Annotated in this window: 46 protein-coding genes and 5 pseudogenes (1 of these 51 cut by a window edge); 26 read left to right on the plus strand and 25 right to left on the minus strand. The window is 47.3% G+C overall.

Annotated elements, in window-relative coordinates; translation table 11 throughout:
• Positions 1-2329 carry the 3' portion of a methionine synthase gene (locus tag CMR00_00810; GenBank protein PIO49247.1) on the plus strand. 1547 nt of this gene lie to the left of the window's left edge, so the window shows 2329 of its 3876 coding nt (coding positions 1548-3876); the start codon falls outside the window, past its left edge; the stop codon is at positions 2327-2329.
• 210 nt (positions 2330-2539) lie between these two features.
• Positions 2540-3175 carry a thioredoxin family protein gene (locus CMR00_00815; protein PIO49248.1) on the plus strand — a complete coding sequence of 212 codons (636 nt, stop codon included), beginning with the start codon at positions 2540-2542 and terminating at the stop codon, positions 3173-3175.
• 115 nt (positions 3176-3290) lie between these two features.
• Here CMR00_00815 and CMR00_00820 read toward each other — a convergent pair whose 3' ends face one another.
• The gene (locus tag CMR00_00820; GenBank protein PIO49249.1) at positions 3291-4724 is read right to left on the minus strand and encodes an Asp-tRNA(Asn)/Glu-tRNA(Gln) amidotransferase GatCAB subunit B; all 1434 of its coding nucleotides are present in this window, start codon (positions 4722-4724) and stop codon (positions 3291-3293) included.
• Between the two features lie 186 nt (positions 4725-4910).
• Here CMR00_00820 and CMR00_00825 point away from each other — a divergent pair, with 186 nt between their 5' ends.
• The 3 genes and pseudogenes from CMR00_00825 (at position 4911) to CMR00_00835 (ending at position 8507) form a co-directional block, all read left to right on the plus strand.
• A complete protein-coding gene (locus CMR00_00825) occupies positions 4911-5114 on the plus strand; it encodes a hypothetical protein (GenBank protein ID PIO49250.1) in 204 nt (67 codons plus the stop codon).
• Complete coding sequence (locus tag CMR00_00830; GenBank protein PIO49251.1) at positions 5081-7063, plus strand: oxidoreductase; 1983 nt, start codon at positions 5081-5083, stop codon at positions 7061-7063. Before CMR00_00825 ends, CMR00_00830 begins: the two co-directional genes overlap by 34 nt.
• An 18-nt stretch (positions 7064-7081) precedes the next feature.
• Positions 7082-8507: pseudogene (locus CMR00_00835) on the plus strand (Fis family transcriptional regulator).
• A 154-nt stretch (positions 8508-8661) separates the two neighbouring features.
• On the opposite strand, the gene CMR00_00840 reads toward CMR00_00835, so the two are convergent.
• The 6 genes from CMR00_00840 to CMR00_00865 form a co-directional block, all read right to left on the minus strand.
• Positions 8662-9933, minus strand: a complete 1272-nt coding sequence (locus CMR00_00840; GenBank protein PIO49252.1) for a hypothetical protein — start codon at positions 9931-9933, stop codon at positions 8662-8664.
• A 126-nt stretch (positions 9934-10059) separates the two neighbouring features.
• Positions 10060-12615: a hypothetical protein gene (locus tag CMR00_00845; GenBank protein PIO49253.1), complete on the minus strand. Its 2556-nt coding sequence runs from the start codon at positions 12613-12615 to the stop codon at positions 10060-10062.
• Positions 12616-12666: 51 nt separating this feature from the next.
• The gene (locus CMR00_00850; protein PIO49254.1) at positions 12667-13734 is read right to left on the minus strand and encodes a hypothetical protein; all 1068 of its coding nucleotides are present in this window, start codon (positions 13732-13734) and stop codon (positions 12667-12669) included.
• 277 nt (positions 13735-14011) lie between these two features.
• On the minus strand, positions 14012-15160 hold the full coding sequence (locus CMR00_00855) for a hypothetical protein (GenBank protein PIO49255.1): 1149 nt from the start codon (positions 15158-15160) through the stop codon (positions 14012-14014).
• 158 nt (positions 15161-15318) lie between these two features.
• Positions 15319-16038 carry a phosphatidate cytidylyltransferase gene (locus CMR00_00860; GenBank protein ID PIO49256.1) on the minus strand — a complete coding sequence of 240 codons (720 nt, stop codon included), beginning with the start codon at positions 16036-16038 and terminating at the stop codon, positions 15319-15321.
• A gap of 61 nt (positions 16039-16099) precedes the next feature.
• Positions 16100-17104, minus strand: coding sequence for a bacteriochlorophyll c synthase (locus tag CMR00_00865; GenBank protein PIO49257.1), 1005 nt, complete (start codon positions 17102-17104; stop codon positions 16100-16102).
• 4 nt (positions 17105-17108) lie between these two features.
• On the opposite strand from CMR00_00865, the gene CMR00_00870 reads away from it, so the two are divergent.
• Entirely contained in the window at positions 17109-17321 is a 213-nt protein-coding gene (locus tag CMR00_00870) for a hypothetical protein (GenBank protein PIO49258.1), read from the plus strand.
• Here the strand turns inward: CMR00_00870 and CMR00_00875 are convergent.
• The 3 genes from CMR00_00875 to CMR00_00885 all read right to left on the minus strand — a co-directional run bounded on the left by CMR00_00875 (position 17314) and on the right by CMR00_00885 (position 22059).
• A complete protein-coding gene (locus CMR00_00875) occupies positions 17314-20118 on the minus strand; it encodes a hypothetical protein (protein PIO49259.1) in 2805 nt (934 codons plus the stop codon). The two genes, CMR00_00870 and CMR00_00875, sit on opposite strands and share 8 nt — an antisense overlap.
• Positions 20084-20698: a hypothetical protein gene (locus tag CMR00_00880; GenBank protein PIO49260.1), complete on the minus strand. Its 615-nt coding sequence runs from the start codon at positions 20696-20698 to the stop codon at positions 20084-20086. Before CMR00_00880 ends, CMR00_00875 begins: the two co-directional genes overlap by 35 nt.
• Positions 20699-20790: 92 nt before the next feature.
• Positions 20791-22059 (minus strand): MFS transporter, encoded by a 1269-nt coding sequence (locus CMR00_00885; GenBank protein PIO49261.1) that lies wholly within the window; start codon positions 22057-22059, stop codon positions 20791-20793.
• 134 nt (positions 22060-22193) lie between these two features.
• On the opposite strand from CMR00_00885, the gene CMR00_00890 reads away from it, so the two are divergent.
• The 9 genes and pseudogenes from CMR00_00890 (at position 22194) to CMR00_00930 (ending at position 27730) form a co-directional block, all read left to right on the plus strand.
• Positions 22194-23018, plus strand: coding sequence for a tRNA pseudouridine(38-40) synthase TruA (locus CMR00_00890; GenBank protein PIO49262.1), 825 nt, complete (start codon positions 22194-22196; stop codon positions 23016-23018).
• A 106-nt stretch (positions 23019-23124) separates the two neighbouring features.
• Positions 23125-23601, plus strand: a complete 477-nt coding sequence (locus CMR00_00895; GenBank protein ID PIO49263.1) for a hypothetical protein — start codon at positions 23125-23127, stop codon at positions 23599-23601.
• 47 nt (positions 23602-23648) lie between these two features.
• On the plus strand, positions 23649-24488 hold the full coding sequence (locus tag CMR00_00900; protein ID PIO49264.1) for a hypothetical protein: 840 nt from the start codon (positions 23649-23651) through the stop codon (positions 24486-24488).
• 77 nt (positions 24489-24565) lie between these two features.
• Positions 24566-24967, plus strand: a complete 402-nt coding sequence (locus CMR00_00905; protein PIO49265.1) for a ferredoxin:thioredoxin reductase — start codon at positions 24566-24568, stop codon at positions 24965-24967.
• Between the two features lie 114 nt (positions 24968-25081).
• Entirely contained in the window at positions 25082-25318 is a 237-nt protein-coding gene (locus tag CMR00_00910) for a hypothetical protein (protein ID PIO49266.1), read from the plus strand.
• A 140-nt stretch (positions 25319-25458) separates the two neighbouring features.
• Positions 25459-26439 (plus strand): annotated as a pseudogene (locus CMR00_00915) (hypothetical protein).
• Positions 26440-26562: 123 nt separating this feature from the next.
• Entirely contained in the window at positions 26563-27222 is a 660-nt protein-coding gene (locus CMR00_00920; protein PIO49267.1) for a riboflavin synthase, read from the plus strand.
• 17 nt (positions 27223-27239) lie between these two features.
• Complete coding sequence (locus CMR00_00925; protein PIO49268.1) at positions 27240-27464, plus strand: hypothetical protein; 225 nt, start codon at positions 27240-27242, stop codon at positions 27462-27464.
• A complete protein-coding gene (locus CMR00_00930) occupies positions 27443-27730 on the plus strand; it encodes a hypothetical protein (protein ID PIO49269.1) in 288 nt (95 codons plus the stop codon). The genes CMR00_00925 and CMR00_00930 overlap by 22 nt, the downstream gene beginning before the upstream one ends.
• A gap of 105 nt (positions 27731-27835) precedes the next feature.
• Here CMR00_00930 and CMR00_00935 read toward each other — a convergent pair whose 3' ends face one another.
• A complete protein-coding gene (locus CMR00_00935) occupies positions 27836-29566 on the minus strand; it encodes a hypothetical protein (protein PIO49270.1) in 1731 nt (576 codons plus the stop codon).
• On the opposite strand from CMR00_00935, the gene CMR00_00940 reads away from it, so the two are divergent.
• The 7 genes from CMR00_00940 to CMR00_00970 all read left to right on the plus strand — a co-directional run bounded on the left by CMR00_00940 (position 29496) and on the right by CMR00_00970 (position 36043).
• Positions 29496-30299, plus strand: a complete 804-nt coding sequence (locus CMR00_00940) for a hypothetical protein (protein PIO49271.1) — start codon at positions 29496-29498, stop codon at positions 30297-30299. The two genes, CMR00_00935 and CMR00_00940, sit on opposite strands and share 71 nt — an antisense overlap.
• A 9-nt stretch (positions 30300-30308) precedes the next feature.
• The gene (locus tag CMR00_00945) at positions 30309-30836 is read left to right on the plus strand and encodes a dCMP deaminase (protein ID PIO49272.1); all 528 of its coding nucleotides are present in this window, start codon (positions 30309-30311) and stop codon (positions 30834-30836) included.
• A 13-nt stretch (positions 30837-30849) separates the two neighbouring features.
• Positions 30850-31749, plus strand: coding sequence for a hypothetical protein (locus CMR00_00950; GenBank protein ID PIO49273.1), 900 nt, complete (start codon positions 30850-30852; stop codon positions 31747-31749).
• A gap of 146 nt (positions 31750-31895) precedes the next feature.
• Positions 31896-33017: a riboflavin biosynthesis protein RibD gene (ribD, locus tag CMR00_00955; GenBank protein ID PIO49274.1), complete on the plus strand. Its 1122-nt coding sequence runs from the start codon at positions 31896-31898 to the stop codon at positions 33015-33017.
• 172 nt (positions 33018-33189) lie between these two features.
• Entirely contained in the window at positions 33190-33609 is a 420-nt protein-coding gene (locus CMR00_00960; GenBank protein ID PIO49275.1) for a hypothetical protein, read from the plus strand.
• A gap of 125 nt (positions 33610-33734) precedes the next feature.
• On the plus strand, positions 33735-35444 hold the full coding sequence (locus CMR00_00965) for a hypothetical protein (GenBank protein PIO49276.1): 1710 nt from the start codon (positions 33735-33737) through the stop codon (positions 35442-35444).
• A 119-nt stretch (positions 35445-35563) separates the two neighbouring features.
• Positions 35564-36043 (plus strand): thioesterase, encoded by a 480-nt coding sequence (locus tag CMR00_00970; GenBank protein PIO49277.1) that lies wholly within the window; start codon positions 35564-35566, stop codon positions 36041-36043.
• Between the two features lie 16 nt (positions 36044-36059).
• Here CMR00_00970 and CMR00_00975 read toward each other — a convergent pair whose 3' ends face one another.
• Together CMR00_00975 and CMR00_00980 are read right to left on the minus strand one after the other, a co-directional pair.
• On the minus strand, positions 36060-37064 hold the full coding sequence (locus CMR00_00975; GenBank protein PIO49278.1) for an NAD/FAD-dependent oxidoreductase: 1005 nt from the start codon (positions 37062-37064) through the stop codon (positions 36060-36062).
• Between the two features lie 134 nt (positions 37065-37198).
• Positions 37199-38401 (minus strand): anhydro-N-acetylmuramic acid kinase, encoded by a 1203-nt coding sequence (locus CMR00_00980; protein ID PIO49279.1) that lies wholly within the window; start codon positions 38399-38401, stop codon positions 37199-37201.
• A 235-nt stretch (positions 38402-38636) separates the two neighbouring features.
• Between CMR00_00980 and CMR00_00985 the strand changes: the two genes are divergently transcribed.
• From CMR00_00985 to CMR00_01000, 4 genes and pseudogenes are all read left to right on the plus strand, one after another.
• Complete coding sequence (locus CMR00_00985) at positions 38637-40253, plus strand: F0F1 ATP synthase subunit alpha (GenBank protein ID PIO49310.1); 1617 nt, start codon at positions 38637-38639, stop codon at positions 40251-40253.
• Between the two features lie 75 nt (positions 40254-40328).
• Positions 40329-41206 (plus strand): annotated as a pseudogene (gene atpG / locus CMR00_00990) (ATP synthase F1 subunit gamma).
• Positions 41207-41480: 274 nt separating this feature from the next.
• Positions 41481-42695, plus strand: a complete 1215-nt coding sequence (locus CMR00_00995) for a methionine adenosyltransferase (GenBank protein PIO49280.1) — start codon at positions 41481-41483, stop codon at positions 42693-42695.
• Positions 42696-42746: 51 nt separating this feature from the next.
• Positions 42747-44063, plus strand: coding sequence for an adenosylhomocysteinase (locus CMR00_01000; protein PIO49281.1), 1317 nt, complete (start codon positions 42747-42749; stop codon positions 44061-44063).
• A gap of 142 nt (positions 44064-44205) precedes the next feature.
• Here the strand turns inward: CMR00_01000 and CMR00_01005 are convergent, their stop codons facing one another.
• The 12 genes and pseudogenes from CMR00_01005 to bchN all read right to left on the minus strand — a co-directional run bounded on the left by CMR00_01005 (position 44206) and on the right by bchN (position 57565).
• Positions 44206-45420, minus strand: a complete 1215-nt coding sequence (locus CMR00_01005; GenBank protein PIO49282.1) for a cytochrome B — start codon at positions 45418-45420, stop codon at positions 44206-44208.
• Between the two features lie 35 nt (positions 45421-45455).
• Positions 45456-46007, minus strand: coding sequence for a cytochrome B6 (locus CMR00_01010; protein PIO49283.1), 552 nt, complete (start codon positions 46005-46007; stop codon positions 45456-45458).
• Positions 46008-46185: 178 nt separating this feature from the next.
• Positions 46186-47268: a carotenoid 1,2-hydratase gene (locus CMR00_01015; protein PIO49284.1), complete on the minus strand. Its 1083-nt coding sequence runs from the start codon at positions 47266-47268 to the stop codon at positions 46186-46188.
• A gap of 116 nt (positions 47269-47384) precedes the next feature.
• A pseudogene (locus CMR00_01020) lies at positions 47385-48370 on the minus strand (hypothetical protein).
• Positions 48367-49386: a hypothetical protein gene (locus CMR00_01025; GenBank protein ID PIO49285.1), complete on the minus strand. Its 1020-nt coding sequence runs from the start codon at positions 49384-49386 to the stop codon at positions 48367-48369. The pseudogene CMR00_01020 and the gene CMR00_01025 overlap by 4 nt, the downstream one beginning before the upstream one ends.
• A gap of 62 nt (positions 49387-49448) precedes the next feature.
• Complete coding sequence (locus CMR00_01030) at positions 49449-50285, minus strand: alpha/beta hydrolase (protein ID PIO49286.1); 837 nt, start codon at positions 50283-50285, stop codon at positions 49449-49451.
• 38 nt (positions 50286-50323) lie between these two features.
• Complete coding sequence (locus CMR00_01035; GenBank protein ID PIO49287.1) at positions 50324-51664, minus strand: hypothetical protein; 1341 nt, start codon at positions 51662-51664, stop codon at positions 50324-50326.
• Entirely contained in the window at positions 51655-52332 is a 678-nt protein-coding gene (bchJ, locus tag CMR00_01040; GenBank protein ID PIO49288.1) for a bacteriochlorophyll 4-vinyl reductase, read from the minus strand. Before bchJ ends, CMR00_01035 begins: the two co-directional genes overlap by 10 nt.
• A 17-nt stretch (positions 52333-52349) precedes the next feature.
• Positions 52350-53657 carry an MFS transporter gene (locus tag CMR00_01045; GenBank protein PIO49289.1) on the minus strand — a complete coding sequence of 436 codons (1308 nt, stop codon included), beginning with the start codon at positions 53655-53657 and terminating at the stop codon, positions 52350-52352.
• 23 nt (positions 53658-53680) lie between these two features.
• Positions 53681-54506: pseudogene (locus tag CMR00_01050) on the minus strand (ferredoxin:protochlorophyllide reductase (ATP-dependent) iron-sulfur ATP-binding protein).
• A gap of 41 nt (positions 54507-54547) precedes the next feature.
• Entirely contained in the window at positions 54548-56200 is a 1653-nt protein-coding gene (locus CMR00_01055; GenBank protein PIO49290.1) for a ferredoxin:protochlorophyllide reductase (ATP-dependent) subunit B, read from the minus strand.
• Between the two features lie 111 nt (positions 56201-56311).
• Positions 56312-57565 carry a ferredoxin:protochlorophyllide reductase (ATP-dependent) subunit N gene (gene bchN / locus CMR00_01060; GenBank protein ID PIO49291.1) on the minus strand — a complete coding sequence of 418 codons (1254 nt, stop codon included), beginning with the start codon at positions 57563-57565 and terminating at the stop codon, positions 56312-56314.
• Between the last annotated feature and the right edge of the window lie 106 nt (positions 57566-57671).

Below are 57671 nucleotides of genomic sequence, written 5' to 3' on the forward strand. Positions count from 1 at the left end.
CAAAGAGCAGGCAAAGAAGATTATGGAATATGGCGCTGCTACGGTTGTCATGGCATTTGATGAACGCGGACAAGCCGATACCTTCGAGCGCAAAATAGAAATCTGCAAGCGCGCTTACGATATTCTCACCAAAGAAGTCGGCTTCCCACCACAGGATATCATCTTTGACCCGAATATTCTCACGGTGGCTACTGGCATTGAAGAACATAACAACTATGCCGTAGACTTCATCAGAGCAACCAAGTGGATTAAAGAAAACTTGCCATATGCCAAAGTCTCGGGCGGTATCTCAAACATTTCATTCTCGTTCAGGGGCAATAATCCTGTGCGCGAAGCGATGCACTCGGCATTTTTGTATCATGCAATTCGAGCCGGGCTCGATATGGGCATTGTCAATGCCGGCATGATTGAGGTCTATGAAGAAATTGATAAAGAACTTTTGGAGCGCGTCGAAGATGTCCTGCTCAATCGACGCCCTGATGCAACCGAGCGTTTGGTGGAATTTGCTGAAGAATTAAAGAAACGCTCTGAGGTGAAAACAACCGAAGTGCAAGAAGAAGAATGGCGCAAGGGCACGGTCGAAGAACGCTTGAAGCATGCTCTGATTAAAGGCATTGATACTTACATCGTAGAAGATACCGAAGAAGCGCGCCTGAAATATCCAACCCCACTTGCCGTCATTGAAGGTCCGCTGATGGATGGCATGAACGTGGTCGGCGATCTTTTCGGAGCAGGCAAAATGTTCTTGCCGCAAGTCGTGAAGTCTGCGCGCGTGATGAAAAAATCCGTCGCCCATCTTGTGCCCTTCATTGAAGCTGAAAAAGCCAAGAACGCGAATGCTAAAGCAGCTGCAAAAGTGTTGATGGCAACAGTCAAAGGCGATGTGCACGACATTGGCAAAAACATTGTGGGCGTGGTGCTTGCATGCAACAACTTTGAAGTCATTGACCTTGGTGTAATGGTGCCTGCTGAAAAAATCTTGGAGACTGCAAAGAAAGAACAAGTCGATATCATTGGGCTCTCGGGACTAATTACGCCCTCGCTTGACGAAATGGTTCATGTTGCCAAAGAAATGGAGAGACTGGGTTTCAAAATCCCGTTACTTATTGGTGGCGCAACAACTTCAAAGATTCACACCGCCGTGAAGATTGCACCGCACTATTCAGGTGCGGTGGTGCATGTGCTCGATGCCTCGCGCAGTGTACCTGTGGTGCAAAGTCTCGTCACACCTGAAGAAAAAGAAAGGTTTGTGTCTCAAGTCAAAGCCGAGTATGATGAGCTGCGCGAGGCGTATCTCAAAAAGCGTGTAACACGCAAATATGTGTCGCTGGCTGAAGCGCGTGAGAATCGAACGCCAATTATTTGGCGTGCTGAAGACATCTACAAACCCAAAAAGCTGGGCATCACCACACTGGAGCAAGTCTCACTGTCTGAACTGTGCGAGTATATTGACTGGACACCCTTCTTTCAGACTTGGCAACTTGCGGGGCGCTACCCTAACATCTTGCACGATGAAGTGGTCGGTGAAGAAGCACAAAAGCTTTTCCGTGATGCTAATCAACTCTTGGAGCGCATTGTTGCAGAGAACTTACTGACAGCAAAAGCCGTGTTTGGGCTTTTCCCCGCAAATGCTATCGGCGATGACATTGAAGTCTATGCCGATGAATCACGTGCAACGGTGCTTACGGTGTTTCACACACTGCGTCAGCAAAATGAAAAAGGTGCAGAACGCGCCAACCGCGCCCTTGCTGACTACATTGCCCCAAAATCCACAGGGCTCATTGACTACATCGGTGGCTTTGCTGTAACAGCAGGTCATGGGTTAGAGACGCTCGTCAAAGCCTTTGAGGATGCAAAAGATGACTATAACAGCATCATGGCGAAAGGCCTTGCTGATAGGCTCGCAGAAGCCTTCGCAGAAATGCTGCACAAGAAAATTCGTACAGACTACTGGGGCTATGCACCCAATGAACACACAACGAACGACGATTTGATTGAAGAAAAATATCAAGGTATTCGTCCTGCGCCTGGTTACCCAGCTTGCCCTGACCACACAGAAAAACGCTTGCTCTTCGATCTCTTAGAGGTTGAAAAACGTGTAGGTATTTTCCTGACAGAAAACTTTGCAATGTATCCTGCCGCGTCGGTGTCAGGACTTTACTTTGCGCATCCAGAAGCGGTCTACTTCGGTGTTGGCAAAATTGGAAAAGACCAGGTAGAAGATTATGCAAAGCGCAAAGGCATGTCAATTGAAGAAGTGGAGCGCTGGCTTGCACAAAACTTGAACTACGAGCCCAGTGTAGCAGACGCTGAAGTTACAGCAGCATAAATTTTAGGCAGTAGAAAAGGCAGTGCTTCAAACTATTGCAAAAGAAGTAGCTCGTTCAGGGCTGCAGTTGCAAGTCTAGCAACCACCCAGCCTAAAGGTGCCACAACGATAGGGGATGAAACTAGGGACTTTCAGCACAGGCAAAAATGTTATATTCATGCGTCTTTTCTATACACCTACTTTTGCTTGTTTAACTTAAAATACATCGTTATGAAAATCTCATCTGTCCCAAAAGTAGTACTTGCACTCTTTGCACTGGCTGCATTTGGCTACGCTTTTTCGTTCAAGATAAGTGCAGTTGAAATTGGTAAACCTGCACCTGACTTCAAGCTCATGGACTATCAAGGCAAAATGCATCAGCTCTCTGACTTTAAGGGAAAGATTGTGGTCTTGGAGTGGTATAATCCTGAATGTCCGTTCGTGGTTGGGCACTATAAGACAGGCAACATGCAGAAATTGCAGCAAACTTATACTGAAAAAGGTGTAAGCTGGCTACTTATCAACTCCTCGGCGCAAGGCAAGCAAGGGCATCTGACCAAAGAAACCGCACCCGGCGTGCTCAAAGAAAATCAAGTGAAGGCAACGAACTTACTCTTTGACCACGATGGTACGGTTGGCAGACTCTACGAAGCCAAAACAACCCCGCACATGTACATCATCGACAAGAACGGCATTTTAGTCTATAATGGCGCAATCGATGATGACAACAGCACCAAAGGTGGTGCAAATGCAAAGGTCAACTATGTTGCCAAAGCGCTCGATGAACTGCTTGCTGGCAAGCCTATCTCAACATCTACTACAAAGCCATATGGCTGTTCTGTTAAGTATGCTGACAAGGCACAATAAATCCGGAGAAATCTTGTAACAAAGCAAAGCCGCAATTTGTGATTGCGGCTTTTGTATTTGTGTATCGTAACAGGAAACTGATTGTGGATGAGGATGACTGACAAGAGCGCCATGCTCAGACCTGCTCTAACTTGCGTTTCAGGATATCATTGATAATCTGCGGATTGGCTTTGCCTTTCATGCGCTTCATCGTCTCGCCAACAAAGTAGCCGAAGAGTTTAGTTTTGCCAGAGCGATAGTCAGCAAGTTGCGAAGGACTTGCAGCTAAGACGGCAAGCACTTCTTGTTCAATGACAGACGTATCGGAGACTTGCGCTAAGCCATCGCGTTCAACAATTGCCATGGGCGAGAGCGGTGTCTCAAGCATTTGTGTGAAGACTTTTTCTTTTGCTGTATTGTTGTTGATAATGCCTTTCTGCACGAGCTGAATGAGTTCGCCGAGACGTTCGGGTTGGATAGGAAATTCGCGCATTTCAATGGCTTTTTCTTTGAGTGTGCGCAAGACTTCGCCCATAACCCAATTCGAGGCGATTTTGGCATCACCGCAGACACGGACTACGGCTTCGTAGTAGTCGGCAATATCACGATCAGCAGTGAGCACACCTGCATCATAAGCAGGGATTTTATATTGGGCTTCGAGGCGAGCACGACGCTGCTCGGGCAGTTCGGGCAACTCAGCGCGAATGTGCGCAAGCATCTCTGGCGTAACCTCAATAGGCACAAGGTCAGGTTCAGGGAAGTAGCGGTAGTCATGTGCTTCTTCTTTAGAGCGCATCGAACGCGTCTCTTGCCGCTCGCTATCCCAAAGACGGGTTTCTTGCACAATGGTGCCGCCCGATTCCAAAATGGCTTGTTGGCGTGCCGCCTCAAACTCAATAGCTTTCTCGACGTTCTTAAATGAATTGATGTTTTTAATTTCTGTGCGTGTACCAAATTTGTCCGAGCCTTTCGGGCGAATGGAGACATTGGCGTCGCAGCGCAGCGAGCCTTCTTCCATATTGCCGTCAGAGATGCCAATCCAACGCACAATCTGCCGTAGTTTTTGCAAATACGCAGAAGCTTCTTTTGTAGAGCGAATGTCAGGATAAGAGACAATTTCTAAGAGGGGCACACCGCAGCGATTGGCATCAATGTAAGTCTCAGAGCCAATATCGTGAATGGATTTGCCAGCATCTTCTTCAATATGAATGCGGATGAGGCGAACACTTTTTTGCACGCCATCAAGCTCGTAGTCTACTCTGCCATCGTAGCAAATCGGCTCATCATACTGCGAAATTTGGTAGCCTTTAGGTAAATCAGGATAGAAATAATTTTTGCGTGCAAAAATCGAGCGCGGACGAATCTGGCAATTGGTGGTTAGCCCAAGCCGAACAGCGTACTCCAAGACTTTTCTATTGAGCACAGGCAAACTGCCAGGCAAAGCTAAGCAGACAGGGCAAACATTTGTATTGGCAGGTGCGCCGAATGCAGTTGAGCAGCCGCAAAAGGCTTTTGTCTTCGTGTTGAGTTGGCAATGGACTTCAAGTCCTACAATCAGTTCGTATTCCATCGGCATAAGAGGTTAAACGGTAACTTTCTGAAAATATATCAAAATGCTTACGCGATGTAAAGTTTTGTATGTCGTAGTTTTGGCTACATCTAAGAAGGCAAGTGCTGCAAATGCAGCGCATCGGGCAGTACAGATGTGATTTTTCGTTAATTTTGCGCAATTAATTCATATACAACCAACATCTCAATGCAACAGCTGGTTCAGAACTCACGGTCGGGTGCAATCAAAATTAAAGCTGTGCCGCCACCTGCGCTCAAAAGAGGAATGGTGCTGGTGCGCAATCGCTTCAGCCTAATTAGTGCGGGCACAGAGCGCACCAAGGTAGAACTTGGCAAAAATCCCTTTTGGGAAAAGCAATGGCACGCCCCGACCTTGTCAAACTGGTATTGAAACAAGTCAAAGAGCAAGGACTTTTGGAGACTGCACAGCGCGTATTCAATAAGCTGGGCGCAGATGCTGCAATGGGCTATTCGTCAGCGGGCGTGGTCGTTGAAGTCGCAGATGATATTTCAGAATTTCGTGTGGGCGACAGGGTAGCTTGCGCAGGCGGCGGATATGCCTCGCATGCGGAGCTGGTGGTCGTGCCAAAAAATTTGGTTGCCAAAGTGCCAGATAATGTATCGCTAAGCGATGCGGCTTACACGACGCTCGGTGCGATTGCGCTGCAAGGAGTGCGTCAAGCTGCACCAACGCTCGGTGAGAGCATCATGGTGATTGGCTTAGGACTGCTTGGGCAGTTGCTGATTCAACTTCTCAAAGCCAATGGCTGCCGCGTCATCGGCGTCGATATCAATCCCGATGCGATTGCTTTGGCAAAGACACACGGCTGCGACCTTGCACTTTCGCGTAGTGAAGACAGTCTCAAAGAGCAAGTGATGGCCTTCACCAATGGCTATGGTGCAGATGCCGTCATTATCACGGCTTCAACCTCGTCTAATGACCCCGTAGAATTTGCTGCCAATATCATGCGCGATAGAGGACGCGTGGTGATGGTCGGAGTTACAGGCATGAACTTGCCACGCACGCCCTACTACATGAAGGAATTAGAGTTCAAACTCTCTCGCTCCTATGGTGCAGGTCGATACGACACGCACTACGAAGAAAAAGGCATCGACTACCCTATTGGCTACGTGCGATGGACAGAAAACCGCAACATGCAAGCTTTTTTGCAATTGCTTGCAGAAAAGAAAATTTCACTCTCAAATATCACTACGCATATCTTCCCAATTGAGCAAGGTGAAGAAGCCTACAAGCTCATTACAGGTGAGCGCAAAGAACGCTACATTGGCATTCTCTTGGATTATGGTGAATTTCAAGAGAAATCTGTGCACACTGAACGTCTTGCGCCGCAGCGAAATGGTGTGCCAGCACACGCAAAAGCCAATCCCAAACGCATTGGGTTCATTGGTGCAGGCAGTTTTGCCACAGGTTACTTGATTCCAAATTTGAAGAACATTGATGGTGTGGAACTTGTAACGGTCTGCAATGCAACGGGCATTACGGCAGAGAGTGTAAAGCAGACTTTTGGATTCAAACGAGCAACTTCAAACGTTGAGGATGTGCTGAGCGATGAAACGATTGGCACCGTATTCATTGCAACGCGACACAATACACATGCGGAATTGGTGCTCAAAGCCTTGCAAGCTGAAAAGCATGTCTTTGTCGAAAAGCCGCTTGCAATTGATGAAGGAAGTCTGATGCGCATTGTGGAAGAAGCGCAAAAGCGACCGCACTTGAAAGTCATGACAGGTTTCAATCGCCGGTTTAGTCAGCCTGTGGTAACGATGAGGTCATATTTCAAGGCACTACTTGAGCCCATTTCAGTGCAGTACCGTGTGAATGCAGGACCGTTGCCACCCGATCATTGGACGCAAGATCCAGAGGAAGGTGGTGGACGGCTGATTGGTGAAGTGTGTCATTTTATTGACACCATTCAGTATCTTACAGGGTCTGAACCGGTGCGTGTCTATGCAGAAATGTTGCCAACCAAAGTGCGTGAGAATTTGCTCATCACGATTCGCTTAGCAAACGGTAGTGTCGGTACAATTCAGTATCTTTGCAATGGCGACAAGTTGTATCCGAAAGAGCGTATTGAGATTTTTGGTGGCAATCGAATTGCGATTATGGAGAACTTTAAGACGGTAACGCTCTCGGAACAGGGTGCAACGCGCGTGCGTGAGTTTAATGGCGGCAAAGGACATCGTGAAGAAGTTGAAGCCTTTATCGCATCACTTGAAAGTGAGGTTGCACCGATTGCGCTGTATAGTCAAGTACTAACTACCCTATCTACCTTCCGCATCAACCAAAGCATAAACACAGGATTGCCTGAAGACCTATAATGACAAGCGACATGCGGAATGCGTCCATTGATCTATATCGTCGACGATGACCCAAATTTTCGTCTTTTGCTGGAGCGTGTGCTCTCACGCGATTTTACTGTGAAGATGTTTGCTCGAGCGGAAGATTGTCTAAATGCGCTCGAGCATGAGCAGCCCGCAGTGGTGCTGACTGACTACACCATGCCAAATATCAACGGTGTTGAACTGACAAGCCTGATTCGGCAAAAAAGCCCGTCGGTTCCTGTGATTGTGCTAACGGGCTATGGCAGCATTGAGTCGGCAGTGGAAGCGCTCAAAGCTGGAGCGTTTCACTATGTTGAAAAAACAACGTCGGGGGCAAGTGTAACCGCAAACTTCACGGTACTGCGCACGCTGATTTCGCGTGCAATTGAAAGTGCGTCGCTCAAAGAAGAAACTGCGCGCTACAAATCTGAAGTTGAGCAGCTCAAGAAAAAAGTCCGACAAGCCGATACCCTCGAGTTGATTGGCAATAGCCCTGCCATCCAAGCCGTACGAGCCACGATTCAACAAGTGGCTTGCACAGATTCCACTGTGTTAATACGTGGTGAGACAGGCACAGGCAAAACCGTTGTGGCGCGTCTCATTCATCGGCTCTCCCCAAGAGAGGCAAAAGGTGAATTCGTGGAAATTAATTGCGCCGCTATCCCCGATAACCTGCTCGAAGCTGAACTCTTTGGCTATGAGCCTGGAGCATTTACTGATGCACGCACAACGAAAAAAAGGTCTCTTCGAAGTCGCCCACAACGGCACGATTTTCCTCGATGAAATTGATGCCACATCGCTCGTGGTGCAGTCAAAATTGCTCTCGGTCTTAGAGACACGCACCTTTCGAAGGCTCGGGGGCAATCAACCGATTTACTCGAATGTGCGCGTCATTGCGGCAACCAACGCAAAAATTGAAGAGAAAGTAGCCAGTCAAAAGTTCCGAGAAGATTTATTCTTCCGAATCAATGTCGTTTCAATTCACATGCCGCCGCTACGCGAATTAGGTGACGACATCATTCTGATTGCTGAAAAGTTTGTTGCACAGTTTTCACGCGAAATGAATAAGCCGATTGCAGGTATTTCAGAAGAAGCAAAAGCCATGCTGCGCGCACACGAATGGAAAGGTAATGTACGCGAACTGCGAAATGTGATAGAACGCGCTGTTATCTTTACGCCAGCTGGAGAATGCATCGATGTGTCCCAGATTACCCTGCCTTCTATTCCATACCACATGCCAACGGAGGAAAATAGACGCACATTCAGTATTCCGATAGGTAAGTCGCTCGAAGAAGTCAGGTTAGCTTACATTCAGGCGGTACTCAAAGAAAGTAAAAGTTTTAGTGAAGCGTCAAGAATTTTAGGTATCTCTTCCAAAGCCCTATGGGAGATCCGCAAGCGCTACAGTATTGATCTGTCAAATGATCCGCTGGCAAAATAAACAATCAGTGCTCTCAACTACATGCTCAAAGGATGCACGACTGAAGTTTGGCGAAATCCCCAGGCCTGTACTTGCACATCAAGAGCATTTCACTCATAGAGAGAGAAGTGCATTAGACGGTCGAAAAATTGCACGCTCATGTTCTGAGAATATCTTAGAATGAATACCGACTGACAGTCTCACGGTGAACTTTGAGACCCCTTTCCACATTTTGGCGGCAAACTTCAACTGCTTCTTGCAACGAGGCAGAGAGTTTGCTGACATCCCATGGCTTCTCAATGTGCCGAAAGAGCAGCCCTTGATTGATAAGCGACGAGATATGCTCCACATCAGAGAATGCTGTCATCAAGATTTTGGGCACAATTGGTGCGAGCGATTGGGATTCGCTGAGAAAATCGCAGCCCGATTTATGCGGCATGCGCATGTCCGTAAGGATACAGGCAACAAACGCACTGTGTTCCAAAATGTCAAGCGCAGCATCAGCAGAGGTGCAGGTGAGCACATCGTAGTCGCTGCTCAGCAGCTCGGAAAGTGCACTCAAGACGCGTACTTCATCATCTACAATGAGAATTTTAGGTTTACCACTGCGTCCATAGAAAACTTTATTGAAAATCTCTGACGGCGGTAACTCAAGAGCATCAGGCTGTCTGGGCGACTTGAGCGTTGACTCTAATTGTGCTAAGCGCAAATTAAGACGAGCAAAAAACTCTTCTTCAAAGCTCTCAAATTTTTTGAGTTCCGAGATCGCTTGCTCGCGAAAGGACGCAAAAAACTCTTCTTCAAAGCTCTCGAAGACACGCTCAACTTGTGGCAGCTTAAGAAACTGATCTGGAGCTTGATGAGCTAAAAATTCTTCCTCGAAACTTGAAGATGCCTGATCGGTTGCCCGACGTTGAGGCAGTGGATCTGGAATCGGCGGCAGAACTTGGTTAGGCGGTAATACAAAACCGGGATCTGTTCGGCGCCGCTGTGGCACAGGCTGTGACTGTTTGAGCGGAGACTGCAGGACAGCACCATTCTGTTTATTGCGATTCTCTTTCTGACAGCGCAACATATAACTTGCCATGGCTAAGGCGACAATAGACTTGAGCGTCTCGGCGACCCAAGGCTTGCGGACATACCGAAAGACCTCGCCTACATTAACCGAATCTAACACCGCTTCCAAGTCAGCGTAGCCTGTAAGCAAAATTCGCATGGTATTGGGGGCAAGTTGCTTGACATGTTTGAGTAGCTCGACACCACTCATGCCGGGCATACGCTGATCGCTGATGACAATAGCAACTTCAGGATGATGTTGCAACAGTGAAAGCGCCATTTGCCCATCAGACGCGGTGAGCACATGAAACTCAAAATCAAAAAGTTGGCAGAGTGACTCGAGCACATTTGGCTCGTCGTCGACAATAAGCATTTTAGGTTTTGAGTGCATATTGTAGCAATCCTTTGTTGCTTAAAATTCTTTATACAAGCACCTGTAAGCCAAGCAGCAAACCGCATCAGGCTTGCTGCTCTGTTGGCTTAGAGGATAGAGATAACCACCTTAAAAAGGTATAGCTTAACTTTGTGTGTCCAAAAAATCTACTGCAGGAATTTTCACGAAGAAAGTGGTGCCAACGCCTTCTTCAGTCTCAAAGTAAAGTTCGCCTTTGTGCTTTTGCACAATGTTGTAGCAAATCGAAAGACCTAGTCCTGTGCCCTTGCCTACAGGCTTCGTAGTGAAGAAGGGGTCAAAGATTTTGCTCTGCACATGTTTCGGAATGCCCTTGCCGTTGTCTGTAACGCGCACAATGATATAGTCCTGCTCGAGCGAGCTTGTAACGCGGATTTGTCCATTCGGTCTCTCCTCAGCGGCATGAATAGCATTATCAATGAGATTAAGAAATACCTGATTGAGTTGTGCAGGATAGCAATCCACCATTGGAAGATCACCATACTCCGTGATAAGCTCAACGTTTTTGTCCTTGAGTTTATGCCCAATCATCAAAAGACAATTGCGCAAGCCTTCATTGATATCTGCCTTTTTCATCTCAGCTTCATCAAGGCGAGAGAAATTGCGCATGCTCTTGACAAGATTTGACATTTGCTCAAAGCCCGACGAGATGCCCGCAAAAAGTCGATCTGTGCGACGAATAGTTTCATCAAGTTCGGCAAGCGTCCCATTCGGAGAGTTAGACACCTCTTGCATCTTGACAAAGGCTTGTTCCAACTGATTGTTGTAAATGCACTCCTGTGCTTCGATAGCCTTGCGCAGCAAGGAAGAGATGTTCTTGAAACGATCGCGAATGATGGAGACATTGTTTGAGGCATAACCAATCGGCGTGTTAAGCTCATGCGCAACGCCAGCCACCATCTGCCCAAGTGCAGACATCTTCTCCGTCTGAATCAGATACTTTTGTGTATCCTGAATTTCTTTCAGACGAGCGTGCAACTCCGCTTCAAGCTCTTTGAGCTGAGTGATGTCAACACAAACTCCATACCAGACAATTGCGCCGTCTTCACGTAAACTGGGCTTGGCATTGTAGCGCGTCCAAATCTGCTTGCCTGATGGTAAATTATGACGCACTTCATAAGTAAAGGGTAAGAGATTTGCCGCTGATTCTGAAATAGCAACTTGTGTGGCTGCAACATCTTCGGGATGAACAGTTCCAAAAAATGTCATAGGATCATTCATGATAGCTTCAGGCTCAAGACCAAAAATAGTGCGGCTACCGTAGCTCACATAGGGCATTTGAAATGTGCCATCAGGCATAGATACAAGTTGATAAATCATGCCTGGTACAGCATTGACAGTTCTGCGGAAAGTCTCTTCGCTTTGACGCAGGGCTTCTTCAGCTTGTTTTTGGTCGGTGATGTCTTGAATTGGACCGAAAAGCTGAACAGGAATCCCCTCTGCATTGCGGATGATGTTGTAGATCACCTTGAGGTAGCGAATGCTGCCGTCATCTGCACGACGAATGCGATATGTGATCTCACCACGCATGAGGTCTTTACTAGATAAGACCATCTCTAAGTGCTTGACCATTTCAGACACATCTTCGGCGAGGACAAAGCGACCGAGGTAATCTTGCAGACTGATTTCGTAAGAGCCTTCCTTTTCAAGGCTGGTGCCCAGTAGCATAAAGACTTGAGCATTGAAAATGAGTGTCTGGCGGCTTACATCACCTTCCCAGAAGGCGAGTTTGGCAAGGTCGGCAGCGGCATTCATTTGCTGCTGTTGCAGACGCAGTTTTGCCTCAGTTTCTTTTTGTGCCGTAATGTCTGTACGCACGCCGTAGAAACGCAAGTAGCCTCCAGGCTCTAATTGAGGGGTGGATTGAATGTGAAGCCACTTGATTTGACCATCAGGAAGGATAATGCGACAATCCATATTGAAGGGCTTCAAGGTGCGTCGACACTCTTCGACACGACGCATGTATTCATCAACGTCGTCAGGGTGCCACATCTTGGTGATGACCGAGCTATCCTGCATAATTACTTCAGGTGCAATCCCGTAGATTGCGCGGCTACCTTCACTTACAAACGGATAAGTTATTTTGCCATCAGGATGAAAGAGAATTTGGTAGATCATGCCGGGCAATGTGTTAGCCGTTTTGCGGAAGGTCTCTTCACTCCAATGCAAAGCTTCTTCAGTTTGCTTTCTTAGCGTGATGTCGCGTCCGATACCAAATAGCCCTATTGGTGTGCCATGCTCATTGCGTCGAACCACTTTGGTGGTCAAAATCCAACGCTTTTCACCAGATGTGTTATTGAAATTTGGCTCCTCAAAATGTACGGCATCTTGATTGCTGCTAAGCAATGCAAGTTCATCTTGACGATATTTCTCAGCAAGCTCGCGGTCATAGAAATCAAAATCTGTTTTGCCAATAACTTCACTGGCATCTGATTTGCCTAACAGCTCCGTGTTTTTTCGATTTGAAATCAAAAATCGTCCTGAAGCATCTTTGGCATAAATGCTATCGGGCAGGTTATCGATAAGTTGAAGCAAGAGGTCACGCTCTTGCAAGACGCGTAGATACTCTTCTTTTGTAACAAAGGCAGGTTCGGTGTGATAGCTATTCCCATTTCCATTTGAGGCACTGGGACGATTGGGTTGAGCATCTGTGGTTAGCATAGTGTCGTTCTCCTGAGGTTTAGGTTGATGATTTTTCCTTAGCCATTTTGCTTAGTGCTGCAAGTGCACTGAGCGTTTGGTTGGTGGTGGTGTGTTGTGCATTGCTTTTGTCATGATCATGCTCAGCCGTAGATGCAGCATTACCGTCTTCGCCAAGTTTGGCTTTAACTTGGTGAAGGTAAAGTTCAACGGCTTCAGAAATGAGCTCTCGCAGTTTTTCAGGATCCCATGGCTTTTGCACATAGCGATAAATTTGACCTTCATTGATGAGGCGAATGATATCCTCAACATCGGTGTAAGCGTGATGAGAATCTTGGGTACCATAGGCGCAAGCTCACGTGACTCAATGAGAAAATCTGTGCCTGTTTTCTTCGGCATTCTTTGGTCAGTCAGCAGCAGTGTCATGAAGGAATCTTGCTTGAGCAGTGCGAGTGCTTCATCAGCGGATTTTGCAGTGAGTACTTCATAAGAGTCAGAGAGCAGTTGAGACAGCGCAGTCAGCACACCTTGCTCGTCATCGACGACTAAAATTTTTGGTTTACCGCTCGCACTATGGAAAGCCCGCTCAATCTGATTGCCAGAAGATTGTGCAAGTTTATTGAGAAACTGTGCCTCGATAGACTGCTGCTTTTTCAGTTCAGAGAGTGCAGCCTGCTGGAGCGAGAAACTTTCAGGTACAGGCGGCGGGGTGCTGGCTAGTGCAGCAGCTTTAGCAGCTCTGGCTCTCTTGCGCTCAAGGTGGGTCGTAGCCGCAAGCGACATGAGTGCTACCAATTCTTCAGGATTCCACGGCTTTTTGACATAGCGGAAGACTTCACCGACATTAACTGAGTCAAGTATCGCATCAGCGTCAGCAAAACCTGTGAGCAACATGCGAATTGTATCAGGCGAGATCTCCTTAATGGCTTTTAGCACATCAATCCCTTTGAGCCCTGGCATGCGTTGGTCACTGACTACGATGGCAATCTCTGGATGCTCACGCACATATTCAATAGCATCATGTCCATTAGAAAACGTCTGTACGTCATACATTGTGTCGAAAAGTTGTGATAAACCCTCAAGAATCATGGGCTCGTCATCGACAAAGACGATTTTAAGTCTAGCAGGTCGCTGTGTCATAGCGTCAAATGCAGTTTAGATTGAAGAAGTTAGGCGAGTACTACACGCTGAAGATGCTGCAAAAATGCACTTGAGACCTTCGAGCGCAATAAGAAATCGATAAGAAATCGATAATTCGAGCGGCTGTCTACGCTTTAAGTGCTTTTAGAAAAAGGAGTTACGAAGAAAAAAATTTTCTTGCTAAATCAAAAAAAACTTGCGGGAGCACAAAAAACTGAAGAAATAGAAAAAGGCTCAACAGTGCGCTGAGCCTTTTTGAGGCAGAATGTATAGAACTTTACCACCAAAACCAGCGTGGCCGCCAGATGCGCACAAGAGGGGGTACCCAAGCAAGAGAAGGCGCATAGTAGCGACGAATAATAATTGTGCGCTTTTCTTTCTTTTCTGAATCAACTTTTGCTTTTTCGGGTAAAGGTGCCGCGATGACTGTGGAATCGATGCTCAATTCTGGCAATTTTACTCGAATAGGGGTCGTAGCGCCAACTTTGGAGGCGGCAGCAAGAGAGGCTTCGGTCTCTGAGGTGTGTTCAGCAAGGTTGGGCTGTGCATTCTCAGCATCACTGTGAAGATCTAGCAACATGCCTGAAGCATCTAGTGCAAGTTCAGATGTGCCAAGACTGTCTGCAATGTCTACATGATATTCAATGCTGGTTGTACGCTTGACACGCTCAATAGTTGACCCCGTGAAATTATCTGCTAAAGTTTCTTTGATAGCTTCAGGTAAGTCGAGCGGTGAGAGGCTTTCCGTGATTTTAATTGCGCTACCAGTCTCGGCATAAATCACTTCTCGGAAAACTTTGCCATCTTTGCTTTCTACAACCCAACGCGCAAACCCATCACGCTCATACTTTCTGAACGCTAAGATTTCTGCATTTGGATAGGTCGTGCGAAAGGCTTGCTGCACGGCACTTGGAAGCGTGTCGACTTTGCGCACCACATTGCCTTTTGTGTCGTAGACCGTTGTCTCTTGCTCTTCGCCAACCTTCAGCGTGACTTCATAGAGTGTTGGTGCAGCACTCACAATTCTGCGTGCAGACACAATCGAGGCGTTAGGATGCTCCTCACGGAGTACGACTTTGATTGCTTCAGGAAGCTCAAGTGCAGAGATGCTCTCGATAAACTCCAACAATGCTCCATCGGCGGCATAAAGCAACTCACGGCTCTTGGAGCCATCTAGGGTAGAGAGTTTGAAGAACGCTGCGCCATCTCTAACAAAACTCGCGCTGTTCAGGAGTGTGGCATTAGGATAGGCTTCTTCAAAGGCGCGCTTGACTTCGGCAGGGAGCTCGGTCGGAGCGATTTTTTGGGGCTGGGCAACAGTTTGAGATTTCTTCTTGGCAGGTTTGGTTTGAGCATGCGACAGATCGCTGGTGATGATAAAGAACGAGATAACTACAGCAGCAGACGCAAACAGAGATATATTCATAGATTCAGCAAAGTAGTTGAAAAATGTAAGGTAGTTATAGTTAAAAAACTTCCAAAAATCTTACGCACTGAAAAAAGTAAAGTTACTGCTGGGAGAGAAGTTAGAGATTAAGGCAAGCTCTGGCTATGTCCGATGTAATTTAGGGAAGAATGATCAACTCAAATGATGTATGTTGCGCCAATGACGGCAAGAGGGATAAGAAAGTTATCAATTTCCTTTGGGCTAGCACCTTCTGCGACAGTAGCCACGATGCCAAGCAGTGCGATACGCGTAAGATTAAATTCCTGTGGCAACACAATCCAGATAAACAGCATAGCGCCAAGAATGCCGGCGATGAGCATCGTCAGGCTACCCTCCACACTTTTCGGGCTAAAAATCTGATACTTCAATTTTCCGATGCGTGTGCCAACCACAGGTGCTAATCCATCGCCAAATGTAAGAAAACCCATGGCGGCAACGCCTGCAAAAGTCTTGTAGAACACCGTGGCACAAATAATCGAGACAATAACAAAGTAAAATGGACCTTTAAGAAGTTCGGTGCGGTCGCCGGTGCGCGTCATGGTTTTGACAGCTTCATCGTTGGCATCAGCAAAAAAACCTTTCTGAATAAGTAGGAAAAACCAGATAACAAGAATCGTGATATTGAGATACTTCGACCAATCCGAATCATCGAACAGCGCAAGGAACAAGACCAGACAGCCAGCGCCAATGTGCGTGATTTTTCGGCTAAGGTCAGCGGCTAAGCCCAGTTTAGCGACACAAAAATTGAGCAATGCAACCAAACTGAACACATAGATGACCATAATGAGGGCAATCAGCACATTGTTCCAAAAAGGTGAAAGCCCAAGCACTGCGAAGAGCGGAAGAGCCAGCAGCATGATTATGCGTTGGTTTTTGTTGATAGAGCAAGTTAAAGTGTATTTACAACTTCAGCACGCGTTATGCAAGTGGCTTTTGAGCAATGAAGAACGAGGCAGCAAACACATTCAGCACATAGAGCCCATTATTGACAACTAAATATCTCAAGTAGGAGCGATGTGCTTTGGTTTCACTTTGTCCAACCACGTTCTTCAAACCAGTTTGCTGAATAGCAGCATCAAGTGCCTTTGCACCATCTTCAGGATCGCGGTAGAGTGCAATTTGCATAGCTATAATAATCAGAAGTGAGATAAGCGAGAAGAAAAACATAATGTCAAAACCCCATGCTTTCATCAAATAAACAAACCAGATCAACGGCAAGTCAATAATAAGAAACGACACTAGATAGGTATTACGCACACCAATCATGACAGGCAGAGACTTCAAGCCTTGTGCTCTATCGCCCTCAATAGACTTGAAGTCGTTGAGAAAAATGAGTCCAATGGCAACCAGTGCATTGATGATTGCCATAGCCAGTACTTCAGGACGCAAGTCCGCATAAATGATATTTCCTGCAATCCAAGTAATAAAACTGTAGGTAAGACCAACGCTGGGCGCAGAGAGCAGGACGTTTGTTTTAAGTTTGATAGGCGGTGCAGAGTAAATATAGCCCATAATCAATCCCAGTATGGTAAGCCCAATGAGCATCAGACCACGATCGGGTTCCAAAAGTGAGCCAAGCAAAATGCCAACGCCAAGCGTGATGATGCCGACAATAATCCAATTCCATAGCGCTTCACGTTCAGTCAGTCGCCCTGAAGGAATGGGGCGCGTCGGTTCATTGACACGATCGAGATCACGATCGAAGTAATCGTTAAGCGATTGAGCAAAGCCTGTACCAAGTGGTCCGAAAAGCAGGGTCAGTAATCCAAATTTACCGAGACTTTCCAAGTTAAAGGTGAGAGCGCCAGAGGCAATCGCACCACATACAATGCCTTGCAAGACGCCAACCCAAGTAATCGGGTCTAAAAGTTCAAGGTGTGCCTTGAGTTTTTCGCGAAGCGGCAAAGTGGCAGGCTTGCTCATATGAATGTTACAAGAAAGTGGTTGCAAAGTTCAGCAAACTCAAACTTCCACCTTAAAGAAATTTCTAACGGATAACTTCCCTTACAAAGTTACGCACAGCAGGCTCGCTATCAAAACGAATTTTTTTAGGCAAGTTGCATTAAAACAAAGACTTAGGCTTGTAAAGATGACGCGTAAGTTGAAGCCGAGCAAGAGTCAGTTGTCGGTAACTACTTGACAAGCAGCATCTTGTGCATTTTCTGAAATCCCGAAGCCGAAAGGACATAGAAATAAACTCCAGCGGACAGCGAAGAGGCGTCAGCAGAAAATACGACTCGATATCGCCCAGCGGCTTGGTGTGCATTGACCAGCGTGGTGACTTCACGCCCGAGTACATCATAGACTTTCAAACTTACTTGCGAGACTTTCGGCAATTCATATACAATGATGGTAGAAGGATTGAACGGATTCGGATAATTTTGCTCAAGGCGATACTCCGTAGGGAATGCAGACAAGACGTTGCGTACTTCTACTGTAACGTGCGGGGTGTAGTCATGCGCAGTCCCATTAAAATCAGTGGAGCGAAGTGTGTAGGTATAGGTTTTGCCACCTTCGACGGTCGCATCAAGAAAGGCATAGTGTGTAAGCGAAGTGGTCGTGCCTCTACCACGCAAGTCAGGTGAAAAGGCGTAGCTTGCAATCATCTGCCATGCCTGAGGTTCATTGGGCGTTTGCACTGTGCGCAGAATCTCAAAGCCGGCATTATTGCGCTCACTTGCAGTTGACCAAGAGAGTCGGACACCAGCAGGCGTGGCAGCACCTGTAAAACTAATAAGTTCAACTGGCAAAGGGTTATCAGAGGGATCAGCAATTGCCCATTGGCTAAATGCCGTAACGCCAGAGACTTCCACATAATTATCAACGGTGTTATTTGTGCCGCCTTGCAACTCCCAATTAGCGCCATTGAAGCGATAGAGCTTCAAATTGCCTTCACTGAGCCCGCCTGCAGCAACCTCAACATCGTTGTAATAGAGGCGTAGCGTAGCATTGAAGATGCCCGAGCCACCAGATGGTGTAATGACAACACGCCGTTGCACAGCTTTTGCGCTGCCGATGGAGCTAGGGGTGGTGTTGGGGTAAATCTCAACGGTCACTTGGTCAATGTCTTCATTTGCAAAGTTGAGAAAGGCACCATACTTGCCGCTAAGATCATTCCAAATGAAATTCCCTGTGCGTGTAATTTGAGCACTTTGTCCACTCTTGGGCAATGCCGCTTGAAAAGCGCCGAGGGCGTACATTTTCCCGTGTCCCCAATCCATGCGATGCGGTGGAATTGTCCCAGTAGCAATATCGCGCCGTGAGCTATCGGCAAGAAGAGCTCTAAACTGAGATGTAGAAAGTAAAGGGTTTGCTTGCAATAGCAGAGCGCCAAGTCCTGCAAGATGCGGTGCTGAAGCTGAAGTGCCACCAAAAAGCCCATTTGTAGTTGTAACATTCGTGGGTGCGCTGACTTCGGGTTTGAGTTGATTGTTGCGTGTCAGGCCTAAACTTGAACTGGCATCACGATTGCCAGAACTAACATCATAGCTCACCACGCAAATAGCTGAATCCGCTGTAGAGGGTGTAGTAAGGCTGCGATAATCGTTTTGGTTGCTTGTCCAAAATCCGCCGTGCACGCGCCAGCCATCGTATGGTACTGCGCTCAAGCTCAAGTTGTTCAGGCGAACACGCCAACCGGGTTCATTCTGTCGATTCTCAATCACAAATTGAATTTCTTTGTCACCATTCGGAGCATAGGTGTTGTGATAGACTCTGACGGGCAGACTTACTTGCACGGTCGGGCTTAACCCAAATGGACCATATTGAGTGTTGTCAGGCGCAATTAAGCTCACCGTCATATTGGCTGAGCCCGGATACCACAAGTGTCCATAAAAGCTAAATCCATTGGCATTGTTGTTACCAGTTGTGAAAGAAGTTTCACTTTGAGCGCTGGGGGGCACGGTAGCATCGATGTGGACGTTTGCGCCGCCGTTGTTGCCGCCTGCAATTGAGAAGAGGGTGCCAGCGCCCGCCAGTGAACTGATAGCAAGCTCTGTGGAGCGCGAGCCATCATGTGCGCCAAAATTGCTGCCATAACTGTATGAAATCGAAATGGGCTTACCTAAGGCAGCGGCTTTTTGTTTGAGATAAGTGAAAGCATGAATGACTGAGGTATCGATGGTGTTGGCAAGAACAACGAGCATAATATCGGCTTCGGGAGCAATACCTGCTTGTCCGCTTGCACGTCCGTTCCCAGCTGCAATACCAAGGCAGGCTGTTCCATGCGCATTGTTCGGCACACTCACGCTCAGAGTATTGATATCAGCGCTGCTATACTCTGCGCCAAAACTAAATCCAGTAGGTGCTGTGCCTGTCCCGCCTTGATGCCAGAGGCTGACAATGCGCGTAGTGTTGTCAGGGTTGCGAAAATCATGGTTGTAGATGTCAAAGCCTAAATCCACGACACCGACAATCGTGCCTTGTCCGCGATAGCCTAAAGCATGCACCGAATCAGTGTTCGTGCCGAGCCAGCGCCCACTTGATTGTTGATTACTGCAACTAAGATTCATCGAAAGCGGTTCATCTTCAATGAGCGAGAGCGAAATGTGGCACAGTGAAACCAGCGTAGCTAATTCAGACAGTCGGCGTATAGGCAGCGAAACCAGTACCACGCGTGAAAGGCTTTGTGAGAGTGTGCCTTGGAGTGCGTGCACTTCTTGCTCAATGCGCTGGAGTTCGTCGTAAGAAAATTCTCGGTGTTTCGGTGTAAGCGTGAGAGTAACACGCTCATGCTCACCCAGTGCACTGAGGCGCGCAAGTGCAGAGAGTGAGAATGAAACATGCCTTTGTTTGGGAATTGAAGATTGTGCTGAACTCTCAAGAACGCTAGCAGCAATGGCTATGCATAGCAAAAGAAGGCGACGAAGCCAGAGTAAAGACATAGCGTGCAAACAAAATAGGTTATTGAAGCTGCACAATGCGACGCGCTGTAACATAGCGCTGTTGATAGTACCGCTCGCTCAAATTGCTGATGGTTACACCAATTTTGACGCTGGCATGAGCAAAGTTCCCATTGCCGATATAGACGCCCACATGTGAAATGCCCTTGCCATAGATGTTAAAAAAGACCAGATCGCCGAACTGTAAATCGGGCTTGGCGACAGGAGTTCCGATTTGCGCTTGTGCTGATGAAGAACGGGGCAATTCGATATTGAGCGCATCACGAAAAATCTTGCCAGTGAATCCCGAACAATCAAAGCCCTGTGCATCTTGTCCGCCATAGCGATATTGCGTACCAACATAGCGATTGATTTCTTCCTGCAAGCGAGCTTTAGCAGGTGTACCCAGCGAAGCTCGTTTCAGGCTAGCATAGAACAGGCGCACTTCTTTATCGTTGCTTTTTGGAGAAGAAGTAGCAGAACTAACTTCAGACTCTAACGCTGTAACTTCGTCTCGAGTCGCAGGTTTCGCTTTATAGCGCAAGGAAGATGTCGTAGATTGACAGCCCAGCGTGAGCCCCCATAAGCTAATAACGAGCGCCACGCATATTGGTGTAGCAAATCGGTAAGTAGGCATAAGACCGTCATTTTAGAGCGCAAAACACGCAAAGTTAAAGTAATTACGCTAAATTGCGAGAATAAAGTTGCAGCGCTAATGTGCAAGGATGCTCATAGAGAGCTTTCGGCAAGAGAAGTAACTTCAGTTTCCACGCGAGCTGCAGGCTCTTCGGCAGGCTTTACCCATTCAACGAGAGTGATGCACAGCAGGGTTGCAGCACTGGCAGCGATGCCGACCAACCAGTAATTAGTTAGCGCGCCGCCTTCGCCCTTGCCAATCACCAGACCAGCAAGAAATGATGCAAGCCCTGATGAGAGTTGTTGCACACAGGAATTGATGCTCATAAAACTCCCACGATAGCGCGATTCAATGCTGGACGTAATGAGCGAAACTGCAGGCACAAACCGACCTGAAACGAAAATCATAAAAAGTGTCGTAACGCATAGTGCAAGTGCAAGAGGTGTTTGGGGCAATGATGTCAGCAGTAAAATCGGTACAATCGAGCAGGCAGCAGCCAATTGGAAGATGCGTTTCTTGCCGTACTTATCCGATAGCACGCCGACATAGCGCGATGTAAAAAACGTGGCAAGCCCACCAAAAAGATAGATGTAAGGTAAATCTGCTTCTGAAAGCCCAACATTGCCGACCATATATGGACTGATGAAAGGAATCACGGAAAAGCCTGACAGCATCAACATGCTCATAAACATGAAGGTGCGCCAGTTGTTCGGTGTGGAGAGCACCATGCGCATGTCGTCCAGTGGCGATGTAGAGGTGCAGCGTGAGAGGTGTTGTGTCATAGATGGAAGGAAGTAAAACGCCCCAAGCCATGTTACTGTGCTCAAGGCAGCGAGCATAAAAAACGGTGCATGCCATGAAAGCAAATGCGCAAGGTAAAGTCCAAACGGCACGCCAGCGATGGAGGCAACAGAAAAAGAGGACATGATGATGCCAGTGGCGGCGCCGCGTCTTGCTTCAGGAATAGCATCGCCAACAATTGCCATGACGAGTGCGCCCATAATACCGCCGAATGCACCTGCTGTGGCGCGTGCAAGCATTAGGAGTTCGTAAGTTGGGGCAATAGCACAAAAGAGAGTGCCGAGTGTAAAGCCGGCATAAAGTACAAGCAAGGCAAGACGCCGGTCAAGGCGGTCGATAAAAAACGCTCCGAGAAACCCAAACACGGCGGCACTGAAGGTGTAGCAAGAAACAACGAGTCCGAAGGCTTGGGGCGAAATCTCAAAATGCCGCATAAATTGCGGTCCAAGTGGCATCATGATGACAAAGTCCAGAACATTGGTCAATTGTATCGTTGCCAAAATGATGAGCAGAAGTTGCTCACGAGAAAAAAAATCGCCTTTGCGCGATAGCTCAATCATAGTGTGTCTTGAGCGTGTCTTAAAAAATCTTTTGGTAGTCCGATAACGAGTTGTCGCTAAATTGCTGCATGTGATTGATGCAAGGCTTCAAATCAAAGTCTTGCTTGAAAAGTTTTCCTCATACTTGAAGCAAAATGAAAGTGGCATCAACAAAACCAACAAGTAAAACCCGCAATCTTCGACTGGTGCTGGAGTATGATGGAACGCCGTTTGCAGGTTGGCAGCGTCAGCCGCAAAATCGTCATCAAATCACAATCCAAGGCGAAATCGAAAAAGTGCTCGGTCAAGTGCTGCAAGAATCCATTGAGGTCATTGGCGCAGGCAGAACGGATGCAGGCGTTCATGCAAAAATGCAAGTTGCAAATTTTTGGACCCATAGCAAAATGAGCACGGAAAAGTTGCGCTATGTGCTCAATCGCCTTTTACCAAAAGAAATTTCGGTGAGCCGTGTAAAAGAAGTAGATGAAGCCTTTCATGCTCGATTTTCTGCTACAGCGCGCACCTATCGCTATTTTCTGACAACCGAAAAAAGCGCGTTAGCGCATCGTTACACGGCATTTTACCCTTATCGGACGCTCTCACTCGACGCACTGCAAGCGTGTGCTAAGCTTATCATCGGTGAGCACGATTTCACATCGTTCTGCAAAGCAGGGTCTGCTGTAAAACACAAACGGTGTCGCATACAAACTGCACAGTGGAAAAAGGTAGGAAAGACAATTGTGTTTGAGATTACTGCAGACCGATTTTTGCACAGCATGGTGCGTTTGCTCGTGGGAACAATGCTCGATGTAGGAAAAGGTGAGCTGACGCTTAGCGATTTTCAGCGTATCTTTGCAGGTAAAGATGTGCGTCTGGCAGGCGCTTCTGCAAAGCCGAATGGACTTTTCCTGTGGAAAATCCACTATGGCAAACGGCTCACAGTGCCAACCGAAAGCGATGAATCCGAAGACAGCGAATAAAAGTAAAACCACCTTGCCTGAAGCCTAAGAGAAAGGCAATGGCGACAGAGACAAATGAAAAACCCTTGTAGAGACAACAAAAGACAGTTACTTTAATAAGCAAACTATGCTGAGAACAATACCTGTGCTTCTGCTGATCATAGCAACGATGCTTACAGGGTGCGACATGCTCTCAAAGAAAGAGGGGGCAGAGACAAGTGCGGTAAAGTCAAAAACAATGCGCGCCGGTAAGCGTAAAGTCAGAATTGACACGGCAATTGTCTGGGTTGAAATTGCAGATAAAGAAGACTTACGTCAGAAAGGACTGATGTTTCGAAACGAACTGCCAGAAGATGAAGGAATGCTTTTCGTCTTCGAGCGCCCTGATATTCAGTCGTTTTGGATGCGCAATACTTACATTCCGCTCGACATTGCGTTCATTGATGCAAAAGGCAAAATTACAGATATTCACCAGATGAAACCATTAGATGAAGGACCGCGCTATGAGTCGTCTGTACCCGTCATGTTTGCCTTAGAAGTCAATCAAGGCTGGTTTGCAAAGCGCGGTATCAAAGTGGGGGCTCAGGTTTCATACGACGACTAAAACTGAATGCTACGCTATCCTGCAATTCGACTAAGCGCGTTTGTGATATGAGTGAGAAAATTTATACATCAACTGTATCGACAGAGAAGATGATGCCAAAAGAGCGTCTGACAAGGCTCATTGAAGACTGCGAGAATCTGCGTAAAAAAGCCTTGATGTCGTCAGAAGCTCTTGCACTGCTCGAGCGACATCGCTCTGACTTGTGCGCCTTACTCGACTATTACAATACGCAATCTTACCACGCCGCAAACATTAAAAATGAAGACGATCAGAATTTGATTTTAGAGCTCCAAGAAATGCGTGCAGAGCTGCAACTGGCAAATGAAGCCTTACAGTTTTTGGATAAACAGAAAACCGAGTTGATGGCAGAATTAGAGCATCAAAGACAGGCATTTGAACAACAAAGCCGTGAAGATGGGCTCACCAAACTCTACAACCGGCGTTACATTGATACGCTCCTTGCTCAAGAATTTGAACGAAGCAAGCGCTTCAACCATCCCTTTACCATCGGAATCATTGACATCGATCATTTCAAGAATATCAATGATACCTTCTCGCACCAAGTGGGCGATGAAGTGATTAGAACTATCGCACAGATTTTCAAAAATAACTTGCGCGCTATGGATTTGGTCGGGCGATACGGCGGTGAAGAGTTCGTCATCGGTCTCTTAGAAACATCGCTTATGCGCGCCGTGCTGGTTGCAGAAAAACTGCGCCGCGCTGTTGAGGAATTTAACTGGATTGTTGTCAAACCGAATCTGCGCGTAACGGTCAGCATCGGTCTTGCTGAAAACGCCAAGATGGCTAACCACGAAAAAATGATTTCCGAAGCCGATAAAAAACTCTATGAAGCCAAACGCAGCGGCAGAAATCTCGTGCGCTACTAACCCAGCTCAACGATTTAGACTAAACTATCGTTGAAGAAAGTATAGGGCAATACAGAACAACTTAAAATAAAGACATTATGGCTCAACCATCTGAAGCGGCACTCAAAAAAGTGTGGAAGTATGTGGAGAACTACTTTGAGAAGTCTGGCACATTCCCACACCCTGACCGCAGCATTACAGAAGCCGTGGTAAATGGACTGGCGCAACACATTGATGAACTCGGAAAACCGCTTTGTCCATGCAATTTCTACGTGGATAAAAAAGCTGAAGTCCAAAGACGCGAGTGGATATGCGCTTGTGATGAAATGAAACTCTACAAGTATTGTCACTGCCTATTATTTGTAACCAAAGAAGGGTTGCCGATTACCGAATACTTACCAGAAGACCATGAAGGGCGGCAAATCTATGGATTGGTCAAAGACCCCACGCCAGACAAAGGGCGCGAAGCGACAAAAGTCACGCACCCTGAACGGCATTGAGAGTCTGCGCAAGCAATCAAGCAAAAGGTGTGATGCACAAAACATAAATGCAATAGTTTTTTAGTAGCGTAGTTAATTCTTTAACCAAGACCAGTGGAGTAAGAGGTCGCAACGATGAAAGGAGAAACATCAATGCCAGAAACGAAAGACGGACGTACGGAAGTGCGCCAAATGCCCGATACGGTTCGCACCGCGGGCTCAGACACCATTCGTGAAACGGACATGGGGACAATGCTCACTAAGCCGAAAGTGCCAGGTGAAGTCAAAAAGACGACCATCAAAAAAGAGCGAAAAATGCCCGACACAGTTCGCACGGCTGGACAAGACGACATTATGGCAACCGATAACTAAGAGCCGCACAGCGTCTTGTCTGAGATAACCAACGGGCTTTGAAGTCTCTTTGAAAACGTCTATATCGAAACCTCTCTTGTGCATAAAACAGGAGAGGTTTCAATTTTTCCCGCAAAATGTGAATGTCAAAGTCCAGAAAAATCACAATTCTACTTGTCGTCTGTGCCATTCTCCTTTTTGTCAGAGCAAGTCATGCACAAATTGTGTTGGGTAAGTATGCAGGCGAGTTTTTGGCGTTTGGTGTCGGAGCGCGTCCGCTTGGCATGGGCGGTGTGGCGGCAGCCCTTGCGCAAGATGTAACCGCAGGCTATTGGAATCCGGCTGGACTGGCAAAAATCAACTACCCACAAGTTGCGCTAATGCATGCGCAGAGTTTTGCCAACGTGGTTAATTACAACTACGGCGCAGTAGCCATCCCATTCGAAGAAAACAAAAGTTTCGCCCTAAGTGTCGTTCGACTGGGCATCTCTGACATTCCTGACACGCGTGGTGCATGGGACGAAGCGCGCAACCGTCCGATTGATAATGCTGAAAATCTCATCACACGCTTTGGCGCCGCCGATTGGGCGTTTCTAGTGTCCTACTCAGTCACAACGCCTTACAAATTGATGTATGGGCTGAATGCAAAATTCATTTTGCGTAACATCGGCGAGTTTGCAAACGCTTGGGGCATTGGTGTGGATGCTGGGGTCATCTACGATTTAGGCAGCGGTATCACCGTAGGTGTATCACTGCAAGATGTTACCACAACATTCATTTCATGGACAACTGGACGCCAAGAACTCATTGCGCCAACAGCAAAACTCGGCGGTGGCTATGTCGTTGAGGCGCTTTATGGACGCTTTACGCTGGGCATTGATACCGATGTGCGCTTTGAAGGACGCCGCAGTGCATCACATCTTGCTTTTGGCACAATAAGCCTGAATTTTCGTGGTGGCGTGGAATACAGCTACAAGAACATTGTCGCACTGCGTGGCGGCATCGATGATATCGGACGGCTAACTTTAGGCGCTGGACTAAGAATCGCAAAACTCAATATCGATTACAGTTTTGCACGCTTCGACGGGATCGATCAACTGGGTAACTCACATCGTATTTCCTTGCAGTTGGAGCTCGATCAAGCGGCATTTCGACGCAAAGGTTATGTGCCGCCACCCGAAGAAACTGAGCCTGAGACACCAAAGTCTGATGAACCAAAAACAAACGAAACAAATCCCAAAAGTGGTGAGGAGCCATAACGCAAAATGTTTACAGGTATTGTCAAAGATATTGGTGTTGTGAAAAGTGTAACGCCACAAGGCAACGGTCTGAGATTGCGCATTGAGTCTTACAGCGAAGACATGCGTGATCTTGCCGTGGATGAAAGTGTCGCCTTGAGCGGCGCGTGTCAAACTGTAGTGGCAGTGCAGGGCAATACATTTGAAGTCGATACAGTAGAAGAAACCTTGAAGAAGACAACGCTGGGCAGTTGGCGCGTGGGCACAAAGGTCAATCTCGAGCGCGCCTTACGCGCAAGCGACCGAATGGGCGGGCACTATGTGCAAGGTCATGTTGACTGCGTAGGAGAAATTCTTGAACTGCGCGAGCTATCAGCAAGCTGGCTGTGCAAAATCATGTTCGACCCGAAGTTTGAACCTTACATCGTACCGATAGGCTCAATCGCCGTCGATGGTATCAGTCTGACAGTTGCGGACTTGCAGCGCAATGTCTTTGCCGTAGCAATTATTCCTTACACCTACGAGCACACAACACTCAAAGAACGTAAAGCCGGCGATAAAGTCAATCTCGAGTTCGACATTTTAGGCAAATACATCGCAAAGCAGGTGCAAGCGTTTTTGCAGCATACAAACGGACCGAAAGAGCCGCTTAGCGAAGCACGCTTAAAAGAACTGGGCTACTTGTAACACCGCACACTGTTTTCATGTCGAGAGCACTCTGGAATGTGCAAGCAAGTTTCTATGGCGCACTGCGCGCAAACCCGATGTCGCGAGCCATTTTGGAAAACGAAAATCAAGCCCTGATGCGACTTCTGCATAGGATTCCAAAAAAACACTTTGAAAAAGTCTTAGACGTGGGTACAGGTGAAGGAAATGCACTCTCGGTGCTTAACGCTTCTGGATTGGCATGCGTGAATGCTATGCCGTAGATTGTGCAGAGAAGATGTTGCAGCGTGTGCAGCAAAGATTCCCAAGCGTCAAAACATGCCAAGCACATGCAGAAAACTTACCATTTGCTGATAGCACCTTTGACTTGATGTTATGCGTCGGCGTTACAGAGTATGTGAAAAATCCTCGAGCGCTGCTATGCGAACTGGCGCGCACGCTGCAGCCAGAGGGCTATTTAGCACTAACGGCCTCGACACGCATATGGCTAAACTTGCTTCGCTATGTGCAGTTGCATGCACTTTTTTGAGAGAAGAAAATGAAGTGCTAACACTATGTCAAGAGACTGGCTTTGCAATGCTGGCAAAAGAAAGAACGCTGCTGCAAATGCAATTCCTGTTACAAAAAAAGTAGGCTATGCTTCATCAAAAAGCAGGCGCGGTTTGACCATCAAGACTTCTTCACGCTCAACGATTACACTGCCAGTCGGTGCACCCTTAGGTTTGCGCACATATTTTTTTTCGGTGCAGATGACAGGCACAAGTTCGCTGGTGCGTGCCGCAGAGTAGTAGGCAGCAATCTCGGCAGCACGCATGATGTCGTCTTTGCTCGGCTTGCGTGGCGACTTCAAAATGCAGTGTGAGCCTGAAACCCCTCGCGCATGAAGCCAAAGGTCGTTGGGACGCGCATATTTGAACGTAAGCAAGTCATTATTCTGCGCATTCTTGCCAACCCACAGTTCAGTGTGCTCACTGAATTTGAAACGACGAAAGAGATATGCCTGCTCAGCATCAGCTTTGGGAAGCAGACCAAACTTTTTGAGCCAATCTGAATTTCTTTCTCGCCATGCTTTAAGTGCCTTAGGTGAATCAACGGCTAAAAGTTCTGTTAAAAGACGCTGCTGTTCAAGAAGTCCAGCTTCAACTTCATGAAGACGTCTCGTGGCAAGAGCACGCTGCTGACGCGATTTCTTAGCGCGCTCAAAATAGCTCTCTGCATTTTCCTGAATAGATTTTGCAGCATCAAGTGCAATTTTGACTCGCTCTCCGTCTGAAAACACATTCTCTACTTCAAGCTCTGTGAGACCTTTAGGCATATCACGGTGAAGCAAAAGCAGTTTGCCGAATGTCTCATACATCTCGGCGCGGTTGATGGTGTGCTGGGCTTGCATTGTGCGCACTTGCTGCTGGGTTTTCTCAATGAGTCGCTCAAGCGATTTTCTCAGCGAAAGTAAGTCCTTGCCAAAATTAGCGCGTTGATGAACCTGCTGTGCGTAAAAGCGCAGCGCATCATTGATGGAGTCGAAGGCTTCAGCATGCTCAAAGGGTGTGTGAGTGTGTGTGATAATTGAAAACCATACATCGTTTGCAGAGAAATAAACTTTGGGTTCAGGCGAAATGAGTTCATAGAACACATCTTGAAAGGCTTCGTAGAGTGCATGTGACTCTAAGGTAGCTGATTTTGAACGAGCACGAAAAAGCGTTTCTCGAGAAAGATAGGCATCAAAGCCAATCAGTTTCTTTGGAAGCCATCGCTCTTGATCTTTTGCAGAAAGCGACACGAAAGCGTCAAAATCGAGAGTTTGGCAGAATAAGTCGTAGTCTGTGCTAAGCCTTTCAAGTGTGCGCAAGATGGGCGTATGTGAGCGCTCAAGAAAAGGTTGATGAAGTAAATCTGTCTCTTTCTTGAAACTTTCCACGACAAGACCATTTTCGAGCAGAAAGAAATTGGTCGCTGCACTGAAGAGTTGAAAGACAAGCGTGAGACTGGCTTCGAGTTCAAAGTAGATGATGCGTTCGCAATCAGAAATTCTTACGGCTCGAATTTGTTTTTCATTTGCCCTGGTCATCAAATTGACCGTGTTGCGTTTTTGTCGCTGAAACATTTCAGAAAAGTAAAGCGAAAGGTGGGCGGACTGTGCAACCGCAAAGAGCGTAAAGCGCCGCTTGTCGTGAGTGATAAGAGAAAGGCACAGTTCATTTTTTTGTTGTGAAAATGCCTCGAAGACATAGGCGCCTTCGAAGAGCGACTTTAGCTCAAGCGAGAGAGCATAGAGCGTAAAGTAATTTTTTATCATGGCAAAAATCCCAGAAAGCATGAAAAAGTTATATTTTACAATCTCAACGCTAATGCTTGCAGTCATCATGTACCAGTCACAGAGTGCGGCACAGCAAAGCACAAGATTTGACCACAGCAAGTTTGACGCACTTCTGAAACAATATGTACAAAACGATAAAGTCAATTACGCGGCGCTCAAAGAGGATAAGCGCTTAGATGAGTATTTGCAAGAGCTCGAGCGCGCAAACCCTGACGCTCTGGCAACGCGTGAGGAAAAAATCGCATTTTGGATCAATGCCTATAATGCTTACACGCTCAAACTGGTCGTCGACAATTACCCGATTAAAAGCATCACGGATTTAAGCGCACTGGGCTATCTCTCTTTGCCGTTTGATAGTCCGTGGAAGCGTAAGTTCTGCAAGATTGGGGGAAAAGTCTATTCGCTGGACGACATTGAACACACGATTTTGCGCGGTGAGTTTGGCGAAGAGCAAATTCATTTTGCTGTAAATTGTGCCTCAGAATCGTGCCCAGTGCTGCGCCCTGAAGCCTACACAGGAGAAAAGCTAAGTGCGCAATTAAAAGAACAAGCACAAGCCTTTTTAAGCGATAGCACACGCAACCAGTTTAGACTAGAAGGCAATACGCTCTATCTGTCAAAAATTTTTGAGTGGTATCGGAGCGACTTTGAGAAGAAGAAAGGGTCACTACTCAAGTACATTGCCCAATACTTTTCAGGTGAAGAACGCGAGCGCTTGGAGAGTGGCAATGTTACAATCAAGTTTTTGGATTACAACTGGAATTTGAACGAAGCAAAGTAGAAAGAGAGCATGCAAAATTTTCATGAGCATAATGCTCTGTCTCACCTTGCTGAAAAGCCGAAGCGAATCGGTTGGCAAGAGTATTTTATGCGTGTGGCGCATTTGATTTCACTGCGCGCAACGTGCGAGCGTGCACATGTCGGTGCTGTTATTGTGCGCGATAACAATATCTTGGCAACTGGCTACAACGGCTCACCCTCTGGCTTGCCACACTGCGATGGACCTAATTGCCTCATCTACAAATCTATTCATCCTGACGGTACAGTCGAGGAAAATTGCATGCGCACAATTCATGCAGAGATGAATGCAATTATTCAAGCTGCAAAGCACGGCGTAGCCATCAAAGATGCAGAGATTTACATAACAGCAAGCCCATGTATCAATTGCCTCAAAGCCCTGATCAACGTAGGTATAAAAACGATTTACTACGACAAGCCTTACAAAATTGAAAACATCTCTGAGCTTTTACGTCTTTCAGGTGTGCGCTTGATTCAAGTGCACATCGAGCAACCGCACATTTTCCCAAATCATACCTAAAATAAAACTGACAGTGAGGCCAAACTTTCAACTCTGGAATGAACGCTATCATCTTGACCCCTATGCGCTGACCAAATCAGCGATACTCGATCTGCAAACTGCACTCTTGCCAGAAAAGCAGCATGCAGCTAAAGCTGTGCTATTTTTTCTCTACACATCGGGTGTAGCTAAGGAGGAACGCCTGGAAATTCAAGCTAAGACAGAGCTCATCAAAGCAGGTGAACAAATTGTGCTCTCGGCAGATAGAGAAAAGATTATAGATGAAGTTGAAGCCTTGATAGAAAAGTTGAGTGGTCAGAATGTCAAAATCGATGAACAGCATTGGAAGTATGAGAGTTTGCGTGTGGCGGCATTACTGCTGCATGCACCATTTGATACGGTGGTCATGGAGACCATGATTGATGCGGTAACATTGCTGTTGCGCTGGAAAAGTATTCCAGCTGATGCAAGTTTTATTTTGCTGTGGAATCTCTATGAGAAAGCATTGCTACCAATCTACAAGCGTTTCTTTGCAGTAGCAGAGCCAGACTTTTGGGAGAATTACTGCGCACTCTCACTTAAAGTGATGGGCAGGTATCTGCATGATGCGGCTATGGAGTATATTCTGTATTACGAAGAACCGCCGGGCTCACAAATTTCTGTCAGTCATCTGGAGCGATGCGCTAAGTTGTTAGATGTGGCGCTTGAAGCCTGTTATTTGATACATCGGCTTGTACCATTCATTACAGCAGAAATTGATAGACATATCTACGATTTTTGCACCGAAGTCATCACAAAATCTAATCCACAACCGTTGATTACATACTCCTATCGGCTGCTGGATTTATCAAGTGAAGATTTCTTCATAACCTTGCCAAAGGAGCAGATTAACACCTTGATACTTAAATCAATCAGCAAGTTACCGAAAGAGTAACGCAAACATAGCTCGAACAAGTGCAGGCTTCTAGGTGCACCATGTTGGTCATCAGGCAGCCTCATCTCGATTGTAACTTAGCGCTACATCAGAAGTTTTAGCAGAAGAGCAGCACGTGAACAAAAAAACCAAACAGGCGAAGTGCAATGGCTGAAGAGCGCCTTCACAAAGAAGAGCATACCGCGCAAGATGAAAAGTTTATGCGAGAGTGCTTGCGCTTAGCGCGGCATGGTGCAGGTGCGGTAAGCCCGAATCCAATGGTGGGTGCGGTAGTCGTGCACCAAGGTAAAATCATTGGACGCGGCTGGCACAAGCAGTATGGAGGAGCGCATGCAGAAGTGCATGCCATTGCTGCCGTCAAGGATGCAACACTGCTGCGTGAGTCGACACTTTATGTCAATCTTGAACCCTGTTCACACTTTGGTAAAACCCCGCCTTGCGCCGACCTTATCATAGAAAAAAAAATTCCGCGCGTTGTGATTGGTTGCAAAGACCCTTTCAAAAAAGTCTCGGGCAGAGGGATCAAAAAACTGCGTGAAGCAGGTGTGAGCGTAACTGTCGGTGTTCTGGAAAAAGAAGCAGAGCGACTCAATGAAGCCTTTATCAAATTTCACAAAAAAGGTGTGCCGTTTGTTGCGCTCAAACTCGCGCAGACGCTCGATGGAAAAATTGCCACGAAGACAAAAGAATCGAAATGGATTACAAGCGAAATGGCACGTGCTTATTCGCATCAGTTGCGAGCCGAAGCCGACGCTGTGCTGATTGGTACAGGCACGGCACTTGCCGATAATCCCTTACTCACCGTCCGCTTCGTCAAAGGGCGCAACCCTATGCGCGTGTTACTCGACCGCAAACTGCGTGTACCGCTGCACGCAAACATCTTCAACAAAGATGCAAAGACACTTGTGATTACTTCAAAGGTTAATCGCAAGCACCCAAAACTCAAAGCCCTTGCACGTCAAGACGTAGAAACCTGCTTTGTAACAGAGAAAAATGATGAGTTGAATCTCAATGAAGTGCTTGAGATTCTGCACGAAAGAAAAGTGCTCTTGGTGATGATCGAAGGCGGCGCAAAGCTCATTGCAAGTTTTCTGCGCACAAAACTATGCGACAAATTGCATCTCTTCATTGCTCCAAAAATTCTTGGTGCTGATGCGCTCTCGAGCATTGGACAATTGAACTTGCGGCACTTGGAGGATAGTATTGAGTTGCACGAGCTCTCGCTAAAAGTTTTGGGCGATACGCTGCTCGTCGAAGGCTATTTTTAGACAGCCAAAAAAGGCTGAAAGGGCTACTAATACAACTGCAAAGATTGCAAAAGTCATATGCCGTGCAATCCTGCCCTTCGGTCTCAGAAGGCAGAAGGCATAAAAATTTGCAAAAAAAGTAGCATCTTAGAACACCGAAGTTTTAGCTCAAACCCATAAATGATGTAGTACTATGCCGGCCTTCTCATATAATCCTGCGTCCCGCGATACTCGCACTGAACAGTTTTTAGCGTACCTGAGACGAATGTCAGATGCAACGACCCCTGAACGCGCTCAAGAAATGATAATCAAGAGCATACAGCAGCGGATTCAGGAGATAGAGCGACTCCGAGATGGCAATGAAGAGGAACAAAAGCTAGCGCAGATGATGCAGCATGCAAAGCAAATTGTTGTGGGTGAAGCAGATGAAAAAATATGGGATAGCATCAAGAATATCGGTGTGCATTCAACGGTCTGGACAGAATCGGCAACAGCACTTGACTGGGTCTATGCCTTCAACACCGACCAAAAAATTGTGAGCGTTTTGAGGCGAGAGACGTACAAATTCTCTATCGCCTCTCCGTCAATGAAGAAGGGCTTGGTAAGCGCATAGAGCAAGCGTTTCAACACTATGCCAAAGGTGTAACGGACTACGATCTGTATGAACTGGCACTGAGGCGCTTCGAGGAAGTATTATCAAACAAACCACAAGAGTACACGCTATGGCATCGTGTTGGGTTGATTTTGCTTTATGTCCCTACGCTCTTTAATCCTGAAAAAGCCGAGCAAGCCTTGCGTAGAGCCGCTGAACTTGCTGAAAAAGAGGAGGACACACTTGTTCTGCCCCTATTACGCGTCTTCTACGGTGAAGATTGGGGTTTTCAAGATGCCGTAAGAATTGCCTCTGCAGATGCGTATTTCCACGCAGCAGTCGCATGCTATGTGCTCGATAAGCCAGAGAGCATGGCTGAACTTGCTTTGAAAGCCTACCAGCTCTCTCCAAAGTTTTCAGAAGCAGGATTTCTTGCTGCAAAAGGATATGCACTGTGCGGAAAAGAGCAAGATGCAGCAGATCTCTTGCGCCGTGTGATTGAAGCAGAAAAGTTTTATGCGGTCAGAGTGATGGTGGATTACGAACTGGTTTCGCGTCAGTTTGTCATAGACTGCCTCAGCGCCTTGCGTGATAATGCTGCCACGAGAGTGGGGGAGCTACTCAAAAAGTGCCGTGAGATGATGGTAAGTGATAGTGAAGCGCAAAGCATCGTTGAAGAATTAGAACGCAATTTCGAAAAGAAAAACTTCCTGAATCTGTGCGAGATTGAAACTGACATTAAACGAGAGCGCAAGTGGCGATTACTCCCGACAAGTTTTCGCTTGCAAAAAACACTTGCAGGACATGCGCTGCGCATCAATGCGATGGCTTTTAGTCCAGATGGACGCCGATTGGCTTCAGCAAGCTGGAGAACAATCATTACCGATACACGCACTGGCGAGCAACTCCAAACACTAATGCAAGGTTCAGCACGAACTTATGTGTATAGCGTTGCTTTTAGCCCCGATGGCAAACTGCTTGCGACTGCAGGCAATGATCACGTCATCACGCTTTGGAATCCTGAAACAGGACAAGAACTCAAACGCTTGGAAGGTCATACACAAGCTGTAAACTCCGTCGCCTTTAGTCCCGATGGCAAACTTCTGGCTTCAGGTAGCAGCGACAAAACCGTGAGAATTTGGGATGTAGCCAAAGGCAAAGAAATCAAGACGCTCAAAGGACATAAACATACGGTAAACAAAGTGGCGTTTAGTCCTGATGGCAAGCAATTGGCGTCAGCAAGCGCTGATAAGAGCATCAGACTTTGGAGCGTGAAAACAAATGCAAAGCCGAAAACACTCACTGGACATTCGCACAGTGTAACATGGGTCGAGTACAATCCAGCAGGTGATATGCTTGCATCAGGCAGTTGGGATAAAACCGTACGCTTATGGGAAGTACCATCAGGTAAGGAAATCACTACCCTGGTAGGACATGAGAGCGGTGTAGAATCGGTGCATTTTGCAAAAGAAGGTCACTCCTTGACAAGCACGTCATACAATCGTATATCAAAGCAGTGTCAAATCAAACTCTGGGATGTAAAAACCGGTGCGCAAATTGACCAAAGCGAGGGACGCTTCTATGCCGTGACGCTGAGTCCAGATGGCAGTGGGCTTGCAGTTGCAACAGGTGAAAAGACGATTAAACTTTCTACGGCACCGCTGCTCTCACTAGAATCTTACATTGAACTTGAAAAACGCTACAAAGAAGGGGCTGGAGTATTGGATAGGCGCAAAGGACCGCGTCGTGAGCGTGAAGATCGTCGCAAAGTCAATATCCCTGTAGCCATAGAGCGTCGCAAAGCCAATCGTACGACAAGCCAAACGAAAGGACCAGATCGTCGTACAAAAAAGTGATGACGTGGATATTCCCTTCCTCTAAGGATATAAAGACGCATTAAAATTGAACAGTCAAATAGGTAAAGCGCGCTTTGAGTATATTACGCTTTATGTCGTTCAATTTTAATTGAATAATTATGTCGCAGAACCACAACCATTCAACGCTTGCCGTTCAGCACAAGCCAAAGGTCAAAGCCTTTGAGTTTTCGATGCCGATTGACATTATGCCCCACGACATTGACTACGCAGGGGTCGTAAGTAACATTACTTATGTGCGTTGGTTGGAAGTGTTGCGCGTGAAAATGATTGAGTCGTATCTCTCCGTGGAAGCGCAGTTGAAGATGGATATTTCACCTGTCTTACTCAAAACAGAAATTCACTACAAAAAAGCTGTGAAGTTTTTGGATAAGCTCATTGGCAAGATGTGGATTAGCCATGCAACACAACTGCGGTGGACGGCATCGGCAGAGTTCCTCGTTGAAGGCAAGCCAGTGGCGCATGCCGAGCAGCTTGGCATTTTCATCAAACTCTCTACAATGCGCCCCGTGCCGATTCCAGCAGAATTAATGCGCGTCTATCACGAAGCTGAGCGTCGCCTGCGGCATCATCATCACTGAAGAAAGATTGTGCATGTTAGAGCAACGTGGCGCGAATTTCAGTCAGTAGATGTTCGGCAGCGGCAAGACCGGAGAGCACAGCGCCTTCAACACACGGCGAGACAAATGCATCGCCAGCAAAAAGCAGCGGCGCAGGCTCAGTAAACACAAGGTACGGCTCAGGGACGAACGTGTCAGGAGCACTGTATCGCCATCGCTTCAGCTCGGCATGAATAACATTTGCACCAATCCACGCAGCAGATTGAGCAATAAGTTCTTGTGCAATGGCTTCATCATCGGCTTCCCAATACATCCGACTAAAGGTAGGACTAGCATGAATCGTTACGGCAGGCACTTTGGAGATGCCCTTCTGCTGATTGTCGCCAATCCAGAGTACAGGACTGTCGTAGAGCCATATGCCCCCGGGCGAAGGGATTTTACTTGCACCATCGAGCAAGGCTAAGACACCAAAGCAAGGAAGGTAAGTAACGGACTCCAGCAGTCGCTTTTCTTTGATAGGGATTGGAATACCAGAGCGCTTGACAAGCTCGAGCGACTGTGGCACAGGTGGCGTTAAGATGATGGTTTCGGCATGGTAGAGCATGCCGCGCTCCGTTGCAACCTGCCAGCGACCATGCTGCGCTGTAAGCTGCACGACCTTCTCATTGAGTTGAACATCAAGGTTGCGAGCAAGATATTTTGCAATTCCTGTCATGCCGCTGATGCCGTAATAGCGTGGTTCAGATTCATCTCCGCATGGACCAGTAGACATAAGAAAATTTCGGCTCCACTCAGCGACGATGCCTGCAGCAAGCCACTCTTCGACAAGCTCATGAAATTTTGGATCCCTGACAGTAAAATACTGCGCACCATGGTCAAATGTGCCGCTCTGAATACGGCGTGTGGCTAACCTGCCGCCAACACCACGACCTTTGTCGAGAACGATAACTTTCACGCCTGCACGCTTCAAGGCGTCTGCTGCAACAAGCCCGCAAATTCCTGCTCCAATGATGAGACAGGTTGTAATTGCTTTTATAATCATAAATATTCAAAGATTACTGAAAATTAAGTATAGTTAAGAAAAAAGTTTAGAAAAAGAAAAGTTTAAAAGTGCAACGCTGTGTGGCGCAATGCAGTACAGTCAAAATAATGCTTGTTTTTCAAAAACACATTACTTCAGTGCGACTTTGAACGTACGGACACAGTAGCAGGTAAAGAGAGTTTGCCTAAAATCGCGGATGTGGAAAGTGAGGCACTTTGCTCTGAGAGAAAGTCATTGCCAAGCACAGCAAAAAGCACCGCTTCTTTAGCTTTGGCTGGAATTGTGTTGCCATCCAGCTCGCTTTGCTTATGCACAGGAATTGGTGCAAGTGCAGTTTGCAAATAGCGCATCAACGTAGGGTTTTCAGCACCGCCACCAGCGACAAATGCTTCATCGATAGGGAACTTTGGCAGCACAAATTTTCGCAGTTGCATAGCAAGGCTCTCGGCTGTGAGAGCAGTCAGCGTAGCGATGATGTCGTAGGGGCTCAAATGCAAGGCTTTGCCCTGCTCAAGAAGCCGGGTGAAATAGTCTTGACTAAAAAGCTCTCGCCCTGTGGACTTGGGCGGCTTGCGTTGGTAGTAGGGCTCACGCAGCCATACTTTGAGCAACACTGGCGAAGGTGTGCCCTGTGCAGCAAATCGGCCATCTTTGTCAAACGGCTTCTGAAAAAAGTGTTGTGCAGCCATATCTATGAGCGCGTTGCCTGCACCGCAGTCGAAGTAGATGATGTCAGAACGCTGACCATTAGCTTTAAGCGCCGTCAGGTTACTGATACCACCGATGTTGATTAAGAGCCGTGAGAGATGCCGATGCCGAAAAAGTAGCCAATCCAAATATGGCGCAAGCGGTGCTCCTTCACCGCCCATTGCCACATCGGAGACGCGAAAGTCAGAGACGACAGGCACACCAATGCGATTTGCAATCACAGCGCTTTCACCGAGCTGAAATGTAGAGCGAACTTTATATTTGCCAATCCGAAAAGGCTCTGGCTGATGCCAAAAGGTTTGACCGTGTGAAGCAATAAAATCTAACTGCTTAACTTTGAACGAGGTCTTAAAAGCGACAATAGCGTCCGCAAACTTCTCCCCAATCAGAAAATTTAATGCAGAAAGTTCGGGTAAGCGTGCTAACTCTGGCGTAAAGTTGCGTAGAATGGCCTGGCGTAAAGCAGGTTCAAGAGGATAGGTTTGAAACGCCAGCAGTTTGACCTTGGTGCGCGCGCCATAGCCCATCAGATGCACATAGCCGACATCAATGCCATCGACTGATGTACCTGAAAGCACACCAATTGCAAAACGTTCTTTTTTGCAAAACAGCAAATTAAGATGACGCATAGAGAGTGCAGGTTACTCGAGCATGATAGTTTTTGACAAAATGCTGCAGGGCAAATGAGAAAACAACTAACGCATCACCAGCATTTTTGCATCATGAAAATTTTCATAACTTCGTGTTTTGTATGATTTAATTACAACTCAACGCAAGCGAGCAAACGTAAAAGGTTGCTATTTTGATTTTTGGCAATTTGCACAGTTTCTTTGCTTAAATCAACTCTCTAAACAATTTAGCTCAATGACCACAGCAGTCAGACCCGACGAAGTGTCGGCTATTCTTCGCAAACAGCTCTCTGGCTTCGAGGCTGAATCGGATATTTATGAAGTTGGTACGGTGTTACAAGTAGGCGATGGTATTGCGCGCATCTACGGGCTTGCAAAAGTGATGGCAGGCGAACTGATTGAATTCCCTAACGGCGTGATGGGAATGGTGCTAAACCTTGAAGAAGACAATGTCGGTGCTGTGCTTTTTGGCGATTCTGAGCTGATTCGCGAAGGGGACATGGTCAAGCGTACGGGCATTCTGGCGTCAATACCTGTTGGAGAAGCCATGCTCGGACGTGTGATCAATCCTCTGGGCACGCCCATTGATGGTAAAGGACCAATTGAAGCCAAAATCCGCTTGCCGCTTGAGCGCCGTGCGCCCGGTGTCATTTACCGTGAACCGGTCAAAGAGCCGCTGCAAACTGGCATTAAAGCGATTGACTCTATGATTCCGATTGGACGCGGTCAGCGTGAATTGATTATTGGCGATAGACAAACAGGGAAAACCGCTGTGGCGATTGACACCATTATCAACCAAGCCAACATCAACCGCAGCCTCCCGCCCGAACGCAAAGGTGAGACCATGTATTGCATTTATGTAGCGATCGGTCAAAAAGGCTCATCGGTCGCGCAAGTTGTCGGCACGCTGGAAAAGTACGGCGCAATGGAATACACGACGGTCATTTCTGCAACAGCCTCTGACCCTGCGCCGATGCAATTTATTGCGCCCTTTGCAGGTGCAGCACTCGGAGAATTTTTCAGGGATACAGGACGGCATGCTCTCGTGATTTATGATGATCTCTCAAAGCAAGCGGTGGCGTATCGTCAAGTCTCGTTGCTCTTGCGTCGCCCACCAGGACGAGAAGCCTATCCTGGAGATGTTTTTTACTTACACTCACGGCTTTTGGAGCGCGCCGCAAAAATTAACCGCAATGATGAGATTGCACGTGCAATGAACGATTTACCCGAACAAATTAAGCCCATGGTCAAAGGCGGCGGCTCGCTGACAGCATTGCCCGTGATTGAAACGCAAGCTGGTGATGTCTCAGCCTACATTCCGACCAATGTAATTTCTATTACAGATGGGCAGATTTATCTCGAGTCCAATCTCTTCAATGCCGGTGTGCGTCCTGCCATCAACGTTGGTATTTCGGTCTCACGCGTCGGTGGTAACGCACAAATCAAAGCGATGAAGAAAATTTCAGGTACGCTGCGTTTAGACCTTGCGCAGTACCGCTCCTTAGAAGCCTTCGCCAAATTTGGCTCCGACCTCGACAAAGCGACACAAGCACAACTGACGCGCGGGGCGCGCTTGGTCGAGATCTTAAAGCAAGGGCAGTATGCCCCAGTGCCTGTCGAAGAGCAAGTTGTCTCTATCTTCATCGGCACAAATGGTTTTCTTGATACGCTGCCGATTAATCAGGTGCGCAAGTTCGAAGCAGAATTCTTGCAAAGTCTGCGCGATAAAAATCCTGAAATTTTGAAGTCTATTGCAGAGAAAAAGGAAATGACGGACGAAGTAACTAAGCAACTCAAAGAGCTTGCAAAGAACTACTTGGAAGTCTTCAAGGCAAAAAACAAAACCAATTAAGTTAAGGGAAAAGTACAAGCGCAGCGCAGAATAAGGCAAAATGCGGCTGGCGCGTACGATCAACTGATATCCACAATGGCAACACTGAGAGAACTTCGCACACGCATCAAGGGCATCAAGAATACGCAGCAGGTAACCAAAGCCATGAAAATGGTGGCTGCAGCTAAGTTGCGCCGCTCACAAGATCGTGCAATTGCAGCGCGCCCTTACACCAATGCCTTGAAAAAATCTTGGTATCTGTTATTGAAAAAATTGATACCAGTGAATTTGCCTTGCTCACACCACGCAAAGACATTAAAAGGGTGCTTGCAATTGTGGTTGCTGCTGATAGGGGACTGTGTGGCGCATTCAATACAAATATTCTTAAACTGGCGCGCGAAACCTTCAATGGCGAATACAAAGATTGGACAGAAAAAAACAACTTGCTTGTGCTGCCTGTAGGGCGGCGCAGCGTAGATTACTTTGCCAAGCAAAGCTATCCGATGGTCGAGCGCTTTCCGGGCGTCTTTCAAAAGTTAGAGTTTGAGACCGCAAAAGCGATTGCAGACAAAGCCACTGAACTTTATGCCAAAGGTGAGGTTGATCGAGTCTTACTTATCTACAACGAATTTAAGACAGTACTTTCGCCGGCCTTGCGTAAAGAAATTTTCTTGCCGATTGAACCGCCGAAAGCGCAAAACAAAATTGCTGGTGATTATATCTTTGAGCCAGACCTGACGTCTATCATTGCGCAACTCTTGCCGTTGTATTTAGCCAATCAAATTTGGCGAATGCTGCTTGAATCCAATGCTGCAGAGCAAGCGGCACGTATGACTGCAATGGATGCTGCTTCCAATAACGCCAAAGAACTAATTCGGGTCTTAGGTATCACATACAATCGGGTGCGTCAAGCGGCGATTACCAAAGAAATTATTGAAATTGTCAGTGGCGCAGACGCCCTACAAAGCAAATAAAGCCATCAAAAGGCAACAAGAATAGGCTGTAAGTCGCTCACGAATCAAGTCGTTACTTTTGCGAAAAAAAACACGCTATCATATATTTACTAACGCTTTCGACATCCCATTATCTATGGACACGGTGTCGAGACTGCAAGCCAAGTGCATGCAGTTCCCGCGATGACTATCGTGTCCGTTCCAAGACCTGCATGCGCGTGAACCTCGCTTGGCTTCGCTACAGAAGCGATAAAGATTTTTTCGCGTTTAACTCAAGCAAACCAGCAAACTGCGTATATCAATGGCAAAATACCTTTTTACATCAGAGTCCGTCTCAGCTGGTCATCCCGACAAAGTGGCAGACCAGATTTCCGATGCGCTCTTGGATGCGTTTTTGGAACAAGACAGTCAGTCGCGTGTAGCCTGTGAGACCTTTGTTACCACAGGGCAGGTAATCGTGGGCGGCGAAGTAACTACGAAAGCGTATGTGGAAGTCCCCGATTTGGTGCGCAAGGTGATCGAGGAAATTGGCTATACAAAAGGTGAGTATATGTTTGAAGCTAAGTCCTGTGGGATTCTCTCTGCGATTCATGCCCAGTCACCAGATATCAATATGGGGGTGGATAGACACAAGTATGAAAAATATAAAGATCGGCTCGATAGTATTGGTGCAGGCGACCAAGGCATGATGTTTGGCTATGCCTGTAAGGAAACCCCTGAACTAATGCCGGCACCGATTATGTTTGCGCATCGCTTAGTTAAGCGTTTGGCAGATATTCGCAAAGAGGGCAAGGAGATGACTTACCTGCGCCCTGACGCAAAGAGCCAAGTAACGCTTGAGTATGATGGCAATAATGTGGTGCGTGTCGATACCATTGTGGTCTCTACGCAGCACGATCCTAAACCAAATGGAATGACAGACAAGCAATGGCAAGCCAAAATCAAAGAGGATGTCATTGCATGCGCTATCAACAAAGTCATTCCAAAAGAGTTGATAGATAAAAACACCAAGTTCTTCGTCAATCCCACAGGAAAATTTGAAATCGGTGGTCCGCATGGCGATACCGGTCTGACAGGCAGAAAGATTATCGTAGATACCTATGGCGGTGCTGCCCCACACGGTGGCGGCGCCTTTAGTGGCAAAGATCCAACAAAAGTAGACCGCAGTGCAGCTTATGCAGCGCGGCACATCGCCAAAAACATCGTAGCTGCAGGACTGGCAGAGAAGTGCACCATTCAAGTCTCCTACGCTATTGGTGTAGCACGACCTGTATCTATTTATGTCAATACGCACGGCACGGGTCTAAGTGACATCAGCGATGGGGAACTGCAAGAAAAAGTCGAAAAGATTTTCGACTTGCGTCCGCTAGCAATCATTGAGCGTTTTAGCCTGCATAAACCCAAAGGTTGGCGCTATCAAGACACAGCGGCTTACGGTCACTTTGGGCGTGAGATGTTCCCTTGGGAAAAATTAGACAAGGTGAAAGACTTGCAGCGTGCATTCAAATAATCTTCTGAAAACAAACCTGCTTTCCTTCAACAACTAAACTGAATTAGAAAGATGGCAACAGCAACTGAAACAAAACGATTGCCCTACAAGGTCAAGGATATATCACTTGCAGAATGGGGACGCAAAGAAATTCGTCTGGCAGAAGCCGAAATGCCCGGTTTGATGCAGTTGCGCAAAGAATACGGTCCAAAAAAACCGCTCAAAGGTGCGCGCATTGCGGGTTGTCTGCATATGACGATTCAAACTGCTGTGCTGATTGAGACACTCAAAGAACTGGGTGCCGAAGTGACATGGTCGAGTTGCAACATTTTTTCAACACAAGACCACGCAGCCGCAGCAATGGCAGCTGCAGGTATTCCAGTTTATGCCTGGAAAGGTATGACCGCCGAAGAATTTGACTGGTGTATTGAGCAAACGCTTTTCTTTCCCGATGGGCAACCGCTCAATATGATTTTGGATGATGGCGGCGATTTGACCAATATGGTTTTAGACAAGTATCCCGAGCTCGTCCCAAATATCAAAGGAATCTCCGAAGAGACTACGACAGGCGTGCATCGTCTCTATGAGAGGATGAAAAACGGTAAGCTCCCACTGCCAGCAATTAATGTCAATGATAGCGTTACAAAATCAAAGTTTGACAATAAATACGGCTGTCGTGAATCGCTGGTGGATGCTATTCGTCGTGGCACAGACTTGATGCTAGCAGGGAAAGTAGCGGTGGTAGCAGGCTATGGCGATGTTGGCAAAGGGTCGGCTGAATCGCTGAGCAGTGCAGGCGTGCGCGTGATTGTTACAGAAGTCGATCCTATCTGCGCGCTACAAGCCGCTATCGATGGTTACGAAGTCAAAAAGATGGAAAATGCTATTCCTCAAGCAGATATTGTCGTAACAGCAACAGGCAATCGCGATATTGTAACCGCCAAGCACTTCAAACTGATGAAAGACAAAACCGTCGTCTGCAACATCGGGCACTTCGATATTGAAATCGATATGGCTTGGCTAAACAAAAACTATGGACATACCAAGACACAAATCAAGCCACAGGTCGATCTTTACAATATCGATGGCAAAGATATTATTGTGCTTGCAGAAGGGCGCTTGGTGAACTTAGGCGTGGCAATGGGGCATCCATCGTTTGTGATGTCAATGTCTTTCACGAACCAAGTGCTTGCACAAATTGAGCTCTGGCAAAATTCAGATAAGTATGAGAACAAAGTCTATGTTCTGCCAAAGCATCTTGATGAAATGGTCGCAAGGCTACATCTTGAAAAGCTCGGCGTAGAGCTTGAAGAGCTAACACCAGAGCAAGCCGCCTATATCGGTGTCGATCCAAAAGGTCCATTCAAACCAGAGCACTATCGCTACTAAACTCACGCTTTTGCAAGCTATACGGAAGGCAGCACACATGGCTGCCTTTTTTATTGTGATTCATCTTTTTGGTGAGCACGCAACACACAAACAAAAAAGGGCGGTCAGCAGACCGCCCAAAACTCTAAGCATAAAATGTGCCTTAGAACCAAGGTCCGTGCTTATGCGTGAGCGAGTAATTGTAATAGACAAGAAATGACTCAAAGAGGAAGAAAGCTAATGTTAGGACTCCGAAGATAGTGTAAGCTGGGCTCTTTTCCTCACGCGAGGATTTCTTATCAAGGAATGGCACAAGCGCCCACACGACTACAGCAACGCCTAAGAAGATCGCAGCCACCCAGCCTGGCACTTGCTTGAGGAACTGGAATTGTGCCCAGAAATACCATTCAGGCTTAATTTCAGGGCTTGGCGCGGAGTTAACGGGATCGAGCTTGACACCGATTTCCCAAGGGAACATGACTGCAAGGAAGATGAGTACGGCAAAGCCAATCATCCAGCCGATAAAATCTTTCATCAAGAAATTCGGGAAGAAGGGTTCTTCACCTTTGAGAAGGCCGCGCTCTCGGTAGCCAATCGGCACGGAGTTACCGAGGGTTTGCATCAGAAGCAAGTGTGCTGAAAGCACCAACAGTGTGATGCCCGGAAGCAGTACCACATGGAAGCCAAACATGCGTGTGAGTGTCTCACCTGTAACTTGTGGCACAGGTTTACCATCAATCATCAAGATATCAGCGCCAAGAATTTTGGCGGTGGCTTCAATGATCGGTGGTCCAATAAGATCACCAATCAGGGGCATACTGCCAATTGAGCCAGGAATTGAAATGCCGATTTGGGTCGCAAAGAAGGCAAGTTCGTTCCAGGGGAGCAGATAGCCCGTGAAGCCCAATCCAAGTGTCAGTAAGCAAAGCACGAAGCCTGTGAGCCACATCAGTTCGCGTGGCTTACGGTAGGCTTTCATGAAATAGGCACTGAACATGTGAATAAACATCATCAGGGTCATGAGGTTAGCTGACCAGCTGTGCACCTGGCGAATAAGCCAGCCGAAGGCGACTTCCTTTTGAATATAGACAAAAGAGTCAAAGGCTTCTTTTTCTGTGGGTTTGTAGTAAAGCAGCAGCAGCAAGCCTGTGATGATTTGAATGACAAAAAAGAACAGTGTGAGACCGCCGAAGTAATACCAAATGGATTGGCGATGGATTGGCACGGTCTTTTTGCTGAGGTAATCAATTGCATAGGTCATTGAGCCAATGCGTATGTTAATCCAATCTTGAAGATTGAATTTTTCGGCGGTGCCGTTGCTCGCTGATGCCTCACCGGCTGACGCTGCAGCGCTCTTGGTTTGAACAAGATCTGCCATAATGCTAAAATACTCCTTTCAAAATAGGTTATGGGTTATGCTTTTTCTACAACAATGTTATCATCTTTGACTTTCACGACATACTTGGCGAGACCAGTTGGCTGAGGACCTGAGATTTTCTCGCCATCGACAGTGTATTTGGCGTTGTGGCAAGCGCACCACACCAATTGCTCATCTTTTTTCCACTGCACAATACACTGCAAATGTGTGCAGATAGCAGAAATGGCTCTGTATTCACCATTAACGTTTGTAAGAAGCAATTTCTGTCCATTGAAGAGCACGATTTTGCCAGAGTTCGGAGGAACCTCCGATGTTTTGGCAACAACGACAGACGTTTCCTCTTTCTTTTTCTTCTCGGGCGGAATAATGAAGCGTCCAATGACATAGAGAACGGGCAAGACGAAGGCAGCACCGAGTATGCCAACAATCGTGTTAAGAACGCTGCGCCGAACCGTCCCCATCGCCGCTTCGCCCTCTTGAACAGCCTTTTGTGCTTTCTCAACGGCTTCACGGCGTTCTTGATCGGTCTCAGAGATGACAGCGAGACGCTTTGATCGGTCGTACTCGCCTCTAACAATTTGCGCCATAATTTGGAGTCTCCTTAAAGTTGTTGTTAAATGTATAGGAGCGTGCTGAGTGCGGTGCTCCTATGCATGTTGATTGCTGAGCGCCAAAAATAATGAATGGTTCTACTTTTCCGCAATCGTCTGAGCAACAACAGGTCCAATTTTTTTCGTTCCGAAATCAACGAGTTGAGCAAAAAAATTATAGAGTGTGTACATCATGGAGCGTTTGCCTTCGCGCCAAAATTTTGCTCTTAATTAAGTGCCGCACGACACGCGAGTTAAGGCTTTGTGGATGCAAAGATTCTGAGATGCCTGTCATTTCCACTGAGGAGCCATCTTCACGCATAAGGCTAAACTTAGAATTGAAGCGCAAGTAAAATGGTCCAGCATCTAAAGCTTTGAGATGCTCAATGTGAAAGACGATACGGGAATTCATCAGTGAGAACCGCTTCCCGTAAGAGGGCGAAAAGAGATTTTTACCTTGCTCGTGCTCAAGGGTTTTGAGGTTATTGGCGATGTTGATAACACGATCGCCTTGTGTGAGCAAAAGAAAACTAAATGGTTCTTGTTGTGCGTGTTTGTAAGTGGTAATGTAATAAACAAGGTCAAGATCGTTAGAGTGTGCTCTGCCCCAGTACCAATGTTTGATGTCAGCATTCATTGGGGCGCGACCGTAGTTATGGTCATGGTAGCCTCTGCCATTGAAGCGAAGGGTGCGCCACTGATCGCCATCATGAATTTCAATTTCACCGCTCACATCATTTGAAGGTGATGCAAGTATCCAAGAATGAATGTGCATGCTGGAAGAATAGCGCGAGAGTTGTTTGCTGCCCTGAAGCGGTCGCACTTTGAAGTAGAGTTTTGCGCGCACTTTTTTGTGGCGTGAAGGCATCTCAAAATCAAGATGTAGCACGTAGGTCTGACACGATTGATCAAAGCGAAATTCGTTGCGCTCGAAACGAGCATAGGGTTCATTACGCGAGGCTGAAAACAACGGCGCATCACCTTCTTTGATGAAATTGATCACTTCTCGACCATGCTCATAGAAGTTGAAGCTAAATGCAACATGCTCGAGTGGATTAGCAGAGCAAGAATGACCAGAGCGCTGCGCTTTGAAATACTGCTGCAGGTAGTAGGGCGAGAATGGAAAGCCCGAATACCAGATTGCTACAAAAGAGCAATCTTGATTCTCATCAAGGGCGTCAAAATACCACCATTCGTAAGAGCCAGATTCAGTTAGGTCGTGCCAGACATCATGCTTCAGAGAAGATGAGATTTGCATAGCGTGTAGAGTACGATAAGTTTTCGCAAACTCACGTTTTTCTCTATGAGCTTGCGCAGTTTTTTGCTGCTAAATGATTTTTTTATGTGATTCGTTTCCAAGTTCAGTTTGTGCAACTATGACACGGTCTTTGGTGCAAAAATTGTGCGGATGATGTCTTCAATTGGAACTTCCTCAATGTTCAAATCTGTAACAGGAAGCGACGACAAAATTTCCGCGGAACTTTTGGAAATGGCTTGACGTGGCACACGCAATTTAGCAAAAAGCGGTGAGTAGGCTTCAAGTTGACCGAACCGTTCAAGGTGTGCGCGCTCAACCGGTGAAGAAAACTCAAGCGAGAGCAGTTTCTCAGATGAAAACTGCTCAATAATTGCTGCTAACTCTCCATCAAAAAAATTTTACCTGAATCAATAATGAGAACACGCTTGCAGAGTGTCTCAATATCTTGCATGTAATGACTGGTGAGCAAAATGGTCGTTTGAGCTTCTTCGTTATAGCGTTGGATAAACTCTCGGATGGATTTTTGTGCTACCACATCTAAGCCAATCGTTGGCTCATCCAAAAAAAGGACTTTTGGGGAGTGCAAGAGTGCACCAATAAGTTCCATTTTCATGCGCTCGCCCAGCGACAAGCGCCGCAGTTGAACATGAAGTTTATCTTCCACATCGAGCAACTTAGTAAGTCGCTGCAATTGCATGGTATAGTCTCTATCGGGGATTTCATAAATTTCTTTGAGTAAAAGAAAAGAATCTTCAGCAGGCAAATCCCACAAAAGTTGATTTTTCTGTCCAAGTACAATTGAGAACTGACGACGAAACGCATTCTTCCGCTCCCAAGGCGTATAGCCTAAGACGCTCACTGTGCCCGAAGTAGGATAAAGTAAGCCTGCAAGAATTTTCAGGGTTGTGGTTTTGCCAGCACCATTTGCACCCAAGAATCCGACCAGTTCGCCTTGTTTGATTTCAAAGGAGACATCATCTACAGCAACGTGCGTTACATACTGACGCTTGAAGAGACTTTTGAGGGCGCCAGCTAAGCCTGGTTCTTTCTTGAGCGAGCGGTATTGCTTTCGCAGATGCTTTACGTAGATAGCAATGTTCATTTGAAGTGCACAACAACGGAAATTGGCAAGCGATTGCTGTAGCCACCGATGTAGCGCTCATTGAAGAAAGTGCTGAACAACTGACCTGTGGGGTCGCTACGGCGCGAAGCTTGAAAGAGATAAGGTGCAGAGAACGCTTGCAGCGCATTAGTAAAGACATAGAAATCTTTTTGATCGAGCATGAATGCAGAAACCAGTACTTGGTCAAATGCATACCACTTAGCACGTAGGCGTGCCGTGCCGCTATTGGGTGAAAGGAGAGAGAGATTGAGCAGAAAGTCTGATGCAGCAGAGCGCACAAAAGATGAGTCGCCACTGGCGCGAATGGCGTCGCTGAATACGGGGTCGTTCGGTGTGATGTTGAAATCACCTACGACAACAATGTTGGGTTCTTTTTCGCTCTCTTGCAAACTGGCGATAATACTGCGCACAAGACGCGCTGCCTGCTCTCGAGCAGCCTTCACTGAAGAATTAAAGAGCTTTGGCTCTTCCCAATGATTGAAGATGAGGTTGAGCAACTTACCACGATAATCGAGCTTAACGAGAATAATATCGCGCGTCGCTACAGCAACTGTATCAAGCATTGTTGCATAATTTCCTGCAAAGTTCAGGCTAAACTTGCGTCGGTTAAATACCACGCCGATATCTCTGCCTTTGGCATCAGGGGATTCAAAATACACGATTTGGAAGTCGTTGGTCTTGAGGTATTTCTGAAACAGCGTATCCAGCAGCCATTGATGCTCGACATTGCAGAAGCCCATCACATCGGGCAATGTAAAGCCACGCGATTGAGCAAGGTCGCGAATCGTTTGAGCCAGCCGCTGAAATTTCAGCTGCAGTTTCTCTTCAGTCCATTGATATTTGCCGCTCGGCGTGAAATCAGCATCGGTAGTGGAGTCCTGCCGGGTATCATAGAGGGCTTCAACATTCCACCACGCCACAAGAAACGATGATTGCTGTTGAGCAAAAAGCGAAGTAGAAAACGCAAAAAAGAGCAAAACAAAAAGTATACGCATCTATAGCGTTTAGAATTAGGCAAAACTTTCACAAAAAGCTATGCACAAAATTAGTGCAAAACTCAGTCGCTAAGAAATTTGCAGACAATCTCAACGAACTCGCGTGGTTTTTCAACCATGGGCACATGTCCACAATTTGGAATCATGTGCACTGTACTGCTGGGCAATTCGCGTTTTGCAATCTCGGCATACTTTGCAGGAATAAATCGGTCATTTTCGCCCCAGAGAATCAAAATTGGCAAGCGTAGTTCTTTAAGACGATTGCGAATGCCGGTGCGACGCAGATCAAGATGGCGGTAGTCACGATTAAGCGCCATCATGGCTTCAAAATTTTCACGGCTTTTAACCATTTCGACATTGCGCCGAAAATGCTCATCCGTAATCAGTGAAGGATCGTGATAGACGCTGCGCATGGTTTGACGCACAAATGCAGGTGAAGAGACGAGACGCCGAACAAGATGACGCACACCCCAGAGACTTGCTGCACGCACAAACGAGGGCACGTACAAAAACCCGTCGGTGTTACTAACCACCAACTTCGTGAGTGTGTTAGGGTAGAGCACCGAGAGTGCAAGCAGGTATTTGCCGCCCATAGAATGCCCGATGGCATAAAGGTTTTTACCTGAACAGGCGTTGGTCTTCTGCAAAAACTCCAACATCAATTTTGCATAAAACGAGAGAGAATAGCGCACTTCAACGGGTTTGTCGGATTTACCAAAACCTAAAAGGTCTAAGGCTAAGACACGATAACGCTGGGCAAAGGCAGGAATAACTTTTTCAAAAATTTCAAGTGAAGAGGAAAATCCATGGGCAAGAAATAGCGCATCGCCTGTACCTGCTTCCACGTAGCGATGCTTGTAGCCAGAGAGCGTGATGAATTTCGTTTCAATATTCAACATAATACTACACAGTTGACACAAGTGTAAGCAATATACAACTATGTACGCGATGCTTGAAGGCGTAACTTCTCTACGCTCGTTGGACGCAGTGCCAAGACGCACCAGAGCATAAAGCCAGCCTCAATAAGAAAAATCATAGCGTAGCCAATCGCTGTGCTTGAAAAGACGGCGCTGCGTACCAACACATGATGCAAAATGCCGGAGACCAGAAACGATAAGCCCAATCCAAGTGCTTGTGCAATGCTCCACAGCCCGAGATACTTGCCCGTCTCGCCTTCGACGGTCATGTCAGACATCATGGTAACAGCGCAGAAGGTAAAGACGCCGACACATAGCCCATTGAGCGCCATGGCGGCATAAAGCAGCGGCAAAGTTTCCTTGACAATTGCAAGTGAGATGAAAAGAAAGGAGAGTGTAGCGCCAAATCCGCTGTAAGCTGCTAGCGTTTTGCGTTTTTCGAGCGGTAGGGCAGGCGTCTTGAGCCGAGGCTCACCCATGAGTTTTGCACCGAACGCTGCCGTGAGTCCCATGCCAATCGTAACGGTGCCATTAAAAATTTGCTGGAAGATGGTCGACTCGCCTACGCTCATCGCAAAGACTTCACCACCGAGAATTTCTTGCAACAAATCTTGCGAGAAAATGCCCATAAAGCAAAGTGCAACAAAGAGAAAAAACTTTTGCGCAGCCAGATTGCCTGACAGCAAGCGCAGTGATTCGCCGATAGGATTATGGTCTATGGCTTTCTCTGCATCGAGTTTGAGAAGTTCAGCAAGCTCTGTTTTGCTACGGCGTTTTTCTAAGCCTAGCACACTGAGCAGACCGAGTGCCATAACCACAAAAGGTGTCAGCGAGTAGAGAAATTGCATGGACTCATAGCTAAACTCGGGCATAAGCCAGCGGAAGATGCCTGCCCACACGACAATGATGAGTGTTTGCCCTGTCCATGCAGCAGCAAAGACACTGCTGCGTTGCTGCGCTTCGGTGCACTCTGCAATCAAATCTAAGTAAGTATTTGCCATCAAGGCAATTGCAGCACCAAAAATGAAAAAGAGCACAAAGCCTGTTGCCATTGCCCACAGTGCACCTTCGGACATGGCTTGCAGAACGCTAGGCATAGGCGGAAAGATCAGTGCCCCCATAAGCAAGCCAAGCAGCAAATAGGGACTGCGTCGATAGCCGAAAATCGGATAACGACTGGTGAGCCGACCAAACAGCGGTTGCATGGGTCCGAAAAGTGGATAGAGACCAATCATCGTGGCGATGATGATTGCTGAAAGACCAACTTCTAAAATAGCCACACGATTAAAATTGACTGTAACGAGTGCAAACATCCAAGCTATGGCAAACTTGGAGAGCATGAATTGAAGTGTTACGCGCATTGTTGTTCAAGATTAGACTGATGCGTGATAATCTGCGCTGAATATCGACACAACAGCGCCTGATCGGAGGGCACGACTTGGATATTAAAATCGGTCGGGTCTTTGAAGAGTGTCTGGAACAAGGTTTGCAGTGCTCCACCGAAAAAAAGTGCGACTTCATAGTGTGCAGATTCTCTGACTAAAATTGTGGCTTCAATGCCAGAATGAACTTGGTAGGAGAATTCGCCGCTGCCTGCAAAGGTCCAAGCGTGTTTGGCAATAGACCAGAGCAAGAGTTTGGCTGCCCAGCGTGTCGGCAAGCGTTTAAGCAGAAGCTGGAAGGCCTTCGGAATGCGTGCTTGCAGAAGGTAGTGCGCTGTGCCTTCACCAGCGTTGAGCAAAATGGTGTTGCGTGCATCTTCATCAAAGTGTTCGCAGACGCTGTGCACTAAGCGATGAAACTCGCGTTCATCGACCATCTCGTGAGGGCGTTCGGCAATGTACTTCTCCAAACCCGCAGTAAGCAGGGCTTGTTGTGCAGCGTTTTCGCCGAACTGCGACGCAATCGCATTGAAAGTTTGAATGATACCGTTCGGTCCCATCTTTGCTACAGGTGCACCAGATGGCACTTTGCCCATGAACGACGCTGCTGCGGTGATGCGCGCCGTTGTGTTCTTTTCGCTATACATAGCTTACAAGCTTTTGTTTAGTTTGCATCTGCCGCAAGTACAATAGATTCTGTCAGGCTTTCGCGTGGCTTATTTGCCAGATTTTCTGAGACGTGGCGCAAGAGCAAGAGCGAGACGCCTAAAAGTAGTGCTTGGGTAAAAAACACACTCACATAGCCCAGAAGCGGACTGCCAAGCAAGTAGGTGAGTGTATCGCGCCAGACCCCACTGAGGAAATTTCCTAATGCACGCGACAGGGCATCTGCAATGCCCCACGCTCCCATGTAGAGTCCAACTTGCCCTTCTGGCGTCATGCTCAGCATCAAAGCAAGATTCGTAGAGGTGGCAATGCCTGTGCCAAAGCCCAGCATGGCAAGTCCGACAAGAAAGGAAGTTTTCAACGAAAGCAAGCCACTCATTGCAATCGTGAGCAATCCGCCAGCAGCAAGCAGTAGTCCTAATCGTGCGCCTTGTTTGCGAGAAAAAATCCGATTGAGCACAAAGCCATAGAGCAGCATCGCCGAGAGAGTTGCAGTGCCCCAGATAGCAGTAAGCTGTGTTGTTTCTTTGACACTCATCTCAAAGGCTTTTGCCGCAAAAGGCTCAAGCAGAACATCTTGCCCAAGAATAGACGCCAGCATCAGCACAAGGTAGATGAAAAAGATTCTGACCTCTGCCTTTTTGGCGAGCTCTGAAAAAATCACACTTGGCAAGAGCCGTTCTGGCGCGGCAGTCCGCTGCAGCGTTACTTTGGGTTCTATGCCCCACAGTCCAAGCGCGACACATGAGAGCGAGACAAGTCCGACAACTTGAAAGACACGGATGAGTGCGGCATCTGAATACGGTGAGAGTGCGCGCCCAATCAAAATTGCAGAGGCAATTGAGCCCAGAATCATCATCACCCACATGACCGAGACGACACGCGGTCTTTCTGTGGCTGTAGAGAGTTCACTTGCAAGCGACAGATAAGAGACTACGGCGAGATTGTAGCCGATACCCCAGAGTCCAAAGCCAGCAAGAGCGAGCGGGATAGCAAAGACAAGTTTTTCTGCTATTGCGAGCGCAGCAAGGGGTGTAAGTTGCAAGCCAATTGCGCACAAGAGTGCACCCGTGAGGATGTAGGGCGTGCGTCGTCGCCCTGCAATCGGATGTGTATCGGCGTAGCGACCGATGAAGACTTGCAGTGGCGAAAAAAGATAGGGCATGACCATAAGCAAGGCGACGACACTTGCCAAAATTTCAAACTCGTGAATCATCACACGGTTTAAGACCCCTGTAATCGGCACAAAGGTGAGCGTTACAGACAAATGCACTAGCCCAAGCCGGAAGTTTTGAAAGAGGCTCATTGTTCGAAAGTGTTTAGTTAGGTTTATAGCCATCCACCAATGGTGTCGAAAATTTCTCGATCGCCCAGGGGTTTCGGCACGCGTGGCTCCAATTCACCGTTGAGGATTTTTCGGGCTAAGCGTTGATACGGCTCAATACATTGCGCTTTACCTTCGCCTTCCATCTGAAAAAGCGTCTTACCAGCAAGGCGACTGCGCCGAATCAGGTCGTGATAAGGCACTTTGGCAGCAAGAGTGGTGCCAACGCACGCAGCGAATTTTTCTAAGAGTGCAGTGCCGCCGCCATATTCTTCATCCACCTTGTTGGCGATGATGCCTGCCAGTTTTACTTTGCACTTTGTGCTTTTTTTCTTCGACAGCAATGCAAAGTCGATTGGCAGCAAAAATGCTATCAAAGTCGTTGGTGGCGACAATGAAAGCAATATCTGCATAATTGAGCGGGGCACTAAATCCGCCGCAGACCACGTCGCCCAAAACATCAAAGAGAATGATATCGTAGCGCGAGTAGACGCCAAATTCTTTGAGCAATTTGACCGTCTCACCAACAACATAGCCACCGCAACCGCTGCCAGCGGGCGGTCCACCTGATTCGACTGTATCGACGCCAGCAAAGCCTTTTTTGATGATGTCTTCATACTCGATTTCTTCATGATGAAAATTGACGACGCTAAGCGTATCGATCACCGTGTTTTGCAGCATGCCGGTGAGCGGGAAGGTGCTGTCGTGTTTGGGGTCGCAGCCAATTTGCAAAACCGATGCGCCTTCTTGCGCAAGTGCTGCCGATAGATTAGCACTGACCGTGCTTTTGCCGATACCGCCTTTGCCGTAGACGGCTAAAACAAGTCCCATAGTTGTTCTCCTTTCTTTGTAATGTGTTAAAGTGTTCAGTCTCATGCACCAACATGCTCTTTGGCTTGGCGCGCCACATCTGGCGTGATGAGCCAAAGTGAGTGCTCTTTTGCATATTTTTCGATGTTGCGTTTGGCTTTTTCACGCACGAAAAAGGGAATGCTTTTGAGCATTTTCAGCGCCTCGTCCGTCCATTGAATATCCTGCGGTGTTGCTGACTCTGCTGCAGGGGCGTGCGATTTTGCAGCCGCCTGATGTGCTTGAGTAGGTGAGCTGTCGTGGTGTCCAGACTCATTGGATTGTGAAGCCGTTGTAGCAGTTTGCCCATTTGACTTGCTGGACAAGCCCGATTTTTCAGCTTCTTCGTAATCCAGACCAGCACTACCGAAGTAATCAATCAAGTGCTTTTCCAAGCCAAGTTTGGCAGTGGTATAGATGCGGTCTGCAATGACATCTGCGCCATCAAAGCCGATGAAGGGATAATAGCCCAGAAGATGATTTTCAATGTGAGTGGGCGGTGCAATCACCATACACGGAATATCGAATTTGCGGCAGCTATGGCGTTCCATTTGCGTGCCGCACACAATATCAGGGCGTTCGGCTTCAATGCGTTTAGCGACATCTTGAAAGGCTTCGGTGACCAGTAAGTCATCAGACAAATAGCCTTGCAATTCTTTGCGTACCCAGTCGGCATGCTTAGTCAGGTATGTGCCAGCGCCTGCGATTTGTGCGCCCATTTCATTGCGCAGAAATTTGACAATTGCTACAGTGCGTGTGGCATCGCCAAACACAAAGGCTCGCTTCTGCGAGAAACTGTGCATATCAGCTGTTTGACTAAACCATGGTAGAGAACTTGGTGCGCTCAAGCCATCGAGTGAAAAGGCTTGCAGCGGTGGCATGTGCAGGGGCTTGGCATTTTGCTTTGCGCCAACCTCATTGATCATCTGCAAGAGTTTTTCTAACCATGCTAATGTAGGCTCGACGCCAATTGGCGTCTCAAGCAGAGCAGGTGTGCCAAATTCATCTTCCAAAAATTTCGCTGCGGCTTGTCCTGTTTCGCGATACGGTGCAATGTTTAGCCATGCGGCAGGCAAGCGACGCAGATCGTCGAGGCTTGCGCCGAGTGGTGCAATCACATTGAGTTGGATACCGAGCACATTAAGCATTCGGCGCATAGCAATAACATCGGAACGCACATGAAACCCGAGTGAAATCGGTCCAAGAAAATTCACGCTGGGCTGCGCAGTGAGCGGCTGCGCTTGTGCAAAGCGGCGCACCAGTAGAGTAAAAAGCCTATCACTGGATTCTGTCTCAGTCATTCGGTAGGGATTGGCATCGTAGAGCAAGACAGGGGTGTGCACATCAGCTGTATCAATAACCTGCTGCAAATTCTCTTGCAAGAGAATCGTGCTGCAACTGGCACAAACCACAATGAGCTCGGGTTTGAAGCGAGCTTCGACTTGCTTAAGTGTCAAGGGTAAGCGATTGGTGCCTTGCGCTAAGTCGCGTCCAGTAACGAGGCTCGTTGTAGCATGTGGAAAATCAGGTGTGCGCTCGAGCATGGTGTGAATGGGCAGTGTGTAGTCATCGCCCAAGGGAGCATGGAAGACTGCATGCACTTTTTTGAGGCTATTTGCAAGTCGTCCAACGCCGTGATGTGCAGTGCCTTCATACATCCAGTAAGTCAGTCGCATCGTTATTCTCCTTTTAAGGTTAGCTTGCGCAAGGCGTTGTGTTCATGTCTGGCTTGCGCAGTGTTAAAAAAATAGCAGCTTTATTTTGCGTGCTGCTCTCAGCAATAGCTTTTAGGTTGAACTTGGCATGGCATTCAGTGTCCAGAGCGCAGAATCAAACTTGGGTAGGTGCGCTTTGCGTAGCAATGGGCGCGTAAGCAATTCTGCCAGCGAGACTGTGCCACTCCAGCCATGCAATGGCATCAGCACAAACTCCATGCTCCACTTGACCGTGATACCTTTGCCAATAAGCGGATTAGCCGTCATCAGTGAGGTGATGACAAGATCGGGCGGCTGGACTTGCATATCACTGACTTGGCGATGGAAATTCGGCTGTTCAACGATGCGTACGGCACTGAGTTGCTCAAGCTCTTTTGCGTGAAATTTTTTGTTGATATAGACGCTGCTGACTTCGGCAATGTTGGCGCCAGCATTCTTCAGAAAGCGTGCCAGTGGCAGTTCAAGCAGTGAATCTGCGGTGATAAAGACACGCCGTCCTTTGAGTAACTCTGTATGCGTCTTGATGCGCTCCCAAGCGGCGGCTTCGCGCTCACGCAGGTCGAGAGTAATGCCAAATTCTTTTGCAAGGTCTTCCCAAAATTGGCGTGTGCCATCAGGTCCGAACGGGAAAAGCGATGAGAGCACTTTTGCCCCGCGCTCACGGCTAAGGCGCGTAGCAACTTTGGCAAGGTAAGGTTGCAAAGGTGCAACAACTGTTCCTGCGCCAATAGGCGGAAGTTCATGCAAGTAATTAGCGGGCAAAAACCCTGCGACAGGAATACCTAACGCTTCTGCTTCGCGCCGAAAGTCCTCTGCCGTGGCATCGTTGATAGACCCTAAGAATACCACGCGTTTATCATGTGGTGCTGCAACAGGACACAGCGGCAGGAGTGCCTGCAAAACAGAATCCTCCGATTGACTGAAGGCAAACTCCAATCCACTTGCGGGTGCGAAGAGTACGGGAAGTTCTGGGGTGCTGAGTGAGCGAGCCAACTGCTCGAAATCAACTTTCATGACCTCGGGCGTACAGGACGAGAAAAGAAAAATCACAGACGGGTGATGATCGGCTTTAATTTCTTCGAGAATCGGTTTGAGATTGACATAATCCTTGGAGAGATCGGCTTCTTCGAGCATAGCCACAGCAAAGCGGGGTTTTGCGAAAATCATCACACCAAGCGCATACTGCAAAAAGTGTGCGCAAGTGTGCGTGCCTAAGATGAGAAAAAAACTGTTGCGAATTTTTTGGTAGAGCCAGCCTACGCTTGCCAGACCACAAAAGCTGTGAATGGCATTATCTTCCCGAATGATAGAATTACCCTGTTGCATAGCACGCACTGAATTTTGAGTGGATTAAAACAAACCTCGCTTTCTGAACACTTCTGGAAAGCGAGGTTTTACTTCAGCAAGGCAAAAGAACAACCAGAGAGAACTA

Source organism: [Chlorobium] sp. 445, from assembly GCA_002763895.1.
Taxonomy (GTDB): domain Bacteria; phylum Bacteroidota; class Chlorobiia; order Chlorobiales; family Thermochlorobacteraceae; genus Thermochlorobacter.

Coding starts and splice junctions, on each gene's coding strand:
- CMR00_00815 (PIO49248.1), top strand. CDS start 2,540: ATGAAAATCTCATCTGTCCCAAAAGTAGTACTTGCACTCTTTGCACTG.
- CMR00_00820 (PIO49249.1), bottom strand. CDS start 4,724: ATGGAATACGAACTGATTGTAGGACTTGAAGTCCATTGCCAACTCAAC.
- CMR00_00825 (PIO49250.1), top strand. CDS start 4,911: ATGCAACAGCTGGTTCAGAACTCACGGTCGGGTGCAATCAAAATTAAA.
- CMR00_00830 (PIO49251.1), top strand. CDS start 5,081: ATGGCACGCCCCGACCTTGTCAAACTGGTATTGAAACAAGTCAAAGAG.
- CMR00_00840 (PIO49252.1), bottom strand. CDS start 9,933: ATGCACTCAAAACCTAAAATGCTTATTGTCGACGACGAGCCAAATGTG.
- CMR00_00845 (PIO49253.1), bottom strand. CDS start 12,615: ATGCTAACCACAGATGCTCAACCCAATCGTCCCAGTGCCTCAAATGGA.
- CMR00_00850 (PIO49254.1), bottom strand. CDS start 13,734: ATGACACAGCGACCTGCTAGACTTAAAATCGTCTTTGTCGATGACGAG.
- CMR00_00855 (PIO49255.1), bottom strand. CDS start 15,160: ATGAATATATCTCTGTTTGCGTCTGCTGCTGTAGTTATCTCGTTCTTT.
- CMR00_00860 (PIO49256.1), bottom strand. CDS start 16,038: ATGCTGCTGGCTCTTCCGCTCTTCGCAGTGCTTGGGCTTTCACCTTTT.
- CMR00_00865 (PIO49257.1), bottom strand. CDS start 17,104: ATGAGCAAGCCTGCCACTTTGCCGCTTCGCGAAAAACTCAAGGCACAC.
- CMR00_00870 (PIO49258.1), top strand. CDS start 17,109: ATGTTACAAGAAAGTGGTTGCAAAGTTCAGCAAACTCAAACTTCCACC.
- CMR00_00875 (PIO49259.1), bottom strand. CDS start 20,118: ATGTTACAGCGCGTCGCATTGTGCAGCTTCAATAACCTATTTTGTTTG.
- CMR00_00880 (PIO49260.1), bottom strand. CDS start 20,698: ATGCCTACTTACCGATTTGCTACACCAATATGCGTGGCGCTCGTTATT.
- CMR00_00885 (PIO49261.1), bottom strand. CDS start 22,059: ATGATTGAGCTATCGCGCAAAGGCGATTTTTTTTCTCGTGAGCAACTT.
- CMR00_00890 (PIO49262.1), top strand. CDS start 22,194: ATGAAAGTGGCATCAACAAAACCAACAAGTAAAACCCGCAATCTTCGA.
- CMR00_00895 (PIO49263.1), top strand. CDS start 23,125: ATGCTGAGAACAATACCTGTGCTTCTGCTGATCATAGCAACGATGCTT.
- CMR00_00900 (PIO49264.1), top strand. CDS start 23,649: ATGAGTGAGAAAATTTATACATCAACTGTATCGACAGAGAAGATGATG.
- CMR00_00905 (PIO49265.1), top strand. CDS start 24,566: ATGGCTCAACCATCTGAAGCGGCACTCAAAAAAGTGTGGAAGTATGTG.
- CMR00_00910 (PIO49266.1), top strand. CDS start 25,082: ATGAAAGGAGAAACATCAATGCCAGAAACGAAAGACGGACGTACGGAA.
- CMR00_00920 (PIO49267.1), top strand. CDS start 26,563: ATGTTTACAGGTATTGTCAAAGATATTGGTGTTGTGAAAAGTGTAACG.
- CMR00_00925 (PIO49268.1), top strand. CDS start 27,240: ATGTCGAGAGCACTCTGGAATGTGCAAGCAAGTTTCTATGGCGCACTG.
- CMR00_00930 (PIO49269.1), top strand. CDS start 27,443: ATGCGTGAATGCTATGCCGTAGATTGTGCAGAGAAGATGTTGCAGCGT.
- CMR00_00940 (PIO49271.1), top strand. CDS start 29,496: ATGGCAAAAATCCCAGAAAGCATGAAAAAGTTATATTTTACAATCTCA.
- CMR00_00935 (PIO49270.1), bottom strand. CDS start 29,566: ATGATGACTGCAAGCATTAGCGTTGAGATTGTAAAATATAACTTTTTC.
- CMR00_00945 (PIO49272.1), top strand. CDS start 30,309: ATGCAAAATTTTCATGAGCATAATGCTCTGTCTCACCTTGCTGAAAAG.
- ribD (PIO49274.1), top strand. CDS start 31,896: ATGGCTGAAGAGCGCCTTCACAAAGAAGAGCATACCGCGCAAGATGAA.
- CMR00_00960 (PIO49275.1), top strand. CDS start 33,190: ATGCCGGCCTTCTCATATAATCCTGCGTCCCGCGATACTCGCACTGAA.
- CMR00_00970 (PIO49277.1), top strand. CDS start 35,564: ATGTCGCAGAACCACAACCATTCAACGCTTGCCGTTCAGCACAAGCCA.
- CMR00_00975 (PIO49278.1), bottom strand. CDS start 37,064: ATGATTATAAAAGCAATTACAACCTGTCTCATCATTGGAGCAGGAATT.
- CMR00_00980 (PIO49279.1), bottom strand. CDS start 38,401: ATGCGTCATCTTAATTTGCTGTTTTGCAAAAAAGAACGTTTTGCAATT.
- CMR00_00985 (PIO49310.1), top strand. CDS start 38,637: ATGACCACAGCAGTCAGACCCGACGAAGTGTCGGCTATTCTTCGCAAA.
- CMR00_01000 (PIO49281.1), top strand. CDS start 42,747: ATGGCAACAGCAACTGAAACAAAACGATTGCCCTACAAGGTCAAGGAT.
- CMR00_01005 (PIO49282.1), bottom strand. CDS start 45,420: ATGGCAGATCTTGTTCAAACCAAGAGCGCTGCAGCGTCAGCCGGTGAG.
- CMR00_01010 (PIO49283.1), bottom strand. CDS start 46,007: ATGGCGCAAATTGTTAGAGGCGAGTACGACCGATCAAAGCGTCTCGCT.
- CMR00_01015 (PIO49284.1), bottom strand. CDS start 47,268: ATGCAAATCTCATCTTCTCTGAAGCATGATGTCTGGCACGACCTAACT.
- CMR00_01025 (PIO49285.1), bottom strand. CDS start 49,386: ATGCGTATACTTTTTGTTTTGCTCTTTTTTGCGTTTTCTACTTCGCTT.
- CMR00_01030 (PIO49286.1), bottom strand. CDS start 50,285: ATGTTGAATATTGAAACGAAATTCATCACGCTCTCTGGCTACAAGCAT.
- CMR00_01035 (PIO49287.1), bottom strand. CDS start 51,664: ATGCGCGTAACACTTCAATTCATGCTCTCCAAGTTTGCCATAGCTTGG.
- bchJ (PIO49288.1), bottom strand. CDS start 52,332: ATGTATAGCGAAAAGAACACAACGGCGCGCATCACCGCAGCAGCGTCG.
- CMR00_01045 (PIO49289.1), bottom strand. CDS start 53,657: ATGAGCCTCTTTCAAAACTTCCGGCTTGGGCTAGTGCATTTGTCTGTA.
- CMR00_01055 (PIO49290.1), bottom strand. CDS start 56,200: ATGCGACTGACTTACTGGATGTATGAAGGCACTGCACATCACGGCGTT.
- bchN (PIO49291.1), bottom strand. CDS start 57,565: ATGCAACAGGGTAATTCTATCATTCGGGAAGATAATGCCATTCACAGC.